53 protein-coding genes (2 of these 53 cut by a window edge) are annotated in these 55,230 nt (G+C 73.0%); 28 read left to right on the plus strand and 25 right to left on the minus strand.

The features are described from left to right. A protein-coding gene (locus Psi01_RS19985) for an AfsR/SARP family transcriptional regulator (protein ID WP_239127856.1) crosses the window boundary here: on the plus strand, positions 1-722 show its final stretch. 2,446 nt of this gene lie to the left of the window's left edge; only the last 722 of its 3,168 coding nucleotides appear in the window; its start codon lies beyond the left edge, outside the window; the stop codon is at positions 720-722. Here Psi01_RS19985 and Psi01_RS19990 read toward each other — a convergent pair. Continuing rightward, positions 706-1,467, minus strand: coding sequence for an ABC transporter permease (locus Psi01_RS19990; protein WP_204065555.1), 762 nt, complete (start codon positions 1,465-1,467; stop codon positions 706-708). The genes Psi01_RS19985 and Psi01_RS19990 overlap by 17 nt on opposite strands. Further along, entirely contained in the window at positions 1,464-2,444 is a 981-nt protein-coding gene (locus tag Psi01_RS19995) for an ATP-binding cassette domain-containing protein (protein ID WP_204065556.1), read from the minus strand. Before Psi01_RS19995 ends, Psi01_RS19990 begins: the two co-directional genes overlap by 4 nt. A 106-nt stretch (positions 2,445-2,550) precedes the next feature. Here Psi01_RS19995 and Psi01_RS20000 point away from each other — a divergent pair, with 106 nt between their 5' ends. Continuing rightward, positions 2,551-3,495, plus strand: coding sequence for an alpha/beta fold hydrolase (locus Psi01_RS20000; RefSeq protein WP_204065557.1), 945 nt, complete (start codon positions 2,551-2,553; stop codon positions 3,493-3,495). Between the two features lie 78 nt (positions 3,496-3,573). Here the strand turns inward: Psi01_RS20000 and Psi01_RS20005 are convergent, their stop codons facing one another. Further along, a complete protein-coding gene (locus Psi01_RS20005) occupies positions 3,574-4,887 on the minus strand; it encodes an acyl-CoA dehydrogenase family protein (RefSeq protein WP_204065558.1) in 1,314 nt (437 codons plus the stop codon). Between the two features lie 266 nt (positions 4,888-5,153). Next, entirely contained in the window at positions 5,154-5,624 is a 471-nt protein-coding gene (locus Psi01_RS20010; RefSeq protein WP_204065559.1) for a DUF2000 domain-containing protein, read from the minus strand. Positions 5,625-5,737: 113 nt separating this feature from the next. On the opposite strand from Psi01_RS20010, the gene Psi01_RS20015 reads away from it, so the two are divergent. The 5 genes from Psi01_RS20015 to Psi01_RS20035 all read left to right on the plus strand — a co-directional run bounded on the left by Psi01_RS20015 (position 5,738) and on the right by Psi01_RS20035 (position 9,939). Next, positions 5,738-6,229 (plus strand): Lrp/AsnC family transcriptional regulator, encoded by a 492-nt coding sequence (locus tag Psi01_RS20015; RefSeq protein ID WP_239127857.1) that lies wholly within the window; start codon positions 5,738-5,740, stop codon positions 6,227-6,229. A gap of 130 nt (positions 6,230-6,359) precedes the next feature. Then, a complete protein-coding gene (locus tag Psi01_RS20020) occupies positions 6,360-7,112 on the plus strand; it encodes an enoyl-CoA hydratase family protein (protein ID WP_204065561.1) in 753 nt (250 codons plus the stop codon). After that, the gene (locus tag Psi01_RS20025) at positions 7,109-8,005 is read left to right on the plus strand and encodes a CoA transferase subunit A (RefSeq protein ID WP_373872505.1); all 897 of its coding nucleotides are present in this window, start codon (positions 7,109-7,111) and stop codon (positions 8,003-8,005) included. Before Psi01_RS20020 ends, Psi01_RS20025 begins: the two co-directional genes overlap by 4 nt. Before the next feature lie 67 nt (positions 8,006-8,072). Continuing rightward, positions 8,073-8,825 carry a CoA-transferase subunit beta gene (locus Psi01_RS20030; protein WP_204065562.1) on the plus strand — a complete coding sequence of 251 codons (753 nt, stop codon included), beginning with the start codon at positions 8,073-8,075 and terminating at the stop codon, positions 8,823-8,825. A gap of 61 nt (positions 8,826-8,886) precedes the next feature. After that, positions 8,887-9,939, plus strand: a complete 1,053-nt coding sequence (locus Psi01_RS20035) for an NAD(P)H-dependent flavin oxidoreductase (protein ID WP_204065639.1) — start codon at positions 8,887-8,889, stop codon at positions 9,937-9,939. Positions 9,940-9,955: 16 nt separating this feature from the next. On the opposite strand, the gene Psi01_RS20040 is transcribed toward Psi01_RS20035, so the two are convergent. The 7 genes from Psi01_RS20040 to Psi01_RS20070 all read right to left on the minus strand — a co-directional run bounded on the left by Psi01_RS20040 (position 9,956) and on the right by Psi01_RS20070 (position 16,413). Further along, positions 9,956-11,332, minus strand: a complete 1,377-nt coding sequence (locus Psi01_RS20040) for a hypothetical protein (RefSeq protein ID WP_204065563.1) — start codon at positions 11,330-11,332, stop codon at positions 9,956-9,958. After that, positions 11,329-11,994: an ABC transporter ATP-binding protein gene (locus tag Psi01_RS20045; RefSeq protein ID WP_204065564.1), complete on the minus strand. Its 666-nt coding sequence runs from the start codon at positions 11,992-11,994 to the stop codon at positions 11,329-11,331. The genes Psi01_RS20040 and Psi01_RS20045 overlap by 4 nt, the downstream gene beginning before the upstream one ends. Continuing rightward, positions 11,987-12,523: a PadR family transcriptional regulator gene (locus Psi01_RS20050; protein WP_204065565.1), complete on the minus strand. Its 537-nt coding sequence runs from the start codon at positions 12,521-12,523 to the stop codon at positions 11,987-11,989. The genes Psi01_RS20045 and Psi01_RS20050 overlap by 8 nt, the downstream gene beginning before the upstream one ends. 72 nt (positions 12,524-12,595) lie before the next feature. Next, on the minus strand, positions 12,596-13,123 hold the full coding sequence (locus Psi01_RS20055) for a DUF4234 domain-containing protein (RefSeq protein ID WP_204065566.1): 528 nt from the start codon (positions 13,121-13,123) through the stop codon (positions 12,596-12,598). Positions 13,124-13,193: 70 nt separating this feature from the next. Further along, entirely contained in the window at positions 13,194-13,940 is a 747-nt protein-coding gene (locus tag Psi01_RS20060) for an NPCBM/NEW2 domain-containing protein (protein WP_204065567.1), read from the minus strand. A gap of 294 nt (positions 13,941-14,234) precedes the next feature. Next, complete coding sequence (locus Psi01_RS20065; protein WP_204065568.1) at positions 14,235-15,251, minus strand: acyl-CoA dehydrogenase family protein; 1,017 nt, start codon at positions 15,249-15,251, stop codon at positions 14,235-14,237. A 34-nt stretch (positions 15,252-15,285) separates the two neighbouring features. Further along, the gene (locus Psi01_RS20070; RefSeq protein WP_204065569.1) at positions 15,286-16,413 is read right to left on the minus strand and encodes an acyl-CoA dehydrogenase family protein; all 1,128 of its coding nucleotides are present in this window, start codon (positions 16,411-16,413) and stop codon (positions 15,286-15,288) included. 117 nt (positions 16,414-16,530) lie between these two features. Between Psi01_RS20070 and Psi01_RS20075 the strand changes: the two genes are divergently transcribed. Genes Psi01_RS20075 through Psi01_RS20085 form a run of 3 tightly spaced genes read left to right on the plus strand, consistent with a single transcriptional unit; the run spans position 16,531 to position 19,113 of the window. Beyond that, positions 16,531-17,307 carry an SDR family oxidoreductase gene (locus Psi01_RS20075; protein ID WP_204065570.1) on the plus strand — a complete coding sequence of 259 codons (777 nt, stop codon included), beginning with the start codon at positions 16,531-16,533 and terminating at the stop codon, positions 17,305-17,307. 14 nt (positions 17,308-17,321) lie between these two features. Next, on the plus strand, positions 17,322-17,939 hold the full coding sequence (locus Psi01_RS20080; protein WP_204065571.1) for a TetR/AcrR family transcriptional regulator: 618 nt from the start codon (positions 17,322-17,324) through the stop codon (positions 17,937-17,939). Positions 17,940-17,949: 10 nt separating this feature from the next. Beyond that, on the plus strand, positions 17,950-19,113 hold the full coding sequence (locus Psi01_RS20085) for an acetyl-CoA C-acetyltransferase (protein WP_204065572.1): 1,164 nt from the start codon (positions 17,950-17,952) through the stop codon (positions 19,111-19,113). On the opposite strand, the gene Psi01_RS20090 is transcribed toward Psi01_RS20085, so the two are convergent. Next, positions 19,097-19,717 carry a TetR/AcrR family transcriptional regulator gene (locus Psi01_RS20090; protein ID WP_204065573.1) on the minus strand — a complete coding sequence of 207 codons (621 nt, stop codon included), beginning with the start codon at positions 19,715-19,717 and terminating at the stop codon, positions 19,097-19,099. The two genes, Psi01_RS20085 and Psi01_RS20090, sit on opposite strands and share 17 nt — an antisense overlap. A gap of 60 nt (positions 19,718-19,777) precedes the next feature. Between Psi01_RS20090 and Psi01_RS20095 the strand changes: the two genes are divergently transcribed. From Psi01_RS20095 to Psi01_RS20110, 4 genes are all read left to right on the plus strand, one after another. Continuing rightward, positions 19,778-20,185 carry a nuclear transport factor 2 family protein gene (locus tag Psi01_RS20095; RefSeq protein ID WP_204065574.1) on the plus strand — a complete coding sequence of 136 codons (408 nt, stop codon included), beginning with the start codon at positions 19,778-19,780 and terminating at the stop codon, positions 20,183-20,185. A gap of 136 nt (positions 20,186-20,321) precedes the next feature. After that, the gene (locus tag Psi01_RS20100) at positions 20,322-20,942 is read left to right on the plus strand and encodes a TIGR03086 family metal-binding protein (protein ID WP_204065575.1); all 621 of its coding nucleotides are present in this window, start codon (positions 20,322-20,324) and stop codon (positions 20,940-20,942) included. Beyond that, the gene (locus Psi01_RS20105) at positions 20,939-22,543 is read left to right on the plus strand and encodes an MFS transporter (RefSeq protein ID WP_239127858.1); all 1,605 of its coding nucleotides are present in this window, start codon (positions 20,939-20,941) and stop codon (positions 22,541-22,543) included. The genes Psi01_RS20100 and Psi01_RS20105 overlap by 4 nt, the downstream gene beginning before the upstream one ends. Continuing rightward, positions 22,540-23,568, plus strand: a complete 1,029-nt coding sequence (locus Psi01_RS20110; RefSeq protein WP_239127859.1) for an RNA polymerase subunit sigma-70 — start codon at positions 22,540-22,542, stop codon at positions 23,566-23,568. Before Psi01_RS20105 ends, Psi01_RS20110 begins: the two co-directional genes overlap by 4 nt. Positions 23,569-23,638: 70 nt before the next feature. Here the strand turns inward: Psi01_RS20110 and Psi01_RS20115 are convergent, their stop codons facing one another. Then, the gene (locus Psi01_RS20115; RefSeq protein WP_204065576.1) at positions 23,639-24,103 is read right to left on the minus strand and encodes an ATP-binding protein; all 465 of its coding nucleotides are present in this window, start codon (positions 24,101-24,103) and stop codon (positions 23,639-23,641) included. 158 nt (positions 24,104-24,261) lie between these two features. On the opposite strand from Psi01_RS20115, the gene Psi01_RS20120 reads away from it, so the two are divergent. Next, positions 24,262-27,492, plus strand: coding sequence for an AfsR/SARP family transcriptional regulator (locus Psi01_RS20120; RefSeq protein ID WP_204065577.1), 3,231 nt, complete (start codon positions 24,262-24,264; stop codon positions 27,490-27,492). A gap of 27 nt (positions 27,493-27,519) precedes the next feature. Here the strand turns inward: Psi01_RS20120 and Psi01_RS20125 are convergent, their stop codons facing one another. Next, the gene (locus Psi01_RS20125) at positions 27,520-28,773 is read right to left on the minus strand and encodes a serine hydrolase domain-containing protein (RefSeq protein WP_239127860.1); all 1,254 of its coding nucleotides are present in this window, start codon (positions 28,771-28,773) and stop codon (positions 27,520-27,522) included. Between the two features lie 268 nt (positions 28,774-29,041). Here Psi01_RS20125 and Psi01_RS20130 point away from each other — a divergent pair, with 268 nt between their 5' ends. From Psi01_RS20130 to Psi01_RS20140, 3 genes are all read left to right on the plus strand, one after another. Further along, complete coding sequence (locus Psi01_RS20130; protein WP_204065579.1) at positions 29,042-29,629, plus strand: hypothetical protein; 588 nt, start codon at positions 29,042-29,044, stop codon at positions 29,627-29,629. A gap of 98 nt (positions 29,630-29,727) precedes the next feature. Beyond that, positions 29,728-30,435 carry a TetR/AcrR family transcriptional regulator gene (locus Psi01_RS20135; protein ID WP_204065580.1) on the plus strand — a complete coding sequence of 236 codons (708 nt, stop codon included), beginning with the start codon at positions 29,728-29,730 and terminating at the stop codon, positions 30,433-30,435. A 1-nt stretch (position 30,436) separates the two neighbouring features. Next, positions 30,437-32,926, plus strand: coding sequence for a PEP/pyruvate-binding domain-containing protein (locus tag Psi01_RS20140; protein WP_204065581.1), 2,490 nt, complete (start codon positions 30,437-30,439; stop codon positions 32,924-32,926). A gap of 300 nt (positions 32,927-33,226) precedes the next feature. On the opposite strand, the gene Psi01_RS20145 is transcribed toward Psi01_RS20140, so the two are convergent. The 4 genes from Psi01_RS20145 to Psi01_RS20160 all read right to left on the minus strand — a co-directional run bounded on the left by Psi01_RS20145 (position 33,227) and on the right by Psi01_RS20160 (position 38,432). Beyond that, positions 33,227-33,880, minus strand: coding sequence for a TIGR03086 family metal-binding protein (locus tag Psi01_RS20145; protein ID WP_239127861.1), 654 nt, complete (start codon positions 33,878-33,880; stop codon positions 33,227-33,229). A gap of 100 nt (positions 33,881-33,980) precedes the next feature. Further along, positions 33,981-34,634, minus strand: coding sequence for a hypothetical protein (locus Psi01_RS20150; protein ID WP_204065582.1), 654 nt, complete (start codon positions 34,632-34,634; stop codon positions 33,981-33,983). 80 nt (positions 34,635-34,714) lie between these two features. Next, the gene (locus tag Psi01_RS20155) at positions 34,715-35,611 is read right to left on the minus strand and encodes a hypothetical protein (protein WP_204065583.1); all 897 of its coding nucleotides are present in this window, start codon (positions 35,609-35,611) and stop codon (positions 34,715-34,717) included. 130 nt (positions 35,612-35,741) lie between these two features. Continuing rightward, positions 35,742-38,432 (minus strand): MXAN_6230/SCO0854 family RING domain-containing protein, encoded by a 2,691-nt coding sequence (locus tag Psi01_RS20160; RefSeq protein ID WP_204065584.1) that lies wholly within the window; start codon positions 38,430-38,432, stop codon positions 35,742-35,744. Between the two features lie 282 nt (positions 38,433-38,714). Between Psi01_RS20160 and Psi01_RS20165 the strand changes: the two genes are divergently transcribed. The 3 genes from Psi01_RS20165 (at position 38,715) to Psi01_RS20175 (ending at position 41,956) form a co-directional block, all read left to right on the plus strand. Beyond that, positions 38,715-40,010: an alpha/beta hydrolase family protein gene (locus Psi01_RS20165; protein ID WP_204065585.1), complete on the plus strand. Its 1,296-nt coding sequence runs from the start codon at positions 38,715-38,717 to the stop codon at positions 40,008-40,010. Positions 40,011-40,097: 87 nt separating this feature from the next. Beyond that, positions 40,098-41,342, plus strand: coding sequence for a sensor histidine kinase (locus Psi01_RS20170; protein ID WP_204065586.1), 1,245 nt, complete (start codon positions 40,098-40,100; stop codon positions 41,340-41,342). Continuing rightward, positions 41,339-41,956, plus strand: coding sequence for a response regulator transcription factor (locus tag Psi01_RS20175; protein WP_204065587.1), 618 nt, complete (start codon positions 41,339-41,341; stop codon positions 41,954-41,956). Before Psi01_RS20170 ends, Psi01_RS20175 begins: the two co-directional genes overlap by 4 nt. Before the next feature lie 16 nt (positions 41,957-41,972). Here Psi01_RS20175 and Psi01_RS20180 read toward each other — a convergent pair whose 3' ends face one another. Beyond that, positions 41,973-42,413 (minus strand): MarR family winged helix-turn-helix transcriptional regulator, encoded by a 441-nt coding sequence (locus tag Psi01_RS20180; RefSeq protein WP_204065588.1) that lies wholly within the window; start codon positions 42,411-42,413, stop codon positions 41,973-41,975. An 88-nt stretch (positions 42,414-42,501) separates the two neighbouring features. Here Psi01_RS20180 and Psi01_RS20185 point away from each other — a divergent pair, with 88 nt between their 5' ends. Further along, positions 42,502-42,915 carry a nuclear transport factor 2 family protein gene (locus Psi01_RS20185; protein ID WP_204065589.1) on the plus strand — a complete coding sequence of 138 codons (414 nt, stop codon included), beginning with the start codon at positions 42,502-42,504 and terminating at the stop codon, positions 42,913-42,915. Positions 42,916-43,063: 148 nt separating this feature from the next. Here Psi01_RS20185 and Psi01_RS20190 read toward each other — a convergent pair whose 3' ends face one another. Beyond that, on the minus strand, positions 43,064-43,630 hold the full coding sequence (locus tag Psi01_RS20190; RefSeq protein WP_204065590.1) for a DUF4291 domain-containing protein: 567 nt from the start codon (positions 43,628-43,630) through the stop codon (positions 43,064-43,066). A 70-nt stretch (positions 43,631-43,700) separates the two neighbouring features. Then, positions 43,701-44,168 carry a hypothetical protein gene (locus tag Psi01_RS20195; protein ID WP_204065591.1) on the minus strand — a complete coding sequence of 156 codons (468 nt, stop codon included), beginning with the start codon at positions 44,166-44,168 and terminating at the stop codon, positions 43,701-43,703. A 152-nt stretch (positions 44,169-44,320) separates the two neighbouring features. Here Psi01_RS20195 and Psi01_RS20200 point away from each other — a divergent pair, with 152 nt between their 5' ends. After that, the gene (locus Psi01_RS20200) at positions 44,321-45,721 is read left to right on the plus strand and encodes a flavin monoamine oxidase family protein (protein ID WP_204065592.1); all 1,401 of its coding nucleotides are present in this window, start codon (positions 44,321-44,323) and stop codon (positions 45,719-45,721) included. 72 nt (positions 45,722-45,793) lie between these two features. Here Psi01_RS20200 and Psi01_RS20205 read toward each other — a convergent pair whose 3' ends face one another. The 4 genes from Psi01_RS20205 to Psi01_RS20220 are packed head-to-tail and all read right to left on the minus strand — an operon-like array spanning position 45,794 to position 50,501. After that, complete coding sequence (locus Psi01_RS20205; protein WP_204065593.1) at positions 45,794-46,687, minus strand: PaaX family transcriptional regulator C-terminal domain-containing protein; 894 nt, start codon at positions 46,685-46,687, stop codon at positions 45,794-45,796. 55 nt (positions 46,688-46,742) lie between these two features. Beyond that, positions 46,743-47,870 carry a serine hydrolase domain-containing protein gene (locus Psi01_RS20210; RefSeq protein ID WP_204065594.1) on the minus strand — a complete coding sequence of 376 codons (1,128 nt, stop codon included), beginning with the start codon at positions 47,868-47,870 and terminating at the stop codon, positions 46,743-46,745. Beyond that, entirely contained in the window at positions 47,870-49,069 is a 1,200-nt protein-coding gene (locus Psi01_RS20215; protein ID WP_204065595.1) for a saccharopine dehydrogenase family protein, read from the minus strand. The genes Psi01_RS20210 and Psi01_RS20215 overlap by 1 nt, the downstream gene beginning before the upstream one ends. Beyond that, positions 49,062-50,501, minus strand: a complete 1,440-nt coding sequence (locus tag Psi01_RS20220; RefSeq protein WP_204065596.1) for a flavin-containing monooxygenase — start codon at positions 50,499-50,501, stop codon at positions 49,062-49,064. The genes Psi01_RS20215 and Psi01_RS20220 overlap by 8 nt, the downstream gene beginning before the upstream one ends. Positions 50,502-50,767: 266 nt before the next feature. Between Psi01_RS20220 and Psi01_RS20225 the strand changes: the two genes are divergently transcribed. The 5 genes from Psi01_RS20225 to Psi01_RS20245 all read left to right on the plus strand — a co-directional run. After that, positions 50,768-51,352 carry a TetR/AcrR family transcriptional regulator gene (locus tag Psi01_RS20225; protein WP_204065597.1) on the plus strand — a complete coding sequence of 195 codons (585 nt, stop codon included), beginning with the start codon at positions 50,768-50,770 and terminating at the stop codon, positions 51,350-51,352. Then, positions 51,349-51,954, plus strand: a complete 606-nt coding sequence (locus tag Psi01_RS20230; protein ID WP_204065598.1) for a hypothetical protein — start codon at positions 51,349-51,351, stop codon at positions 51,952-51,954. The genes Psi01_RS20225 and Psi01_RS20230 overlap by 4 nt, the downstream gene beginning before the upstream one ends. A gap of 88 nt (positions 51,955-52,042) precedes the next feature. Continuing rightward, positions 52,043-52,678 carry a response regulator gene (locus Psi01_RS20235; RefSeq protein WP_204065599.1) on the plus strand — a complete coding sequence of 212 codons (636 nt, stop codon included), beginning with the start codon at positions 52,043-52,045 and terminating at the stop codon, positions 52,676-52,678. 261 nt (positions 52,679-52,939) lie between these two features. After that, on the plus strand, positions 52,940-54,640 hold the full coding sequence (locus Psi01_RS20240) for an alpha-amylase family glycosyl hydrolase (RefSeq protein ID WP_239127862.1): 1,701 nt from the start codon (positions 52,940-52,942) through the stop codon (positions 54,638-54,640). A gap of 197 nt (positions 54,641-54,837) precedes the next feature. After that, positions 54,838-55,230, plus strand: the start of a protein-coding gene (locus tag Psi01_RS20245) for a lanthionine synthetase LanC family protein (protein WP_204065601.1). Its footprint extends 939 nt past the window's final position; the window shows 393 of its 1,332 coding nt (coding positions 1-393); its start codon is at positions 54,838-54,840; its stop codon lies off the right edge, out of view.

Below are 55,230 nucleotides of genomic sequence, written 5' to 3' on the forward strand. Positions count from 1 at the left end.
TCTCGCTGGCGCTGACCTTCCTGGCCGACCGGCTCGCCTCACGCGGCGAGTTCGCGCGCGCGTGCGAGCACTACGAAGAGGCGATCGTGGCGCTGACCGAGGTGGGCGCGACCGAGGACGTGGTCGGCATGCGGGCGCGGCAGGCCCAGCTGTACTGGCTGCTGGGCGATGAGCGGTCCAGCGCCTCCGCCGTGGCGGAGGCGCAGCGGTACGCGGGCGGGATCACCTGGCCGGACGCGCTGGCCGAGCTGGCGCTTTCGCAGGCGAAGCTGGCGCGCTGGCGCGGCGAGCCGGACCAGGCCCACCGGCATCTGGCCACGGTGCGGGCGGTGCTGGGGGAGGCGCAGATGGTCGACTCCATCCGGGCCGCGACCATGGACCTGTACGCCTACCTCACCGAGGATCTCGAGCAGGCCCGCGCGTATCGGGAAGAGGCGTTGCGGGCGGCCACGACCATGGAGTACACGCATCCGCCGACGATCGCCGACATACTGGTCGGGATCGCGGATCTCGCGCTGCGCCGGGGACAGTACGAGCAGGCCGCGCGGTTGCTCGCGGCGAGCGACGGCGTACGCGGCACTCCGGACCGTTCGCAGCCGGACTTCTCCAGGATCGCCGCCGAGACGCGCGGTCGCCTCGGCGAAACCGTGTTCACCGAGGCGACCCGTGACGGACAGGGGCGGGACTGGCGTGAGCTGGCGGAGATCACGCTCGCTTCGTGAACGACGCCCGCGCCCACAGATAGCCGGCCAGCGACAGTCCTGCGCACCAGGCGATCGCCGTGATGGCCGTGCCCGTCGACGGCGTGCCGTTCAGCAGCCCGCGCAGGGTCTCGATGATCGGGGTGAACGGCTGGTACTCGGCGAACTGCCGCGCACCCGGCCCCATCCTGTCGGCCGGCGCGAACGCGCTGCTCAGGAAGGGCAGAAGCATCAGCGGGACGCCGAGGATGCCCGCGCCTTCCGGTGACTTCGCCGAGAGACCGGCCGCCACGGTCAGCCAGCTGATCGCCAGCGCCGTCAGCACCACGATGCCGATCGCGCCGAGCCACTGGGGGAAACTCGCCGACGGGCGGAATCCCATCAGGAACGCGACCCCGACGACGAAAGCGATGGCCACCAGGGTCCGCAGCACGGTCGAGATCACGTGCGCGTTCAGCACCGCGGCCCGTGACACGTCCATGACGCGGAGCCGGTTGATGAACCCGGTCGTCATGTCGGAGTTCACCGCGGTCGCGGTGGGGCCGATCCCGTAGCAGATGGTCATTATGATCAGCCCCGGCGTCGCGTAGTCGGCGTAGTCGACGCCGACGCTGAACGCGTCGCCGAGCACGTAGACCATGAGGAACATCACGAAGATCGGCATGATGATGGCGTTGAGCAGCGTCAGCGGGTTGCGCATCGTGTGCCGGAAGTTGCGCCGCATCATGGTGGAGGAGTCCGCCAGGGGAGCTGAGATGACGCTCATCGCGCGCCGACCTCCTTGTTCTCGTGGTCGTCGGGGTTCTCTTGATCGTTGAGGTTTCCGTGGCCGGTGAGGGCGAGGAAGACGTCGTCCAGGTCCGGTGTGTGCACCGACAGCTCCTCGACCTCCACGGACTGCGCGTCGAGCCGGTCGAGCAGCGCGCGCAGCGACCTCACCCCGCCGTCGCCGGGAACGCGCAGGGTCAGCTCTTCGTCGTCCCTGGTGGACCCGTGCAGAACCCGTGCCGCGACGTCGAGCTCGTGCCGGTCGGCGAACCGCAGCCGGATGTGGCTGCCGGGAACCCCGCGCTTGAGTTCGTCGGCGGTGCCCTCGGCGACCAACCGCCCCCGGTCGAGTACGGCGATGCGGCCGGCGAGCTCGTCGGCCTCCTCCAGATACTGGGTGGTGAGGAAGATGGTCGTGCCGTCGGCGACCAGTTCCCGGATGATCTGCCACATGGTGCGGCGGCTGCGCGGGTCGAGTCCCGTCGTGGGCTCGTCCAGGAAGATGATCTGCGGGTTGCCGACCAGCGTCATGGCGAGGTCCAGCTTGCGGCGCATGCCGCCGGAGTAGGACGCCGCCAGTTTGCCCGCCGCCTCCACCAGGTCGAACCGGTCGAGCAACCGGCCGGCGATCCGTCTGCCCTCCGCCCTGGGCAGGCGCAGGAGATCGGCCATCATCAGCAGGTTCTCCTCGCCGGTCAGCAGGTTGTCCACCGAGGCGAACTGCCCGGTGACCCCGATCGCCGCGCGCACCGCCCTGGCCTCCGTGCTCACGTCGTGCCCGGCGACGACCACCTTCCCGGCGTCGGGGGCCAGCAGCGTGGTCAGCACGTTCACCGTCGTGGTCTTGCCCGCGCCGTTGGGCCCGAGCAGAGCGAAGATCGTGCCGGTCCGGACGTCCAGGTCGATGCCGTCGAGCACGGTCTTGTCTTTGTAGGCCTTCCGCAGCCCCGAGGCCGCGATCGCTGAACCGTTCATGGCGTCCACGATCGCGGGCCGTCCTGACACCGGGCCGTCGCCGTGCTGACGCGGCCGCTGACACGGCCCCGCGCCGGATCCGGTCCCGGCGTGGCAGGCTGAAGGGGTGCGGTACGCGGACTGGGGCGAACGCTCCCCCCGGTGGGCCGGAATCCGTAGCCGGGTGATCGACGTCTCCGGCACCGGAGTCCACTACCTGAGCGCCGGACAGGACCGGGGCGGGCCTGTCCACCTGCTGATCCACCCCATGGCCGGCAGCGCCTCGATGTGGATGGACACCGTCGCCGAGCTGGGCTCCCGCGTTCCGGTGATCGCGCCCGACCTGCCGGGCTCGGTGGTCGGCCACACCGGTTCGCCGCACCCGCGCGCCGCCAGAGCCGAGCTGAACGCGCGTTTCCTGCGGGTGTTCACCGGCCGCCTGGGACTCAAGGCCACCGTCACCCACGGCTGGTCCATGGGCGGCCTGGTCGCGGTGCGCTTCGCGGCCTCCTCACCGGACCGGGTCGGCCGTCTCGTCCTGGCCTGCCCGACGCTGCCCGGCCCGATCCCGCCGGACGAGGCCGCCTTCTGGCGTTTCGCGGGCCGCCCGCTGCTCGTGGTCGGGCCCGTACTGCTGCGGGGCGTGCTGCGGCTGGCGGGCCGGCGCATGATCGAGATGAAACTGCGCGCCTACGCCGGCCCCGGCACTCGGCCGGGCGGCAGCTCCGCCGACGACCTCGGACGGCTCTCGCCCGAGATGCGGGACCTACTGATGGACGAGCTGCGGGCCACCGACCCGCGCCGCCTCGGTGACGCCGTCCCGGCCCTCGCCTCGGTGATCTCCAGCCTCTACGTCGAGCGGGACGCGGTCCACCGGACGATCGGCCGGCTCGGCATGCCCACGCTGCTGCTGGCCGGGGCGCGGGACGAGCTGGTCACCACGGCCACGGTCGAGGACCTGCTCGCCCGCCGTCCCGACTGGGCGCACCGCGTCTTCCCCTCGGCCGGGCACCTCCTGCCCCTGTCGGAGCCGCGCGACTACGTGGCGGCGGTCACCGGCTGGCTCGACTGACCCTGCGGCCCCGCTCCCGCAGGGGAGCGGGGCCGCAGGTTCGTGGTCTCCGGGCCGCCGGGCCCGGGCCTCTTCGGGTCAGGCCGGGACGGTGTCGATGGTCTCCATCGTCTTGTCGAAGGCGACGAACTCGTCGTCGGCCAGGGCGCGCGGGTCGAAGCCGGGGTGGGCCAGGATGCCGTGGACGCGGCGGCGTTGCATGCCGAAGTTGCCCGCGTCGTACAGCGGCAGCACGGCGGCCTCGCGCAGCAGCTTCTCGAACGGCCGTGTCCGGTCGACGCTGTTGACGCCGACGACCTGCATGCACTTGTAGACCGCGTCGAACAGCAGCTCGGTGCACTGGATCTTGCACATGGCGCCGATGAGCTCGCCGTGGTAGTCGTGCCGGTCGAGGTAGTGGGCGCCCTTCCAGCAGAAGTAGCGGCACATCTCGATGCGCGCGGCGACGTCGCCCAGCACGTAGCCGACGTTCTGGTAGTGGATGATCGGCTTGGGCCCGCCCGCGGTGTAGGTGCGGGCGAAGTCCAGGGCCGCCTCGTAGGCGGATCTGGCCACGCCCACCGCGGCGATCCCGGCGACCGGTCCCGACCAGGCGAAGTTGCGGTTGATGAGCAGGTCGCCGTTGCCGCGGGTGCCCTCGACGAGGTTGGCCGCGGGCACGCGGGCGTCGGTGAAGACGATCTCGGCGTTGGGGGCCAGCCGGTGACCGATCTTGCTGATCAGCCGGTACTCCACGCCCGGGGTGCCGCGCTCCAGCATGAACGCCGACAGGCCCTCGGTGCCGCCCTTTCCGGTGTCGGTACGGGCGATCACGATGCTGACGTCGGCGCCTTGGCCGTCCCAGCCGGCGACGTTGCACGGCCAGAACTTGCGGCCGTTGAGGACGTACTCGTCGCCGTCGCGGCGGGCGGTGACGCCGATGCCGACGGGGTGGGCGAGCGGGGCGTCGAAGTTGGCGGTGCCGCCGGGGGAGCCGGCGGGCTCGCTGACGGCGTAGCCGACGAGATACTCGCAGGCCGGGTCGGAGGTGGCGGCGCGCAGGAAGCGGTCCTTCTGCTCGTCGCTGCCCCAGTACCACACCGGCATGAGCCCGAGCCCGTTGACCAGGACGGTGCAGGCGAAGCCGGGATCGACCGCGCACAGCTCCTCGCCGGCGATCAGCACGTCGACGTTGGACAGCCCGCCGCCGCCGTACTCGCCCGGCAGCATGCAGAAGGCGATGCCCTGTTTGTAGGCCTCGACGTAGGCGGGGCGGGTGAGCTGGAAGGCGCGCAGCGGGTCGGGCTCCTCGTCCGCCTGGCGGACGACCGGGGCGAGCACCTGGGTGGCGAACTCGCGGGCGTCGTCGCGCAGGCGGCGCTGGGCGTCGGTGAGGGTGAAATCGATGGCCATGGGAACCCCTCCTCATCGAGGCGGCCATGATCGGTGGTCGGTTCGCGGCGCCGGAGGCGCCGGCCGTGCCCGCGGCGGCCGGGCGTGCTGTCCTGCCCGGCCGTGCCGCTGTGGATCGGGGCCCTGACCCTCGGAGGAAGTCCTCCGCAATCACCCTCATCCCGTCGTGCGGTTCCGGCAAGGCGAGGCATCCCTGTCCCCGGGGCCAGCACGTCGTGTCACGCCGCCCGTACCCTCGGCATCCTGTGCCCCCGCCCCCTGCCTCGCTACCGCAGGAGCGGGAGCTTCCCGGTGAGCCGCTCGACGGCCGCGCGCGGGCCCAGCAGGCTCACGGCCAGGTAGGACAGGTCCTCGCCGGGGGTGCGGGCGAGCTCGTTCAGATAGTCGGCGTAGACGTTGGTCCGCCGGGCGATCGAGGTCATGTCGGTGACGACCAGGCCGGGCTCGCCGGCCGCCTCCGAACCGATCCGGCGGACGACGGCGGCCGGGGCCGTCAGCACCGCGCAGCCGGTCCACGGCAGCCCGGCGTGCCCGCGGCCCGAGGCGTCGGCACCGCTCGCCCCCAGGATCGCCGGTACGGCGTTGCCGACCGAGGCGGCCAGGCACGCCGCGGCGTTGGCCTGCACCCCGCGCGGCAGGTCGCGGTCGATCACGATCACCCACTTCACCGGCAGTTTCCCGGTGGGCACCTCGGGCCGGTATCCGAGGTCGGCGGTCCAGTCGTCGAGCACGGTCATCAGCGGTCCTTCCTCCGAATTTATGCAAGGAGAATCACAGCCGGACCGCTCAGGCCTCAACAGCGAGAGTGACTTTCCGAAGGAAGTTCGGAAAATCGTGCGACCATGTGCGCGTGGACGAAGTTGATGCGGCCATCCTGGCCGAACTGCAGCGCGACGGCCGCCAGACCAACCGGGAGCTCGCCGAGCGCATCGGACTGGCCGCCTCCACCTGCCTGGAGCGGGTGCGCTCCCTGCGGAGCAGGGGAGTGATCGAGGGCTTCCACGCCGAGGTCAACCTCGGCGCCCTCGGCCGGCCGGTCCAGGCGCTCATCCACGTCCGGCTGCACCCGAAGATCCGCGAGGCGGTCGAGGGCTTCCGCGACTACGTCGCCGCCCTGCCCGAGACCCTCGCCGTCTTCGTGGTCTCCGGCGGCGACGACTTCATCATCCAGGTGGCCGTGCGCGACACCGGTCACCTGCGCGACTTCGTGCTGGACCACGTCGCCCGCCACCGCACCATCGCCGACGTGCGCACCTCGATGGTCTACGACCACATCCGCAAGACCTCGGTGGAGGTCCTGCCCCCGGAGCGGCCGAGCCCGCCCAGGACCCGCCGTAAGTGACCGGCCGTAAGTGACCGGCCGCAAGTGACCGGCCGCGAGCCGCGCGACCGGCGGGGAGAGGAGACCGAGACCGGCGGGCGGCCTTTCTGTTACCGTACTTTCTAACAAATGTTTGGTGGAAAGGTGGCCCATGGGAATCTCCACCAGGAACCACGACGACGGCGTGGCCGAGATCGTGATGGACGTGCCGCCGGTCAACGCGCTGCCCGTGCGGGGCTGGTTCGACCTGGCGCGCGCCGTACGGGAGGCCGGGCACGATCCCCGCACCCGCGTCGTGGTGCTGCGCGCGCAGGGACGCGGCTTCAACGCCGGGGTGGACATCAAGGAGATGCAGGCGAGTCCCGGGCACGCAGCCCTGGTCGGGGCCAACCGGGGGTGCTACGAGGCGTTCGCGGCGGTCTACGGGTGCGAGGTGCCGGTGATCGCCGCGGTGCACGGGTTCTGCCTGGGCGGCGGCGTCGGCCTGGCGGGCAACGCCGACATCGTGGTCGCCTCGGACGACGCCTACTTCGGGCTGCCCGAGGTGGACCGCGGCGCCCTGGGCGCGGCCACCCACCTGGCCCGCCTGGTGCCCCAGCACCTGATGCGCGCCATGGTCTACACGTGCCGCACCGTCACGGCCGCCGAGCTGCACGCCTTCGGCTCGGTGCTGGAGGTCGTGCCCGCAGACGGGCTGCGCGAGGCCGCCCTCGCGGTCGCGGGCCGGATCGCGGCCAAGGACCCCTACGTCATCCGCCGGGCCAAGGAGTCGCTGAACGGCATCGACCCGGTCGACGTCAACCGCAGCTACCGCTTCGAGCAGGGCTTCACCTTCGAGCTCAACCTGACGGGCGCCGGAGACCGGCACCGCGAGATGTTCGTCTCCGACGGGACGCAGTCATGAGCGCCGCGGCGGGCACGGCGACGGCCGGCAAGGTGATGTCCGCCGAGGAGATCGTCGCGTCGCTGGAGAGCGGCATGACGCTCGGGATCGGCGGCTGGGGCTCGCGGCGCAAGCCGATGGCCCTGGTCCGGGCGATCTACCGCTCCTCCCTGACGGACCTGACGATCGTGTCGTACGGCGGAGCCGACGTCGGCCTGCTGTGCGCCGCGGGCAAGGTCCGCCGGGTGGTCGCCCCGTTCGTGACGCTCGACTCGGTGCCCCTCGAACCGCACTTCCGGGCCGCCCGGCAGGCCGGGGCGATCGAGCTCACCGAGTACGACGAGGGCATGTTCATGTTCGGCCTGCTGGCCGCGGCGCACCGGCTGCCGTTCCTGCCGACCCGGGCCGGGCTCGGCTCGGACGTCATGCGGGTCAACCCCGGCCTGCGCACGGTCCGCTCGCCGTACGGCGCCGAGGGGGAGGAGGGCGAGGAACTGGTCGCGGTGCCCCCGCTGAGGCTGGACGCGGCGCTGATCCACATGGACCGCGCCGACACCCGGGGCAACGGCCAGTATCTCGGCCCCGACCCGTACATGGACGACCTGTTTGCCAAGGCCGCCGCCCGCTGCTACATGAGCTGCGAGCGCCTGGTGGAGCCTGGCGCCCTGACCGGCCCGCCGCAGACGCTGCTGGTCAGCCGGATGCACGTCACCGGGGTGGTGGAGACCCCCGGCGGCGGCCACTTCACCGACTGCGGCCCGGACCTCGGCCGCGACGAGGCCTTCCAGCGGCACTACGCGAGCGCGGCGGCCGACCCGCAGGCGTGGGCGGAGTTCGCGGACCGGTTCCTGTCCGGCGACGAGGCGGCCTACCGGGAGGCGGTACGGCGCTGGCACGAGGAGGAGGCCCGATGAGCGCGACACGCGGCCGTACGGCGGGCAGCCCGGTTCGCAGGCGCGGCCGTACCGGGAAGGAGACCCGATGAGCGCGACCCGGGCGGAGATCTGCGTGGTGGCCTGCGCCGAGGCCTGGCGCGGGGACGGGGAGATCCTGGCCGCCGCGATGGGCACCTGCTCCATCCTGGGAGCGCGCCTGGCCCGGCTCACCTTCGAGCCCGGCCTGCTGACCACCGACGGCGGCGCGCTGCTCACCGCCGGACCGGTGCCGATCGGGGCGCCCGCGGGGCCGGCCGAGGGGTGGCTGCCGTTCCGCGACCACCTGTGGCTGGTGCAGAACGGGCGGCGGCACGTGATGATGGGCGCCTCGCAGATCGACCGGTACGGCAACACGAACATCTCGGCGATCGGCGAATGGGCCAGGCCGGCCTCCCAGCTGCTCGGCGTGCGCGGCGCCCCCGGCAACACGATCTGCAACCCGACCAGCTACTGGATCCCCCGGCACTCGCCCCGCGTGTTCGTGCCGAAGGCGGACACGGTCAGCGGCGTCGGCCGCGACCGGGCGGCGGGGCTGGGCGCCCACGCCTCCCGCTTCCACGACCTGCGCCGGGTCGTGACCGACCTGGGGGTGCTCGACTTCGGCACGCCCGACGGGTCGATGCGGCTGGTCTCGGTCCACCCGGGAGTGGAGGTCGAGCAGGTCCTGGCCGCCACCGGCTTCGACCTCGTGATCGACGGCGAGGTCCCGCAGACCCGGACGCCGACCGACGAGGAGCTCCGGTTGATCCGCGAGGTCCTCGACCCGAAGGCGCTGCGCGACCGGGAGGTGCGGGCATGACCCGGCGGCGATCCGGCGCGGGGACCGCGCGGGCGGGGGAGGGACGAGCGTGATCGATCAGATGCTGGACACGCCGCTGACCCGGCTGACGGGGGTCCGCCACCCGGTCGTGCAGACCGGGATGGGCTGGGTGGCCGGCCCGCGGCTGGTCTCCGCGGTGGCCGAGGCCGGCGGCCTGGGCATCCTCGCCTCGGCCACCATGACCCTGGAGCAGCTCGCCGCCGCCGTCGAGGAGGTCCGCTCGCGCACCGGGGCGCCCTTCGGGGTGAACCTGCGCGCCGACGCCGCCGACGCGGGCGAGCGCGTCGACCTGATGATCAAGAACGGGGTGAAGGTCGCCTCGTTCGCCCTGGCCCCCCGCCGGGAGCTGATCGACAGGCTCAAGGAGGCCGGCGTCGTGGTGATCCCGTCGGTCGGGGCCCGGCGGCACGCGGAGAAGGTGGCGGCCTGGGGCGCCGACGCCGTGCTGGTCCAGGGCGGCGAGGGCGGCGGCCACACCGGGCCCGTCGCCACCACCCTGCTGCTCCCGCAGATCGTCGACGCGGTCGACATCCCGGTGATCGCCGCGGGCGGCTTCTTCGACGGGCGCGGCCTGGCCGCGGCGCTGGCGTACGGCGCGGCGGGCGTGGCCATGGGCACCAGGTTCCTGCTGACCTCCGACAGCTCGGTCCCCGAGGAGGTCAAGCGCTTCTACCTGGGCATGTCGGAGACCGTGGTCACCCGCCAGGTGGACGGCATGCCGCACCGGGTGCTGCGCACGCCGCTGGTGGACGGCCTGGAACGCTCGGGCCGGCTGTCCGGCCTGGCCCGCGCGGTGCGCAGCGCCGCCGGGTTCCGCCGGATCTCGGGGATGACCTGGCCCGCCGTGATCCGCGACGGGCTGGCCATGAGACACGGCAGGGAACTGACCTGGTCCCAGGTCCTGATGGCCGCCAACACGCCCATGCTGCTCAGGGCGGCGATGGTGGACGGCCGCCCCGACCTGGGGGTGATGGCCTCCGGCCAGGTGGTGGCCGTCATCGAGGACCTCCCCTCCTGCGAGGAACTGATCGACTCCGTCGTCATCCGCGCCGCCGGCATCCTGCGCGGCCTCGGATCCCACCTGACGGCCTGATCCCGTACGGCCGCGCTCACTCGAAGCGGAGCTCCCCGGGCGCTGCGGCCCGGCGCAGCACCGGCCGCGCGGCCCGGGAGACGAGGACCGCCGCCGCGACGCCGAGCGCCGTCACGACGGCGGCCCGCAAGAACGGATAGACGTAGGCCCAGGCCGTGGTGGGCGTCGCGCTGAAGGAGATCCAGGACAGCGCGGCGACCCCGGCCGCTCCGGCGACCAGGCACACGGGAAGGGCCGCGATCAGCGCCTGCCGGGTGAGCACCCGGCCGAGCGAGGCGATCGGCACGCCCGAGGCGGCCAGCGAGGCGAACGAGCGCCGGTGGTCGAGGAGCTCCTCGGCCTGGTGGACCACCAGAGCCGCGGCCGAGGTCACCATGGCGCCCAGCAGGGCCAGGTCCACCAGAACGTAGATGACCATCCGGAAGGTGCTCACGGACCAGACGTCGAACAGCACGAACGTCTGCGCCCACCCCGCCGCGCTGCCCAGGAACACCGTCAGCCCGACCACCGACAGCGCGCGGGCCCAGGCCCGGGGGTCCGCCTCGACCATGCGGGCCGACAGCAGCGTCTCGGCCGATCCCGCCCGGCGGCCCGCGGACCGCGCCGCGGCGCGGATGACCCAGGTGGTCGCGAGCACCAGGCCGAAGACCAGCACGCACGCGCCGGCGCCGATCACGTAGACCCCCGAACGCCATATCGGGTCCATCTCGACGACGTTGAACCCGGCGAAGACCAGCCCGGCCCCGGCCACGACCAGCAGCAGGTCCAAGGCCCGGGGCCGGGTGAGCCTGGCCCGCCTGACCACCTCCAGCGGGGAGGCCACCACGTGCCTGCCCGCCGCCAGCCCCGACAGCACGCCCCCGGCGGTCACCAGGACGATCGCGGCGGCCACCAGGGGAAGCGGGACGGCCGGTACGGAGGAACCGGCACCGGGGACGTACGGCACCGGCAGCGGGCTCACCCGCTCGTTGAAGATCCACTGCGCGGCCAGGTTGACCGGCAGGTAGACCGCCGCCCCGGCCAGCGCGCCCAGGAGTGCGGAACGCCCCGTCTCGTAGGCGCCCAGCAACCGGGTCTCGCCCGGGGTGGCCCCGGCCAGCCGGAGCGCGGCCAGCCGCCGCTGTCTGGTCGCCGCGGCCAGGCGGCTGACCTGGTAGACGAAGGCCAGCGCCGGGGCGGTCAGCAGGACCAGGGCCGTCATGGTCCCCGGCCGCATCATCCCGTCGGTGAAGACGCTGTAGTAGTCGTGATGTTCGTCGATCTCGAACGCCGTGAGGTTGGCCGCGGCGCAGAGCAGGAAGGTCGCGAGCGCCGCCCCCGCGGCCATGAGACGCCCCCGCACCCGCTCCCGCCGCGACCTTCCCCGCTCCAGCATCCGCGCGATCCCGATCACGCGGTCACCGCCGAGGCCACCGTGCCGTCGCGCAGCACGATCTCCCGGTCGGCGTAGGCCGCCACCCTGTTGTCATGGGTGACGATCACCAGGGTGGTACGGCTCTCGCGCGCCGTACCGGTGAGCTCGTCCATGACCCGCTCCCCGGCCAGGGAGTCCAGCGCCCCGGTCGGCTCGTCGGCGAAGACCACCCGGGGCCCGGTCACCAGCGCCCGGGCCACCGCCACCCGCTGGGCCTGCCCGCCCGACAGCTCGCCCGGCCGCAGGCCGGCGCAGTCCTCCACGCCCAGCCGTTCGAGCCAGGAGCGCGCGGTGAGCATCGACTCCTCGCGCCCGTGCCGGTTGAACATGAGCGGCAGCGCGACATTCTCCAGCGCGCTCAGCTCGGGCACGAGCTGGCCGAACTGGAAGACGACGCCGAAGTTCTCCCGGCGCACGGTGGTGCGGGCGGCGTCGCCGAGGGAGTCGATCCGCCGCCCGTCGAAGCGGATCTCCCCGGTCTCCGGGCGCAGGATCCCGGCCAGGCAGTGCAGCAGGGTGGACTTGCCCGAGCCGCTCGGCCCGGTGACGGCGACGATCTCCCCTTCGCCGATCTCCACGGTCAGCCCGCGCAGCGCCCTGGTCGGGCCGAAAGCCTTGTGCACGCCGCGTGCTTCAAGCATCGATCTCCTCCTTGAGGTCGGTCAGCCGCGCCATCGCCGTCTCGATCCAGCGCAGGTCCGCGTCCAGATGCTGGATCGCGTAGTCGGCCGCGAGCGCCTCGGCGGGCGAGCCGGAGGCCCGGCGCGCGGTCAGCTCGCGCATCCGCGTCAGGTGCGCGGCCCGCTGGCGGAGCAGGTAGTCGCCCGGCGTCACCCCGGCGGCCTCGCCCGCGATCACGGCCAGGACCGTCCGCGAGAGCAGCGCGCCGGACAGGTGCGGGGCGGGCGCCTCGACCTCCCCCAGCCACCGGGCCAGCTCGGCCAGGCCCTCGGGGGTGATGGCGTACAGGACCCGCTCGGGCCCGCCGTCCTGCGCCGTCTCGGCGACCTCCGCGAACCCGTCGCGCTGCAGGCGCTGGAGGGTCGCGTAGACCTGCCCGTAGGCCAGGGGCCTGGCCCCGGGCAGGTGCCGGTCGTGCTCCCGCTTGAGTTCGTAGCCGTGCCTGGGGCCCTCGCTCAGCAGCCCCAGGACGACGTGTCCGACTGACATGCGGGCGACTATACACGGTATGTATACATCGAGTGAATAGCGGTCCGGCCTCCCGCGCCGGGCCTGCCGCCGTCAGGCGTACAGCGGCACCTCGTGTCCCGGGGGAGTGGTCTCGTTGGCCCGTACGACCTTGTTCAGCTCGCTCTGGTAGTACAGGACGCCCAGGCCGAAGACGAAGAACAGCAAAAGCCCGAGGCCGCCGCTGCAGGTGGGGGCGAGACCGGCGGCCCGCTGGGCGTTCGCGATCTTCTTGCCCGCGGTGTAGAAGCTGACCATCGTCCAGACGCCCAGGGTGACCCAGCCGAAGACGTACGCCATGAGGGCGGAGGAGGGGCTGATGACGCGGCGGCGGTCGAAGTCGGCCAGCTCGCTGTGGATGAGGTAGTACCAGACGAAGGCGTAGAACCCGAGGGTGATGAGCGGCAGGCCGAGCCAGGCCGCGAACGGGTTGCGGCGCTTCATCTGCAGGCCGGTGGAGACGGGCCGGGCGGCGGGCCGCTCGATCGCCGGGGCGGTCGCCTCGGCGGGTACGGCCGGCGGCGGCGCGGCGTCCGTGGCGGTGGCCCGGGAACCGGCGCGGTGGCGGGACTGGTCGTTCATTCTTCCTCCCTGGTGTGGTTCGGACGCTGGTGTGGTTCGGACGGTCGGGGATGCGGGGGCCGAGGCGTCGTCAGCGGCTCAGCGTCGCGTCGCCGAAGACGGCTCCCCGGAGGTGGTCGTCGGTCTTCCCGCCGACGCGGGTCACGGCCAGGCGCAGTTTCACCAGACCGGTGACGTCCACGTCGGCCTTCACCTGCTGGGTGTATTTCACGGTCTTTCGGTACAGCACCCGCCCGTTTCCGGAAATGACGAACTCGGCGGACGAGTCGGTGGCCAGTTCGTCGTTGAGGCCGAGAGTGGCGCTGAATGTTCGATACGACCCGTCAAGGGTGTACTCGGCCCATGCGGTGTAGTCGGCGGACCATATCTCCATTCCGATGCCGTGCAAATACGAATGGCCGTTGACTTTGTGCGCCCCGGGACCCGAACTGCCCTGCCGCGCGGTGACGGCGTCCTTCAGTTCGGCCAGATGGACGGGCGCGCCCGCCGTCGTCCCGTCCCCCTCCGCGCCGCCGGACGGCTCCGCGGCGCCGGGCTCCGCGACGGTGGGCTCCGTCGCCTCCTCCGGGGTGGCGGTGACCGTGGCGGTGGCCGTGACCGTGTGGAACACCGACCGTACGGCCGTCGAGGTGACCGCCGCGTTGGGTGCGACCCGGCCGGCGAGGTCGCTGGGGGAGAAGTAGATTCCCGCGAGGGTGCCGGCCAGGGTGAGGGCGGCGGTGACGAGCGCCGTGGCCGAGGTGATCCAGACGTTCCCCCGGCTGTGCGCCCGGTTCTTCTCGTTCTCGGTGCTGTCGATGATGTTCTCTGTCGTCACGGCGTGCCTCGTTCCTCACCGACCCGTGCCGGGACGCGAAGGCGGCCGTCATCTCCGTTTCCCCATGAGCGGTATCCGTCCGGCCCTCACGTTTATTCGGCGCGAGAATGCGCTCTTTCGTGATATGGGACGCGTGCGATGTTGCATGGGAATACCGGTGAGATGTCTCGCTTTTATAACGCCTGTATTGTGCGTGAGGCAGCGCTATATCGGAAATTTTCCTGCAAAATTATTTAAACTACGAAATGCAGGCGATTTGGCGAATAAAGGTATATATGGTGAATTCTGGGGAGGTCAGCCGGTCGTCAGGGAGGCGATCACCCGGGCGCGGTGGTCGGCGGGGGAGCCCCAGGCCGAGTGCAGGGCCCTGGCCTTGCGGATCCACAGGCTCGGGTCGTACTCGTCGGTGTAGCCGATCGCGCCGTGCACCTGCAGGGCGATCCTGGCCGCCGCGTAGGCGGCCTCCGAGGCCGCGGCCTTGCCGGCCGACGCGTCGCGCGGGAAGTCCGGCGAGCCGTACGACAGGGCCGCGCCGTGGACCAGCGGCCGGGCGTACTCCAGGCCCACGAGCACGTCGGCGAGGTGGTGCTTGACCGCCTGGAACTCCCCGACCGGCCGGCCGAACTGCCGCCGCGCGGCGGCGTACTCCACCGTGACCTCCAGTAGCCGCCGCCCCACCCCGACCAGCTGGGCGGCGCAGGCCAGCACGCCCATGCCGTAGGCCGCCGCGGCCGCCCGCCGCACTTCCGGGCCGGTGGCCAGCACGGCGCCCGGGGCGGGCCGGCACAGCCGCCGGGCCGGGTCCAGGGAGGTCATCGGCGTCCCGGGCGCGGCCTCGCGCAGCTCGTCGCCGTCCACGACCAGGACGAGGTCGGCGACACCGGCGTCCAGCGCGTACGGCACGGCAGGGGGCAGCGCGAGCGAGACGACGGCCGCGCCCCCGGCGATGCGAGGCAGCCACCCGGCGGCGAACTCCGTGAACCCGCGATCACGATCCTCGCCGGGTCCGCCGAGCCGGTCGAGGAGGACGGCCGCGGCGACGGTCTCGGCCAGCGGTCCGGGCGCGGCGTGCCGGCCGAGTTCGTGGAAGGCGGTCACCAGTTCCACCGGCAGCGGCCCGGCCCCGCCCGCGCTCTCGGGTACGGCCAGCGCGAAGACCCCGGCCCCGGCGAGCGAGCGCCACAGGGCCAGACCGGGCTCCGGCTCCCCGGCGGACCAGGCCCGGACCGCGCCCGGCGTGCCCGCCCCGGCCAGCAGCTTGTCCAGGGTCTCGCCGAACAGCCGCTGCTCGGCGTCGAGGACGAACTTCACCGCTGCCTCCCGTTCCGCACGCCCCGCCCCGGGATCACGACCGGTCCCTGGGCAGCCCGAGCACCCGCTCGGCCACGACGTTGCGCTGGATCTCGTTGGTCCCGGCGTAGATCGGACCGGCCAGGGAGAACACGTATCCCTCCAGCCAGTCGCCGTCGAGCTCGCCGTCCGGGCCCAGCAGGTCGAGCGCGGTCTCGTGCAGCGCCACGTCCAGCTCGGACCAGAAGATCTTGTTGATGCTGGCCTCGGCGCCGACGTCCTCGGTGCGCGAGATCGTCTCGAAGCCCTTGAGCCGGTAGGCCCGCGCCTTGATCCAGGCGTCGGCCACCCGGTCGCGCAGCGCGGTGTCGGCGGGGTCGGCGCGCTCGCGCCAGAGCGCGAGAAGCCGGTCGGCGGCGGCCAGGAAGCGGCCGGGACTGCGCAGCGTGAGGCCGCGCTCGTTGCCCGCCGTGCTCATCGCCACCTTCCAGCCCTCGCCGGGGGCGCCGATGACGTCGCGGTCGGGGACGAACACGTCGTCGAGGAACAGCTCGGCGAAGGCCGGCTTGCCGTCGATGCGGCCGATCGGCCGCCGGGTGACCCCCTCGGCCTCCAGCGGGAACATCGCGTACGTCAGGCCGCGGTGCCGTCCGGCCTCGGGATCGGAGCGGAACAGGCCGAAGCCGCGGTCGGCGAAGGCCGCGCGCGAGCTCCAGGTCTTCTGCCCGTTGAGCAGCCAGCCGCCGTCCACCCGGGTCGCCGTGGCCCGCAGGGCGGCCAGGTCGCTGCCCGCGCCCGGCTCGGACCACGCCTGGGCCCAGATCTCCTCGCCGGAGGCCATCGGCGGCAGGACCCGGTCGAGCTGCTCGGGGGTGCCGTGCCGGAACAGCGTGGGCGCCAGCAGGTTGATGCCGTTCTGGCTGACCCGGCCCGGTGCCCCGGCCGCGTAGTACTCCTCCTCGAAGACCAGCCACTCCAGCGGGGTCGCGTCGCGCCCGCCGTATCGCGCGGGCCAGGAGACGACCGAGAGCCGGGCCCCGGCCAGCTCGCGCTCCCAGGCGCGGTGGGCGGTGAAGCCCTCCTCGGTCTCCAGCGAGGGCGGCGGCGGGTCGGGCACGTGGGCGCGCAGCCAGTCCCGCACCTCGGCGCGGAACGGCTCCACGGACGACAGGTCGAGGTCCATCGGCGACCGCCTTCCCACTCGTCGGTCCGTCCGGGCGGAGGAGTACGGCGCCCGTCCTGATTCTTTCTAACAACTGTTTGGTAGAGTAAACCATGCGACGCTCAGGGAGGAGAGGGTGTGAAGCCGTCCTACGTCCCGGGCCACGGCCTGCTGCGTGACCGGGTGGCGGTGGTGACCGCCGCCGCGGGCACCGGCATCGGCGGGGCCTGCGCCCGCCGCCTGCTGGAGGAGGGCGCCCGCGTGATGGTCAGCGACGCCCACCACCGGCGGCTGGCGGAGAGCCTGGCCGCCCTGGAGAAGGAGTTCGGCCCGGACGCGGTGGCCGCGCAGCCGTGCGACGTCACCTCCGAGGAGCAGGTCCGCGCCCTGTTCGCCGCCGCCGAGGAGCGCCTGGGACCGGTGGACGTGGTCGTCAACAACGCCGGGCTCGGCGGCACCGCCAAGCTCGTCGAGATGACCGACGAGCAGTGGCACCGGGTCCTCGACGTCACGCTTACCGGCACGATGCGCTGCACCCGGGCCGCGCTGGCGCTCATGCAGCCGCGGGGGCGCGGCGTGGTCGTCAACAACGCCTCGGTGATCGGCTGGCGGGCGCAGGAGGGGCAGGCCCACTACGCGGCGGCCAAGGCCGGGGTCATGGCGCTGACGAGGTGCGCGGCCATCGAGGCGGCGCCGTACGGCGTGCGGGTCAACGCGGTGGCCCCCTCGCTGGCCATGCACCCGAACCTCGCCAAGGTGACCACCGAGGAGCTGCTGGCCGAACTCACCGCGAAGGAGGCGCTCGGGCGGGCCGCGGAGCCGTGGGAGGTGGCCAACGTTATCGTCTTCCTCGCCAGCGACTACTCCTCGTACATGACGGGCGAGGTCGTCTCCGTCTCCAGCCAGCACCCCTGAGAGGTCCACGTCCCATGAGCCCACGACGCCGAGACTCCGAGAGCACCGCGGCCGCGCGCGCCGAGCGGCGGGCCGGGCTGCTGGCCACGGCGGCGGAGGTGTTCGCGTCGCGGGGGTACGCCGCCACCACGGTCCGCGAGGTGGCCGACGCCGCGGGCATCCTCGGCGGCAGCCTCTACTATCACTTCGACTCCAAGGAGTCGATGGTCGACGAGATCCTCTCGACGTTCCTCACCGACATGTGGGCCGCCTACGACCGGGTGCTCGGCTCGGGGCTCGGCGCGCGCGAGACGTTCCAGGAGCTCGTCACCGAGTCCTTCCGGATGATCGACCGCCACCGCCCGGCGGTCGTGATCTACCAGAACGAGTCCAAGCACCTGGCGGCCAACCCGCGCTTCGGCTACCTGCAGGAGTCCCAGCGGCGCTTCAGGGAGACCTGGCTGGCCGTGCTCGACCGGGGCGTCCTGGACGGCGAGTTCCGCGCCGACCTCGACACCGGGCTGATCTACCGGTTCATCCGCGACACGGTCTGGCTGGCGGCGGGCTGGTACCGCGGCGACGGCCCGCTGTCGGCGGAGGAGATCGCAAGGCAGTACATCGCGATGGTCCTGGAAGGGATCCTGTCGACCTGAGGAGTCACCGATGGCCCGTTCCGCATCCGAGGCCTACATCGTCGAGGCGGTGCGCACCCCCGTGGGCAGGCGCGGCGGCGGCCTGTCCGGCGTGCACCCCGCCGACCTGGGCGCGCACGCGCTGACCGCCCTGATGACGCGATCCGGCATCGACCCGGCCGCGGTGGAGGACGTGATCTTCGGGTGCGTGGACACCGTCGGCCCGCAGGCCGGTGACATCGCCCGCACCTGCTGGCTGGCCGCCGGGCTGCCGGAGGAGGTGCCGGGCGTCACCGTCGACCGGCAGTGCGGCTCCTCCCAGCAGGCGGTGCACTTCGCGGCGCAGGCGGTGCTGTCCGGGACCGCCGACGTGGTGGTAGCCGGGGGAGTGCAGAGCATGTCGCAGATCCCCATCGGCTACGCCATGACCGCCGGGCAGGCGCTCGGCTTCGACAGCCCGTTCACCGGGTCCAGGGGCTGGCGGGAGCGGTACGGCGAGCAGGAGGTCTCCCAGTTCCGCGGCGCCGAGATGATCGCCGAGCACTGGGGTCTGTCCCGCCCGGACATGGAGGCCTTCGCCTACGAGTCGCACCGGCGGGCGATCCGGGCGATCGACGAGGGGCGCTTCACGCGTGAGATCGCGCCCCTGGAGGGGGTCGAGCACGACGAGGGGCCGCGCCGGGACACCACCCCGGAGAAGATGGCCGGGCTGAGGACCCTGGTGGAGGGCGGGCGGCTCACCGCGGCGATGGCCTCGCAGATCTCCGACGGCGCGGCGGCCCTGCTGATCGCCTCGGAGCGGGCCGTACGCGACCACGGCCTGCGGCCCCGCGCCCGCGTCCACCACCTGTCGGCGCGCGGCGAGGACCCCATCCGGATGTTGTCGGCGCCGATCCCCGCCACGGCCCACGCGCTGAAGAAGGCCGGCATGGCGATCGGCGACATCGACGCCGTGGAGATCAACGAGGCGTTCGCCCCGGTCGTGCTGGCCTGGCTGAAGGAGACGGGAGCCGACCCGGCGAAGGTCAACCCCAACGGCGGCGCGATCGCCCTCGGCCACCCCCTCGGCGCCACCGGCGCCCGGCTGATGACCTCCCTCCTGCACGAACTGGAGCGCACCGGCGGCCGGTACGGCCTGCAGACCATGTGCGAGGGCGGCGGCCAGGCCAACGTAACCGTCATCGAGCGCCTGTGACCTCCCGGGACGGGTGACCGTCCCCGGCCGGTGGGCGGCGGGTGAGGGCGGCGGTGACGGCATCGGTCAGGTGGTGTCCGGCATCGAGGGCGTCCCTGCCGCAGTCGACCGTGAGCTGCTCCCAGACGGGGACGGAGGTCATCGCCCAGGCGAGGTCGGCGGCGGTCTCGGGGGTCAGGCCGGGGCGGAGCAGGCCGGTGGCGCCGAGCCTGCGGGTGGCGGCCAGGAAGCCCGCGCGGAGCTCGCCCGTGCGGTCGTTCCAGGCCGCGGCGGTGTCGGGGTCGTCATGGCGGGAGGCCAGCAGCGCCGAGGCGATCGGGCGGATCCTGTCCGCGTAGGAGAGCCAGGCCGCGAGGAAGGCGCGCAGCGCCTCGAGGGGGTCCTGCTCGGCGAGGGCCCGCTCGCAGCGCGGGCGGATGCCGTCGGCGTCGTCCATGTGCCGTACGAGGGCCAGGAACAAGCTCGCCCGGGAGGCGAAGTGGAGGTAGACCGCCTGGCGGGAGACGCCGGTCTCGCGAGCCACGTCGGCCATCGTGAACCCGGTGCCGCGATGGGCGATGAGCCGTCGGGTGGCCTCGAGGATGCGCGGTCGCGTGCTTGACACGTGTCAAGCATAGCTCTAGCTTGACACGTGTCAAGCACGTGACCCGGTGAAGGGAAACCGATGAGCGGCGCTCACCCGGCAGCCGTCGCCGCGCTGGCCGCGATGGAGGCGGTCGGCGCCGGTGATCGGGATGCCTGGCTGGCCTGGTACGCCCCGGATGCCGTGCTCCACGATCCGGTCGGCGGCTCACCGCTGGATCCGTCAGGCACCGGCCTGGTGGGGCGGGCGGCCCTCGAGCGGTTCTGGGAGCTCACCGTCGCCCCCAACGACGTCCGGTTCGACGTCGCCGCCGTGCATCCCGCAGGCGACGAGGCCGCGGTCGTGGCCTCGGTGACGATCCGTTCCCCCCACGGCGCACAGGCCTCCTACGACGGCGTCTTCGTCTACCGGGTCGGCGACGACGGGCGGATCGTCGCGGTGCGCGCCTACTGGGATCTGCAGCGGGTGCTGTCCGGGCTCGGTTTCTGAGTCCCGCCGCCGGACGGGTCACCGCTCCGGCCGCGCCAAGCGCGCGGTGCTCAGTTTTCACGGCGCCGACCGTCATATCGGTATGAGGCCCGGCGGTCGGCGCCGGCGAGCGATATCGACGACAGGGAGCGGTCGCATGATGTCAGGCAGATCAGATGGCACGGGGGACGCGGTACCCGAAGCGCACGCGCCGGAGGGCGGCCGGCCGTACGACGTCACCGCCGATCGGTACCGCAGGCTGGCCGCGGCCTTCACCGCGAAGCTGGAAGGCGTGGGCGCGGACAAGTGGGGCGATCCGACGCCGTGTACCGACTGGTCGGTGGGTGAACTCGTGGGGCACGTGGTGGCGATGCACGAGGTCCACCTGTTCCAGGTGAACCGCCGGCCGCTCGCCCGCCCGGACGTCGAGCGGGATCCGCTCGGCGCCTTCGCGGTGATCCGGGATCAGGTACAGGCCGACCTCGACGACAGGGGGCGGGCGGAGGAGACGTACACCGGCCGGTTCGGCCGGTGGACCTTCGCCGAGGGCATCGATCGATCGATATGCACCGAGCTCGTCGTCCACGGATGGGACCTGGCCCGCGCCACCGGTCAGGACGATCGGATCGACCCGGTGGAGATCCGGCGGGTCCGGGCCTCGCTCATGATCGTCGGGGATGACGTCGTGCGGGGCATGATGGCGGGCCCCGAGGCGGAGGTCGGCCCGGATGCCGACGAGCAGGCACGTCTGCTGGCCTACCTCGGGCGGCGGCGGTGACCGGGTCCGACGCGCCGGCCGTCGCGCCGCCGGCACCGGATCGCCCGCGCAGGGCCACCGCGCGGGAGTGGATCGGCCTGGCCGTGCTGTGCCTGCCGACCATGCTCGCGGCGGTCGACGTCAACATAACGTTCCTGGCGTTGCCGCACCTGAGCGCGGACCTCGGCGCGAGCGGCACCCAGCAGCTCTGGATATCGGACGTCTACGGCTTCCTCATCGCCGGCCTGCTGATCACGGCGGGCAACCTCGGCGACCGGATCGGGCGGCGGACGGTGTTGCTCGGCGGTGCGGCGCTGTTCCTCGTCGCGTCGATCGCGGCGGCGTACGCTGTCTCGCCGGGCATGCTGATAGGCGCACGGGCGGTGCTCGGCATCGCGGGTGCCACCCTGGTCCCGTCGGTCCTGGCGCTGCTGCGCGAGATGTTCGAGGACCCGAGGCAGATGGGCGCGGCCATGGGCGTGTGGGGCACCTCGCTGATGGCCGGCATGGTGCTCGGCCCGGTGCTCGGCGGCCTGCTGCTCAGGTGGTTCTGGTGGGGATCGATCTTCCTCATGGCGGTGCCGGTCATGGCCCTGTTGCTGCTGACAGCGCCGTTTCTGGTACCGGATTCCCGCGACCCGGCCGCGCGGAGGCTGGACCTCCTCAGCGTGGCGCTCTCGGTGGCGGCGGTGCTGCCGTTCATATACGGGCTCAAGACCCTGGCGCGCAGCGGCTGGGAGATGACGCCGGTGGCGGCGTCGGTCGCCGGTCTTCTGTTCGGAGTGATGTTCGTCCTGCGGCAGCGTCGCGTCGCCAACCCGCTGCTGGACCTCGGCCTGTTCGGCGACCGGGCGCTGTCGGCCACGCTGGTGCTCGCGCTGCTCATCGCGTTCGTGATGGGCGGGGTCGGCCTGATGGGAACGCTGTACCTGCAACTGGTCGCCGGCCTCTCGCCGTTCGAGACCGGACTGTGGCTGCTGCTGCCGTCGGTGGTCATGATCATCGTTGGGAACGCGGCGCCCGCGCTCGCGCGCAAGGTGCGCCCCGCGTACATCCTCACGGCCGGGTCGATCATCGCCGCGGCCGGCATGGTCGTGCTCACCCGGGTGCCCGACGCTTCCGGTCTCGCGGTACTGCTCACCGGGATCACGGTCGTGTACGTCGGCGGCGCGGCGGTCGGCCCGATGGCGCCGTTCCTGGTGATGTCGTCGGCGCCGCCGCGGAAGGCGGGTGCCGCCGGCTCGCTGGCGTCGACCGCCGGCGAACTGGGTGTCGCGCTCGGCGTGGCGATCCTCGGCGTCATCGGTGCCGCCGCCTACCGGAGCCGGGTCGACGTCCCCGACGGTGTGCCGCCGGAGGCCGCGGCCGCGGCCCAGGACAGCATCGCCGGTGCGGTCGCGGCCGTGCCGGCGCTGCCCGCCGATGCCGGTACCGCGTTGCTGACCTCGGCGCGGGTGGCGTTCACCGACGGACTGCATATCATCGCGGTCGTGTCGGTCGTCATCTTCCTGGCGCTCGCGGCGGTCGCGCGGATCGGCCTCGGGCACCTGCCCTCCCTCGGCGACATGCCGATGCCGGGCATGCCGGCGGAGTCCGACCAGACGGTGGGGGAACGCCGGTGAGCCCGGTGCAGGTGCTCGACGAGCCCACGTTCAGCGCTCTGGTGCAGGCGCACCGGCACGAGCTGCGGGTGCACTGCTACCGGATGGTCGGGTCGTTCTCCGACTCCGAGGACCTGGTGCAGGAGGCCCTGCTGCGGGCCTGGCGCAAGCGGGACACCTTCCAGGGAAGGTCGACCGCGCGGGCCTGGCTCTACCGCATCACGACCAACGTGTGCCTCGACTTCCTCGACGGCGTCCAGCGCCGGCCGCGTGCCGAGGGCGTGGCCGGTGTGCCGGCGACCGGATCGGCGGGGCGGTCACCGGATCTGACCCCCTGGCTCGAGCCGTACCCGGACCTGCTGCTCGACCGGGCCGCGCCGCACACCGCCGAGCCCGACGCCGCGGTCATCGAGAAGGAGACGATCGAGCTGGCGTTCCTGATCGCCATCCAGCATCTGCCGCCGAAGCAACGGGCCGTGCTCATCGTGCGCGACATCCTGGGCTGGCCGGCCGCGGACGCCGCGAACATGCTCGGCCTCAGCGTCGCGTCGGTCAACAGCGCGCTGCCCCGGGCCCGCGCCGCCCTGCGCTCCCACCTCCCGCCACGGCGGCTGGAGTGGGCGCCCGCCGCGGATCCGACGGAGGCCGAACGCACGCTCATGCAGCGCTACCTGGTGCTGCTGGAGCGGGCCGACACCGGCGCCATGGCGGAACTGCTCCACGAGGACATCCGCGTGACCATGCCGATGCCGCAGCCGTGCGAGTCCGGCACGCGGGAGACGCTGTGGGTCGGGCGTGAGGCGTTCGCCGCGGCGCTCGCCGAGATCCTGGACCCGGCCGCGCCGGGCTACATGGGACATTGGCGCCGGCTGCCGACCCGGGCCAACCGGCAGCCGGCGGTCGCGCACTATCTCCGCCGGCCGGGTGACACGCTGTACCGGGCACAGGTGCTGGAGGTGCTGTGGGTGGCCGAGGGCCGGATCGTGGAGATCACCTCGTTCGCTCCCGACCTGCTCCCCGCATTCGGCCTCCCCACCACCTGCTGAACCCCGCCCCCACCCGGGGTGGCGGCGAGGTGGGCCCGCGCCGGGCCGCCCGCACGGGACCCGTGCCGGGTCACTCCCCGCCGGGCCGTACCTCGAACGCGCCCCCGCCCGCGGTGCGGACGACGAAGATCGCATCGAAGCCGTCGGTCAGGTGGGGGCGGCGCAGGCGTTTGAGGGTGGCGAAGACGCCGACCTCGGGCACCCGGGCCCGGCCCTGCCTGGCGGCGTTGCGCTCCAGGCAGACGGGCACGTCGGGCGGGAACCAGTAGCCGGTCACCCGCGCCCCGTACTCCCCGGCCAGCTCGACGAGCGGCCGCCACTCCTCGGCAGAGGGGTTGGTGTTGTCCACCGCGACGTCGCGCCCCTCCTCCAGCGCCGCACGGATCAGCCCGAGCTGCCGGAGCTGGGGCCGCCGCGCGTCGGGGAAGTCGTCCTTGCTCACGTGGACGTGGGTTCCGGCGAGCACCCTGCGGTAGAAGGTCGTCTTGCCCGACCCCTGCAACCCCACCAGGATCGCCACCTCCGGCTCGCTCATCCTCCCATTCCAGCAGGTCGCCCGACGGCGGTGTCCGAGCCACCGCCGGTGGCGACCGGAGTGCGGCCCCGACACCTGATCGCGGCGCGCGGTCGGCCGCGGCGGCCGCCGCCGTCCACTCGGCAGGCGATACGCCGCTGTCTGACAGACTTCTGGCCGTGGCGAATGGGATCGAGCCGGGCGGTGACGGCCGGCGGGTGCACGTCGGGATCCTCGGCCCCCTGGCGCTGGACACCGCTACCGGCCCGGCGCGCGTCGGGGGCGCGCGGCTGCGGGCGTTGCTGGCCCGGCTGGCGCTGGACCCCGGGCGTGCCGTACGGCCGGAGACCTTGGCCGAGGCGCTGTGGGAGGAGGCGGCACCGGCCGGTCACCTGCACGCGCTGCAATCGCTGGTGTCCCGGTTGCGGCGCGTCCTGGGCGACCCCGGGCTGCTCACCTCGGGCCCGGCCGGATACCGGCTGGCCGTCGAGCCGGACGCGGTCGACGCCCTCCGGTTCGAGCGGCTGGTCCGCGCGGGCCGGCGCTCGCACGCGCAGTCCCGGCCCGCCGAGGCCGCCGCCACCCTGCGCGAGGCCCTGAGCCTGTGGCGCGGCCCCGCCCTGGCCGACGTGCGCGAGGCGCCGTTCGCCGCCGCCGAGGCCGAACGGCTCGAACGGGTCCGGCTGGCCGCCCTGGAGGACCGGATCGAAGCCGAACTCGTGCTGGGCGGAGACCTCGATCTGGTCGCCGAGCTGGAGTCGCTGACCGCCGCGCATCCGCTGCGCGAACGGCTGCACGCCCAGCTGATCCGGGCCCTGGCGCGCGACGGCCGCGGCGCCGAGGCGCTGGCCGCCTACCAGCGGATCCGCGGCCTGCTGGCCGACAGCTTCGGCAGTGATCCCGGACCGCAGCTGCAGGAGGCCCACCTGGCGGTGTTGCGCGGTGAGCTCCCCGAGCCGCGCCGGTCCCGCCGGTCCCACGGCAATCTGGACATCCCGCTGACCAGCTTCGTGGGCCGCGACGACGACGTCCGCCGGGTGGCCGAGCTGCTCGATCGAACCCGGCTGGTCACCCTGGTCGGTCCCGGAGGGTCGGGCAAAACCCGGCTGGCCGGCACCGTCGGCCGGCGGCTCACGCCGTCCGGCGGGGTGTGGTTCGTCCCCTTGGCCCCGGCCGGCGCGGAGGACGTGCCCCGCGTGGTGCTCGACCTGTTGCGGACGCGAGGGAAGGACGCCCCGTCGCGGCCTGTCACCCCGGACGCGATCCTGGACCACCTGGCCGAGACCCTCGCGGACGACGACCTGGTGCTGGTGCTGGACAACTGCGAGCACGTGATCGAGGCCGCCGCGGCACTCGCCGGGACCCTGCTCGGCCGGTGCCCGGGGCTGCGGGTGCTGGCCACCAGCCGGGAAGCCCTGCGGATCGACGGTGAGACCCTGCATCCGGTGCTCCCGCTGGAGCTGCCCGAACCGGGGTCGACGGCCGAGCGGGCCCGCGCCTGCGCGGCGGTCCGGCTGTTCTGCGACCGGGCCGCCGCGGTGCGGCCGGGCTTCACCGCGCAGGACGGCGCGCTGGCGGCGGCGGTGGAGATCTGCCGCCGCCTGGACGGCCTGCCGCTGGCGATCGAGCTGGCCGCGGCACGGGTGCGCGCCCTGCCGGTCGAGGCGGTCGCGGCGCGGCTGGACGACCGGTTCCGGCTGCTCACCGAGGGCAGCCGCACCGCATTGCCTCGGCACCGGACCTTGCGCGCCGCGGTGGCCTGGAGCTGGGACCTGCTCGACACCGACGAGCGAGTGCTGCTGGAACGGCTGTCGGTCGTGCCCGGCGCCTTCACCGAGGACGCGGCGGAGGCGATCGGTCTGTCGGGCGAGGTCCGGGAGCTGCTGGCGGCGCTGGCCGACAAGTCCCTGCTGCACCCGGTGGAGCCCGCCGACCCGCTCGAGCCGCGCTATCGCATGCTGGAGACCATCCGGGAGTACGGCCTCGGGCAACTGGCCCCAAGCGGGGAGGCCGAAGCCGCACGCGGACGGCACGCTGAGTTCTTCCTGCGGCTGGCCGAGACCGCCGACCCCTACCTGCGCACCTCCGATCAGCTGCGCTGGCTGGCCCGCCTGTCCGCGGAACGCGACAACCTGTCGGCCGCGATCCGCTGGGCGGTCGAGTCCGGCGACGCCGACCTGGCGGTCCGCTTCGGCGTCGCGTTGTGCTGGTTCTGGTTCCTGCGCGACCACCCGCCGGAGTCGCTGGACCTGCTCGGCAGGATCCTCCAGGTCCGCGGCCCGGCCGAGCCGCAGGCACGCGCGCTGGTGGTCGCCGCCCACGCCCTCGCCACCACCGAGGCCATCAGCCGGCCCGAGGAGGCGAGAGCGGCTTTCGACCGGATCGGGAAGGCGCTGGAGTCCCTGCCCCCCGACGCCCACCCCATTGCGCAGATGGCCCGTCTGGCGCTCACCATAGGTTCGGGAGGTGATCGAAGCGCGCCGGAGGCGCTCGGCCCTCCGGATGAGCCGGCGGATCCGTGGAGCCGGTCGCTGGCTCTGCTGGTGCGCGGCGTGCTGGCCATGAACACCGGGCACGCCGTCGAGGCGACGGGCCTGCTGTCGCGCGCGCTGACCGGTTTCGAGGAGCTCGGCGAGCGGTGGGGTCTGGCGATCACCCTGAGCAGCCTGCATTCGGCGGTACAGCGGGCCGGCGAACCGGCCGGTGCGCCCGCGCTGGCCGAGCGGGCCACCGGCTACTTCCGGGAACTCGGCATGCCCGAGCACACGATGGAGAACGAGGTGGCGGCCGCGCTGCACCGGGCGCACGCCGGTGACGTGGACGGCGGGCGGCGGCAGCTCGCGGACCTGCTCGACCAGGCCGGGCGGACCGGGTCGGCGGAGTCGCAGGCCCAAGTGCGTCTGGGCCTGGCGAGACTGGAGTGGCGGGCCGAACGGCCGGGGGCGGCCCGCGAGCACGCCCGCGCCGGATTGGCCCAGGCTCCACCGGACCGGTCGACTCCGCACCTGACCGCGCTGCTGCTGGGCGTGCTCGCCCAGGCGGACCTCGCGGAAGGTCTCCCGGACCGGGCGATGAGGCGGCTCGACCACCCGGCGGTGCACCTGACGCTGAGCTGGCATACCCCGGTCGCGGCCTCGATCGCGGTCGTTGTCGCCGGCATCGAGTCGGGCCGCGACCGGCCGGAGCGGGCCGGACGGCTGCTCGGGGCCGCCACCGTGCTGCGGGGCAGCGACGACCCCGGCGACGCCGAGGTGCGGACGACCGCGCAGCGGGTCACCGTCGCCCTGGGCGCCGCCGGGTTCGCGGCCGCACATGCCGCGGGTACGGCGATGTCACGGGCCGAGGCCGAAGACCTGGTGTCTTCGATCATCGCCGCGCCCGGGGCCGGCCGTACCGCTCAGCCGGCCTGAGCCGCGCCCCGGGCCCGGCCGTGCCGGTCAGCCGGCGTGAGCCGCGGGTTTGCCGAACATGGTGCAGATCACGGCGCTCTGCAGCGCCGCGGCGGCCTTGGCGATCTTCGGGTCGCTTCCGAACTCCGACCACAGCTCCGTCGAGATGAGGACGGTCGCCGTACGGCCGCCGGTGCGGTCGGTGACGTTGGTGGAGAGGTAGCCGGGGATGCCGCCGTCGTGACCCCAGAACGTGCCGCACGGGGTGGTCCCGGTCTGGATGCCCAGCCCGGAGCCGGGCCCGTCCGGCCGCCCCGGGTCCACCGGCACGGTGGTGCGCATCTGCGCCAGCTGAGCGGCGGGCAGCAGCCTGCCGGACATCAGCGCGGTGTGGAAGCGGGACCAGTCCCGCGCGGTGGACACCACCGCCCCGGCCGCCCCGCCCCACCCGGGGTCGTTGCCGGAGACGTCCACGTGACCGTGACGCCGCGTCCCGGCCACGTGCCTGAACCCGGCCGGCACACCCGGTGGCATGTGGGCGGCGTCCGGTTCGTAGCCGCGGGCGTGCGGACCGCGCCAGGTGGGGCCGGTGGCGTAGTAGGTGTGCCTGAGGCCGAGCGGCCGGGCGATCCGGTCCCGGACCAGATCGTCCAGGCCCGCCCCGGTGACCCGCTCCAGGACGGCGCCGATCGCGGCGTAGTTGGTGTTGCTGTAGGACCATTTCGTGCCCGGCGCGAACAGCGGATCGTGCTTCGCCCCCACGGCGAGCAGCTTCGCCGAGGTCCACCGCCGCCGATCCCTGCCGAGGATCGACGGCCGGAGCGCGGCGTCCTCGGTGTAGTCGAACAGGCCGCTGGTGTGGTTCAGCAGCATGCGCAACGTGATCGCCTTGCCGCCCGGCACCTTGCCCGGCAGCCACTTCTCCACCGGGTCGGTCAGGGCGAGCCTGCCCTCGGCGACCAGTTGCAGCACGATCGTGGCCATCATGGTCTTGGTGTTGGACCCCATCCGGAACTCGTCCCCCGCCCTGAGCAGGTGATCCCGTCTGCTCCAGGGGGCCTGTTCGGCGATCTCGACCGGCCGGCCGCGGCCGTCGTCCACCCGCACGATCACGCCGGGCGCCCCGGCGGCCACCAGCTTCCGCGCCAGCTGCCGCAGTTGGGCGCGCTGCGCCTCGGCGCCGCTCCAGGCCGCGGACGGCGTGGCCGCGGCGGCAGCCGGGAACGCCGCGGCCACGGACAGGCTCACGGCCAGGCTCACGGCCGCCGGAGCCGTGACCGCACGCAGCCGGCGCGGCCGCATCGTACGATCCGACGGAAAAAGACGTTGGGACATCGACCCGTTCCTCCAGGTATAGGTGACGCGGACGAACCCACCCTCCGATCCGTCGCTCACAAAGCGCTCCCAGCACGCTGTCAGCCTCTTCACCGCGACGCCGCCACGAGGTGCGTGCCGCTTGGGGGTGCCGCGGCCTCGGCAAGCCCGAGGGGGCCCATCAGTCATTCACATCCGATGGGGCCCACCAGTCATTCGCAAACGTCTTCCAAGCGCTCCGCTCCAGGATGCGATCATGAGTCGCTCGCGCCGCCCCCGCACAGCCCGCCCGAAGCGGCCCGCCGCCGGCCGGGCCCGTCGCGACGGCACCTCCGTCGAGTCACTCCTGAAGACGGTCCTCTACGTGATCTTCGTGCTCACCCCGAGCGTGGGATGGACCACGGCGGCCACCGTTCAGGTGGCGCCCGACATCCGGCTGGCGATCGACGAGAGCGCCGCGACCGGAACCGTGACGGTCCTGGAGTGCGGGTATCGGAAGTACGCCGGCAGCTCCAGGGAGTGGCGCTACTGCGAGGGGGACTTCGTCTACGACGCCACCGGTGAGGAGGTGCGGGTCATGGCCTACGGAAGGGCCGATCCCGACGACGTCTATGCCGCGCGGATCAACGCGGAACGGGACGAGGCCGCGCTGCGGGGGGTGAAGGGTGTGCTGGCCCCGCTGACGCGCGCGTTCGTCGGTGTGATCCTTCTGGGCGTGACGCTGATGGGCCTGGTGTTCTTCTCCTCGCTGGAAAGGTGGTGGCCGTTCATGCCCGTCGCCGGCGCGGTGGCCGTGACAGGAGTGGTGGGCACGATCGCCAGCATGATCGCGTCCAACACCTGACGGCCGGTGTTCGGGAAGCCGCCGAGCTGAGCGGGTGAGCTTGTCATGAATTAAATGACCAAATAGCCTCATACGGTCAAACAAATGAGGTGAGACTCATGGTCAAGGCGGGGCGGCCCTCGCGGGACCCGGCGCGCCAGCTCGAACGCGCGCACCGGATCCTCGACGCGGTGGCCGAGCTGATCCTGCGCTGGGGTTACGACAAGACCACGATCGACGACGTGGCCAGGCGCGCCGGTGTCGCCAAGGGCACCATCTACCTGCACTGGAAGACCCGCGACGACATCTTCGCCGCGCTGCTGCGCCGTGAGCGGGTCCGCATGCTGGCCCAGGTGCGAGAGCGGGCGCCTGCGACGCTGAGCGGGCTGTTCGGCGAGTTCGCCCGCGGGGTGCTGGGGCGGCCGCTGCTCAAGGCGGCGCTGACGGGTGACTCCGAGGTGCTCGGCAAGCTCGTCCGGGAGAAGCGCGACGATCCCGCCCGGCTGCAGATCGGCGGCGCCTATGAGGACTACCTGGCCGAGCTGGTCAAGCACGGCGCGCTGCGCCCGGACGCGGGCGAGCACATGCTGATCGTCAACTCGATCGTGTACGGGTTCCTGTGCCTGCCCGACACGCTGCCCGAGGGGGCCAGGCCGTCCGGCGACCGGATCGCCGACCTGGTCGCCGACACCATCGAGCGCGCCCTGGGCACGGGCCGCGACCTGCCCGCCGCCGACGCCGAGGCCGTCGCGCGGGCCACCGCTGGCTTCCTCGAGGCCGCGGCCGAACTCGCCGGGCGCAAGCTCGCTCTGTCCATGGAGGTATGAGATGACAACCGTCCTCCCTCTCGGCGACGCCGCGGCCGACCTGGCCACCGCCGGCGGAAAGGGCGCCTCCCTGGCCGAGCTGACCGCGGCGGGGCTGCCGGTCCCCGGTGGATTCCTCGTCACGACCGAGGCCTACCGGGTCTTCGTAGCCGGGTTCCAGGAGGAGATCCTGCGCGCGGTCTCCGGCGATCCCGGGCGCATCCCGTCGCTGTTCGCCGCGCACGAGGTGCCCGGTGAGATCGCCGGGGAGATCACGCGGGCCTACGAGGCGCTCGGTGACGACGTGCCCGTGGCGGTGCGCTCGTCGGCCACCGCCGAGGATCTGCCCGGCATGTCGTTCGCCGGCCAGCAGGACACCTATCTCGACATCAGGGGCCCCGCCCTGCTGGATGCGGTCAAGCGCTGCTGGGCCTCGCTGTGGAACCCGCGCGCCATCGCCTACCGCGAGCAGAACGGCGTGCCCCACGCCGGCGTCGCGCTGGCCGTGGTCGTCCAGGAGCTGGTGGACGCCGACGCGGCCGGGATCATGTTCACCGCCGACCCGGTCACCGGCGCCCGAGACGAGATCGTCATCAACGCCTCATGGGGTCTGGGCGAGGCGGTCGTCGGCGGCCAGGTCACCCCTGACACGGTCGTCGTGTCCGGCGGCGAGGTCACCGCCGCCCGGATCGGCGACAAACGGGTCATGACGGTGCGCACCGGGGACGGCACCAGGGAGCGGCCCGTCCCCGGCGACCTGCGCGAGGCGCCCGTGCTGGACCGGGGGCAGGCGCTGGAGCTGGCCGAGCTCGGCGCCCGCATCCAGGACCTGTACGGCGTGCCCGTGGACGTGGAGTGGGCCAGGCGCGACGGCGCGTTCGCCATCGTGCAGGCCCGCCCGATCACCGGCATCAAGCCCCCGTTCGAGGAGTGGAACGACAGTCTCAAGGGCGAGTACCTGTGGACCGCGGGCAACCTCGGCGAGGCCATCCCCGATGTGATGACGCCGATCACGTGGTCGTTCGTCCGGACGTTCATCGAGGAGGCCATGTCCGCCTCGGCGCTGCCCGGCTTCGACCTGGTCGGCAACATCGGCGGGCGCTTCTACATGAACCTGAGCGTCGTCCACTCCGTCGCCGGCGCCCTGGGCATGAAGAACAGGCTGAGCGCGGTCGAGCAGGTCTTCGGCAAGCTCCCTCCCGGCCTGGAGGTGCCCCTGGTACGGGCGTCGCGCTGGGAGATCATCAAGCGTGTGCTGCCCATGGCCGTGCGCCTCCGGCGGCGCGTGCGCGAGAACATGAAGACCATGCGGGCCTTCCTCGCCGACTCCCCGCGGCGCTGCGAGGAACTGCGCGGACGCATCGCCGAGACCGCCACCGGCGCCGAGCTGGCCGGCCTGTGGGAACGGGAGATCCGGGCGCAGCTCGTCATCTCCTCCCGCATGCTGGAGGCCGCCGGTCGCCAGGGCGGCGCCACGCTCGTCTGGACCCGCGACCGGTTGCGCCGGATGGTGGGCGAGGCCGACGCCGAGGCCATGCTGACCGGCGTCAACGCCGACGGCGAGCTGGCCAGCATGGGCCCGGTGCTGGGCCTGGCCCGGCTGGCCCGGGGCGAGATCAGCAGGGACGAGTTCGCCCGCAGGTACGGACATCGCGGCCCCCACGAGTTCGAGGTCTCGATCCCCCGGCCGGGCGAGGACCCGGCCTGGATCGACTCCCAGCTCGCGGGCCTGAGCGACCTGCGCGAGGACACCGAGGCGCTGCTCGAACGCCGGCGTGAGGCCAGGGAGGCGGCGTGGGCCCGTTTCGCGCGACGTTACCCCCGCAAGGTGCGCCGGACGCGGGCCAGGGTCGCCCGGTGGAACGCGGTCGTGCGCGACCGGGAGAGCGCGCGTTCGGAGAACACGCGGGCGTTCTGGGTGCTGCGGGCGTTCGCCGTCCGGGCCGGGGAGCTGACCGGGGCCGGTGACGACGTCTTCCACCTCTACCTTCCCGAACTGCTCGCGCTGCTGCGCGGAGACCGGGACGTGCTGGACAGGGTGCCGTCGCGCCGGGCCACCTACGAGCGGTACGCGGCCCTGCCGCCCTACCCCGCCCTGATCGTGGGCCACTTCGACCCCGTGCGCTGGGCCGCCGACCCGGACCGCCGGGCCGACGTCTACGACGCGCGTGGCGCCGCCGTCCCGGTGAGCGAGACCGTGACCGGTTTCCCCGGCGCGCCCGGCGTCGTCGAGGGCGTCGCCAGGGTGATCTCGGGGCCCGAGGAGGGCGGGCGCCTCAAGTCCGGCGAGATCCTGGTGACGACGCTGACGAACGTGGGCTGGACGCCGATGTTCCCGCGCGCCGCCGCCGTGGTGACCGACATGGGCGCGCCGCTGTCGCACGCCTCGATCGTGGCGCGCGAGCTGGGCATCCCCGCCGTGGTCGGCACCGGGAACGCCACCATGCGGCTGCGCGACGGCGATCGCGTCAGGGTGGACGGAGAGCGGGGCACGGTCGAGTTGCTTGGGTGATCCGCCGGGTGGGCGGATCCCCTCTCAGCCGCCGCAGCCGCCTCCGGCGTGGTCGCTCGATCCGCTGGCGCAGCCGCCGTCATAGGCGCTGACGGCACTGGTGGAGCCGACTCCCCGGGTTGCCGCAGTTCCTCCTCCAGCGCCGGGCCGCCCACCGGGCCGAGGCCGTGCAGCTGCGGCGAGGCCGCCCGGCAAGCCGTACAGCACGGCTGCCACCTCCAGGCCACCGGACAGGCCCGGCGCCCTCGTGGTGATCGAGAAGGCCGGCCTGCTCGCGAGGCCGGGGCTCCTCGGTGTGCCTCAGGCGGTCCAGTGCGGGTCGCGGCCGAGATAGCGCAGCAGGGCCGCCACGTCGTCGTCGCCCTCCGCCTCCGGCAGAGCCGTGGCGTAGGCGCCCCAGGCCCGCACGGGGTCGACGATCACCCGGGCGGTGGGCATCAGCGCCCGGGCCAGTTCCGGTGAGAGCGGCGAGGTCTGACCGGTGGCCACGGCGATGTCCCACGCGTGGACGGCGGCGTCCAGGGCGCAGGCGCCCACGGCGAGATCGGCCGGGAGGGAATGCGGGGGAACCGGGGTCGGTACGGCGTCCGCGTTCCGGGCGACGGTGGCGAACGCGGCGGCGGAGGCGCGCATCGCCCGGTCGGCGATCTCGGCGGGATCCGTGGTCAGCGTTCCGGAGGGGGCGAAGGGGTCCTCGTCGGGGCCGGGGCCGCCGGTGATCGCGGCGGCGAAGCCGATCTGGTCGCCGGCCGCGTGCTGCAGCACCTGGGCGGTCGTCCAGTGCTCGCACGGGGTGGCCCGGTCCCAGTCCGGCCCGGCGACGCCCGCCACGGCTGTGCGCAGTGCCGCGTGGGCGGCGTCGAGGATCTCCCAGCGGGTGGCGGTGCTCTGGCCCATCGTGTGTTCCTTCCAGTCGTGGCGGCCCGAGGCGTCCGGCTCCGTCCGCCGCGGCATGCCTCCACTATATCAGAACGGAATCATCTATTCCAGTAATGGGTCGTGTCGGCACCGGAAGGTAGGCCGGCGGCGTGCGGTGCCACTCCCTCCGGCCCGCTCATCCTCCCGTTCCGGCAGGCGGACGCGGGGATCCGCCCGGGGCCCGTCGCAGACGCCCGCCCAGCCGCCACGGCGCCAGGATGTTCTCGTAGTGCGGCTTCCTCTCGTACGGCTCCTCCGTGTTCTCCGCCAGGTCCCACTCCATCCCCTTGATGAGGAGCCATGACAGGACCATGAGCAGCACGAACAGCCCGGCGGACCACCAGGCCGACGCGGCCGACCCGCGCAGGGCGATGTGCAGCCAGCCGGCCATGCTCGCGGGATAGATCACGGCGGCCGCGAAGGGCTCGCTCAGGAAGCCCGCCATGTCGTGCGGACGCCGCCGGAACTGGCCGTAGACGTCCATCCGTTCCTCGAGCCTCACTCCGGCGTGGATGATGTGGCCGCATTTCTTGATGCCGTGGAGCTCGTAGGCGAACAGTCCGGCCGTGGCGGCCAGGCCGAACCACCCGATGCCGCCCAGATCTCCGGGCATCCGTTCTCCCCGGAGGAAGAGGATCCCGGCGCCGGTCGCGAGAGGGAGCAGCCCGAGCAGTTTCATCCGTACGGTGTCGATTTCGCGGTAGCTCTGGCAGAGCTGCGTGTAGACAAGCCGGACGTTCTCCGTGGACTGGTCGGCGTCCGCCGTCACGTCGTCTTCGGGCGGGAGCATCCCATCCTCCTCGGCCTGGAGATTCCAGCTCATCATCGGTCTGGAGGGCTTCACCGTGAAGCAGCAGCCGCGCCCGTGGGTCAGTCGACGCAGACGAGGAAGACGTCCATGTCCCAGGCGGCCGGGGTGCCGCTCTCGTCCTCGGTGGCGAAGCCGGTGGCGCCGCTCTGGGTCGGGGAGGGAACGATCCCGGTCAGGACGACCTGGTTCTGCTGCCCGCCGTTGCCCAGGCCGACGCCGTACACCCGCTGGTCAGCGTCCGAGCACGTCACGTTGGCCGTCTTGCCGCTGGCGGAGTTGCCCTGCGGCTGTCCTGCGACCTCGACGACGTAACCGGGCGGCTGGTCGGCGCACACCCCGTAGGCGGTCACCTTCCACCGGCCCTGGAAGCCGTTCTCGTCCTCGTAGGCGTTGGCGAAGGTGAAGGTGTCCTGGATGCCGGCCTCGGTCAGGGCGACATGACCCCTGCCGCCGTCGATCCGCCCACCGCCCCCGACGGCCACCTTGCCGTTCGGGCAGGCCACCATCTCGGTCTGCGACGGCGGCGATCCGGCCGGAGCGGCGGAGCTCACGTAGGTCAGGCCGGGCAGCCGGTCGGCGCAGACGGCGTACGCCGACAGCCGCCACGAGCCGTGGAAGCCGTTGCCGTCCTCGTGCGCGGCCGCCTCGAAGAAGGACTCCAGGCGCCCGTGCTGCCGCCGGGCCACCGGCTGCAGGCGGGTCAGGACCACCTGCGCCCTGGCATCGGGCGACTGGCCCGAGGTGCCGCCCTCGATCAGGGCGCCGCCGCCGATCGCGTACTCGCCCCGGGGGCAGCGCGCCCGGACGGTCTTCTCACTGGAGGAGCTCACGCCGGTCCTGGCCGAGACCCGGTCCACGTCCGGCGCCGAGGCCGCCTCGGCCGCCGCCACCGAGAGCTGCGCCGTGAACAGTCCCGTGGCGGCCAGGAGTACGGCGAGCCGCATGTGTCGCATCATGATGGTCCCCTTCTCGTGTGAGAACGTCACGACGCTACGGCGGGACCCGTCCGGGCGACCCGGGGTCCGCGCCGGGGATGTCCCCGGGTTCGCCGCGACCTCTCCCGGGGCTACGCGACCTCTCCCGGGGCTATCCGTGCCCGGGCGCGTCGGCGGCCAGGACGGGCACGTCCGCGGGGGACAGCAGGGCGAGCAGGTCGGCGGCGTCGAGCAGGCGGACCCCGCCCGGGTCGAGGCGGCCCGGGTGCAGGGCGTAGACCTGCGCCCCTTCGGCCACGTCGAGGTCGTCCTCGATGACCGCGGCGAACTCCGTCCCGCCGCCGGCCGCGGGATCCGCCGTGCCCGGAGCCTGCAGGACGTCCTGCGGACCGGCCAGGGCGGTCAGCCGGGCGGCGAAGCCGGCGGGCTCCTCGTCCGCGCCGCGCAGGTAGCGGCCGAGCGTGCCGTCGCCGTGCCGTACGACCACCTCGCGGGCGCGGGCCGCGGCGTGCCAGCAGGCCACCTCCCACAGGGTGACGCGGTCGCCGAGGCCGAAGGCGTCCTCCAGGGCCGAGCCCAGCCGGGCGAGCTGCTCCCGGTACTCCTCCACGTCGTGGAAGGACCCGGAGGCCGACAGGTTGAGGTCGGCCCAGCGCATCGTGCGCGACCACAGGTCGGCCACGAGCGGCACCAGGACCTTGGCGGGCCCGGCCAGCTCGAAGCGCTGCCGTACGGCCAGCGGCTCGAACAGCCCGTCGGAGGGCGTCTCCATGAACCCGGCGAACCCCCGCACCAGCTGGTCGAACGGCACGTCGTTGTAGCTGAAGACGACCGGGATCGCGTAACGCCCGCCGATCGCGCGCAGCGCCTCGACGTCCAGATCCACGAACTCCGAGGCGCCCAGCGGCTCGGGCGCGGAGGTGAGGTCACCGGAGTGCACGGCGGCGTTCCTGCGCAGCACCAGGTTGGTGTAGTCGCACAGCCCGGTGAACTCCCAGCGCTCGTCGAACAGCGCCACCGACAGGTCCAGGTCGACCCGGGCGTCCTTCGGCTCGGCCCAGTGCAGGAACAGCCGGATCCGCTCCCCGGCGGGGATCGGCCGGACGCTGCCCCGCGGCAGCCGTACCAGGGCCGAGGAGGCCGAGCGCTCGGCGGCCGGGGCCAGCAGGTCGGACAGCCCCTCGTCCAGCACCGCCCGCTCCACCTCGGGCAGGAGGGCGGCGCGGCGCAGCATCTCGCCGATGATCGCCGAGGAGACCGCGGCGACGGCCTGGGCGGGGACCGGCGGGCGCTCGTCGGGCCGGGTCCAGATCCGGGCCGCGCCGCCGCGCGGCAGGAAGACCCGGGAGCCGCCGGGCGGCGTGCGGAGCTGGCCGAGCGCGGAGATCAGCACACCGGGGGAGACCTTCGGCGCGGCCTCGGTCACCGCCGCGGCGAGCTGCCCGGCGGGGACGTGCCGGGTCAGGTGCACGATCCGGCGGACCAGCTCGCCGGGCCGCGTGGCGAGCAGGCCGAGCGCCCCGGCGTGGTCGCCGTCGCGCAGCGCCGCCTCGACGCGGCCGGCGAAGGTGAGCGCGCGCAGCCGTACCCCGTCGAACCTGACGACCTCGGGGTGGGCGGCGGCGCGGGCGAGCAGCGCCCGGGCCGGCGGGGCGCCGGTGTCCAGCCGGGTGCCGCGCAGCGCGGCGAAGGCCAGCGCCGCGTGCGGGTGCCGCCGGTGGTGCTCGAACGGGTGCAGCACCTCGGCCATGTGCTTCCAGGCCTCGGGGTGGCGGTGCAGGTCCTCGACCAGGTGCGGTACGGCCATCCGGTCCATCCGGTCCAGCAGCGCCCGCCGCAGGGGCCGGGGCACGGAGGTACGGCGGGGCGGGCGGACGCGCAGGCCGGGATCGCCGCCCATCAGGGCGTACAGCAGGCGCAGCACGTCGGTCGCGCTGTCGGCGTAGCGGTCCAGCAGCTCGCCGACGCCGGGGACGTCACCGGCGTCGGCGGCGTCGGCGGTGCTGTGCGACAGGGCGGCGGCCAGGACCAGCGCCCGGGTCTCGCGGACCGCGATCTTCTCCGGCAGCCAGCCCGCCGAGCGCGGCCAGAAGCCGCCGACCAGGTCCGAGATCGCCGCGCGGTCCTCCGGGCGGGGCGGGGTCTGCCGGTCCAGCAGCTCCCCGAGCAGCTCGCGGGCGGCCTCGGCCGGGTCCTCGCACAGCCACAGCACGACCACGCGCTCCGGCAGGCGCTCGTTCCCGGCCACGGCCTCGGCCACCGGGTCGTCGGCGGGCCGCAGGAACGGGTCGTCCGGGTCGATGCGGCGGTGGCAGATCGGGCAGGCGGCGAAGTCGGCGCCGTCCCAGCAGGACCGGCAGACCAGATGCGCGCAGGGCGAGACGGGGTGGACGGCGTCCACCTCCCCGCACAGCACGCACGGCCGCTCCGGCTCCTGCAGCAGAAGCGCGAAGACACGGCGCACGTAGAACTCGAAGGTGTCGGCGGGCACGCTCGCCGGGAAGCCGCGGAACAGCGGGACGTGCTCCACGTGACCGCCGAGCTCGGCGGTGACGGCCCGCAGCAGGGCGTGACCGGCGTCGGCCAGCTCATGGCGGTCCAGCTCGCCCAGGCGGCGGCGCAGCGGGGCCGACAGCAGATAGCCCAGCCGCAGCAGGTCGGCCTCCAGAGCCAGCAGGCCGTCGGCGACGGCGGGCCCGGCGGCCTGTCGGCGCGAGCCCTTGGCGCCCTTCGCCTTCCACCAGCGCGATCCCCGGTCCGGCTCGTGCGGCCGGGGATCCGTCAGCAGGCCGGGAGCCACGAGACGGCGCCGCCGCAGCAGCGTCTCGGCCAGCCAGTCCATCGTGGTCCCCCCTCCCGCCCGGCAAAAGAAAAAGGGGCGGAGAGCAGACGCGCTACTTTCTTTTCAAGAGAGGAGGAGAAGGAAGCACGTCCAGGAGCCGCCCCTGGATTCAGACTGTACCGGGCATTCGGGTGATGTGCCGTAACGTCGACCAGATCGCCAAGCGCGCCGGCCAGTACGGGGGCGGATATGACGTTTGTCATCAGTTGATCATGTGAAGTGCACGAAAACCCGTGATCGCCCGCACTGATGCGCGGCCGCCGTCGCCGGGACGCTGGGGACATGACGAGATTCGATCAGTACCGCGCCGGATCCCGGCCGCGGTTCCCAGTACTGCTGTCCGGCGCCGCGCTGGTCTCGGCGCTCGGGCTGGTGCTCGCCGCCGGTACCGCGACCGCCGGGACGGGACCCGCCGCGCAGGGCTCTTCCGCAGAGGCGTCTCCCGCTGTGCAGCAGGGAACCGGCCAGGTCAAGCCGGTCCGCCTCACGCTGCCGGAGCCGACCGGCCCGCACCGGATCGGCACGCTCGCCCTCCACCTGGTCGACCACTCCCGCCGCGATCCGTGGAAGCCCGCCAAGGCGGCCCGGGAGCTCATGGTCCAGCTGTGGTACCCGGCCAGGAGCGTCACCGGGCACCCCCGGGCTCCGTGGCTGTCTCCGGGCGTGGCCGCGCTCCAGTTGCGCGGCCTGCCCACCGGGACCGTACGCCTGCCCGACAGCCACGGCCACCTCGGCGCGCCGGTGGACCGCTTGCGCGGCGGGCGGGCGGTGGTGCTCTTCTCGCACGGCTTCGGGGCCGACCGGGCCTCGGGCACCGCCCTGGTGGAGGACCTGGTCAGTCACGGCTATGTCGTGGCCGCCATCGACCACACCTACGACGCGGGAGCGGTGGAGTTCCCCGGCGGGCGGGTGGAGACCCACGCGGCCAGTTCCCCGCCGCCGGACTTCGACGACCCCGAGAACCCCGTCGCCACCAAGGCGGTGGCCGCCCGCCAGGCCGACGTCCGCTTCGTCCTGGACCGGCTCGGCGCGCTCAACCGCGGGCAGCATGTCCCGCCCGGCCGGCGCACCCTGCCCGAGGGGTTCAAGGGCGCGCTCGACCTGTCGCGCGTCGGGGTGTTCGGCCACTCGCTGGGCGGCGCCACGAGCGCGGCCGCGATGCACGCCGACGCGCGGATCAGAGCGGGGGTCAACCTGGACGGCGCGATGTTCGGGCCGGTCCTGCGCACCGGGCTCGACCGGCCGTTCCTGCTGGTCGGCTCTTCGGGACACGGGCGCGACAACGACCGCAGCTGGGCGGCCCTGTGGCCGCGGCTGCGCGGCTGGCGGCTGCAGCTGCAGCTGCAGGGATCGGCGCACTCCTCCTTCACCGACCTTCAGGTGCTGCTCAGGCAGCATTCGCTGGGACTGCCGCCGGAGCAGATCGACGAGATGATCGGCACCATCGACGGTCCGCGTTCGGTTCTCATCCAGCGCATCTACCTGCGCGCCTTCTTCGACCGGCACCTGCTGGGCTCGCCGAGCCGGTTGCTGGCCGGGCCGTCGCCCCGCTGGCCGGAGATGCGGTTCGTGCCGTGACGACCGCCCCCGGCCGGTGACCACAATGTCCGATGGACAGGCCGGGCCGGGGGCCGGGCACGCAGATCGAGGAGAGGGATGCGGCAGATGATCCGACCGGTCCGGTGGCGTGGGCGCGGCCAGGCGGAGCGTTTCGATCTGTGGGCCCGCGCCTCCTCGTGCGGGATGTTCGCCCTCGAGCCGGTGTTCCTGGCCGTCATGGTCGGCTCCGAGGTGGGCACGGCGGCGCTGTGGACGATGACGGCCGGCGCCGCCGTGCACGCCGTCGTGTGCGTGCTGCTGGCATCCGCCGGCCTGAACCGCTATCTGACGCCAGACCGGCGCGGATCGCGACCGGCCGGGCTGATCGCGATCGCCGCCGGGCTCACCGTGGCGCAGGTCGCGATCGGCGCCCTGGCCTATCCCGGCGCGACGCCCGGCCACCCCGACGGCCCGGCCTCGGCGCTGCTGGTGATCACGGTCATCGCGTTCGTCACCGCCCTGTCGTCGGCGGTGCCGTACCCGCTCACACTGGCGGCGATCGTGGCGGGCGGCCTGGCCAGGTGGGCCGTGTCCCGGGCGGAGGGCGCGCCGGTGGAGACCGCCGTCCCCGCCGCGATCGCACTGTCCGCTCTCCTGCTCGTTGTGGTGATCGCCTTTCGCAGCTCGATGTGGACGCTGCGGGTGGTCTGGGAACTGGACCGGGCGCGCAAGGCCCAGGCCCGCCTCGCGGTCGCCGAGGAGCGCCTGCGCTTCGCCAGGGACCTGCACGACGTGATGGGCCGGAACCTGTCCGTCGTGGCGCTCAAGAGCGAACTCGCCGCCCAGCTGGTCAGGCGGGGAAGGCCGGGGGCGGCCGAGGAGATGCTCCAGGTGCGCCGGCTGGCGCAGGACTCCCTGGCCGAGGCGCGCGCGGTCGTAGGCGGGTACCGCACCGCCGACCTGGACGCCGAGCTCGCCGGCGCCCGCTCGGTGCTGGCCTCGGCCGGGATCGGCTGCACGGTGGTCGGTGACGGGTACGGCCTGCCCGCCGAGGTGCAGGACGCCCTCGGCTGGGTGGTGCGGGAGGGTGTGACGAACGTGCTGCGGCACAGCCAGGCGCGGGTGTGCACGGTGTCCCTGCGCCACGTCCCGGACGCCGGCGGCGGACGAGTGAAGTTGACCATGGAGAATGACGGAGTCACCGGTCCGGGCGCAAGGCGGCCGGAGTGGGCCGGCAGCGGCATCCCCGGGCTCACCGAGCGGCTGGCCGCGCGCGGGGGCCGTCTCGCGGCCGCCTACGGGCAGCCCGACCGGTTCCGGCTCACCGCCGAACTGCCACTGCCCGCCCTCGCGCAGGAGGACCTTCGATGACCGCCGAGACGATCCGCATCCTGCTCGCCGAGGATGAGCATCTCATCCGCGGCGCTCTGGCGGCGCTGCTCGGGCTGGAGGAGGATCTGAGCGTCGTGGCCCAGTCGGCCACCGGCGCCGAGACGCTCGCGATGGCCCGCGCCGTCCGCCCGGACGTCGTCGTGCTCGATCTGCAGCTGCCGGACACCGACGGCGTGGTCGTGGCGCGCGCCCTCCATGAGGAGCTGCCCGGATGCCGGACGATGATCGTCACCAGCCACGGCCGGCCGGGGCACCTGAAGCGGGCGCTGTCGGCCGGCGTGCGCGGGTTCCTGCCCAAGACCGTCTCCGCCGAGGTGCTGGCCGACGCCGTACGGACCGTCCACCGGGGCGGCCGCTACGTCGATCCGCAGCTCGCCGCCGAAGCCATCAGCGCGGGCGACAGCCCGTTGACGCCCCGCGAGGCAGACGTGCTCGAACTGGCGGCCGAGGACATGCCGATGGAGGAGGTCGCCCGCCGGGCGTCCCTGTCACCCGGCACCGTGCGCAACTATCTGTCCTCGGCGACCGCCAAGCTCGGGGCGGCCAACCGGCACGAGGCCGCGCGGATCGCCCGCCGTTACGGCTGGATCTGACCTCGAGCCGACCTTCTCACCCCCGTTGGTGATGTGTGAGCAGCTGAGTGAGCAGGCGGGTCAGCGTTTGCCTGTCCTCGGCCGGAAGCGGTCCGAGCAGGTCGTCCTGCACCTTGTCGAGCGCTCGGTCCATGCGTCGCAGCTGCCGCTCACCCGATGTGGTGAGGGTCACTATGTTGCGCCTTCGATCATCCGGGTCCGGCGTCCGTTCGACGAAACCTTGTCCGGCCAGTTCGTTGATCGCCGCCACGACGTCGCTGCGGTCCATGTTGCATCGGCGGCCGAGCTCGGCCTGGCTGGCCATCCCGAACTCGTCCAGCGCGGCCAGGATGCGGTAGTGGTATCCGCGCGAGCCCACCTCGCCGAAGCCGTCGGACGCCAACCGGTGGGCGTGGACCGCCAGCTGGGTGAGCAGCCAACTCGGCCTTGCAGTCAGGCGTGCGGGTGTCTCTGCCACGACGGCCACCATACATCGTTGGCGTGCCCAATGAATCTGCATATAGTGGGCGGCACCAATGTTGGAACGGCCAACGGAAGAGGATGTCATGTCCACGGAGACTCTGATCGCCGACCGCATCGAAATCGCCGATCTGTTCACCCGCCTCGCGTCCCTGCTGGACGAGGCGCGGTGGGAGGACGCAGGCACCGTCTTCGCCGACGACGTGGCGGTGCACTCGCCGCGCGGGGGAGAACTGCACGGCATCGACAAGGTCGTCGCCTTCATGCGGCAGAGCGAGGTCGAGGGGGAGTGCACCCAGCACACGACCACCGACCTGCTGGTGGACGTTGACGGCGACCGGGCGGCCGCCTCGGCGAACTCGCTCGTGTACTACTACCGCGACGGCCAGGCCCCCCACTTCACAGGCGGCCTGCGGCAGTACTGCACCGCGGTACGGACGCCGGCGGGCTGGCGATTCCGCGAGGTGCGGATCACGCCCGTCTGGACACGCGAGAGCTGATCCCTCTCCGGGCGGCTGTGGACACCACGAAAGTGTGGACACTGCCGGCGAAATCCGGTGAGCGCTTCACGGGACGGGACTTCCGGCACCTCCGCAGTACGGGCAGCGGACACCTCCCTGCGGCGAGTGTGCATTCCGTACCCGCGCTTCATGATTCGATGAGCAGCCGGCGCGCGATCTCCCGGGGGACCGGGTGGATGCGTTCCGGCGGCAGTAGCCGTCGGGCCTTCGCTGTCTGGCCGGCCTGGACCAGCGCCGCGATCTTCCGCACCTGCGGAGTGATGTCGGTCAGACCGACGATCCACTCCTCCGCGAACGTGCGGATCAGTCCGCGGCCGATGCCGACCTGGATGCTGTAGTGGTTGAGCGCGGCCCCGCGCAGCGAGCGCTCGGGGTCCCACTGGAGGTGGACCGCCGCCCGGTTGAGCGCTTCGGGGGCCGCTGTCGTCAGCACCGCCCGACCGAGCGCCTCGTGCCAGCCTTCCCGGGTGATCCGTACCGCCAGGACGCGTTCCTGGCCGGGCTTGTGCGCCCAGTTGCTGCGGTGCATGAGCCACAGGAACGACGGCTTGATCCACGTCATGCGGGTGAAGGAGAAGGGCGGCACGAACCGTCCGGCCTGGAGGGCGGGGTCGGCCACCGCGGAGGAGTACGCCTGATAGACCACGATCGTCTCGGCGTCGTAGTCGGCACGTACCTGGCGTTGGGGTGGCATGTCGAGCACCCTGCCACCTGCCAGAACCTGGCTCAAACCGTTTTCTCCCGCGATGGGGCTTCTTTGGGGATCACCACTTTTTGCAAGCCGGCCCGGTCTTGAGCCGGTGGCGTTCCTGGCCGCTGAGCATGGCCGCCAGCCGGACGAGTGACACCGCGCCGCCGGCCAGGGTGGTCAGCGTGAGCGTGAACCAAAACGCCGTCCAGGTGGAGGGGATCGACAGGAGCAGCACCATGGCGGGCGGACCGCCCAGCACCAGCAGCCGGATTCGCCGGTCGTCGCGAAGGTGCCGGCGGGTCTCCGGAGCCGGGCGCGGTCCGTCGGCTGTGATCAGGCGCCAGGCGGACAGCGCGGTGCCGTACAGCACCAGCAGCGTCATCAGGCCCAGCAGCTGCACCCACTCGGGCACGGCGGGGTGAGCGGGACTGGAGGCGGGCAGGGTCAGCGCGCTGATCGGCAGGGCGCCCAGCGCCTCGACGGCGAGGAGCCGGCTGATCGGTCGCTCGCGGAAGAGCACCATCAGTGATACTATCGTCATAGATACGATCGTAATTCATGCGATAGATTTATTTGCGATCGAATGGGATGGGTGATGAGAATCCTCGTTCTCCGCGGCGACGGCGTCCTCATCGCCCGGAGCGCCGCGCCGCCCCGCTGACCCGCGCCCGATCCACCGGACAGGAGAACCCCATGCGAGAACACGCCGCGGGCGCGAACCATCTGCCGACCGTCCGATCCGGCGAGGTCGACGTGGTGGTCGTGGGAGCCGGGCTGGCCGGGCTCCTGGCCGCGCGCCGGCTGCACCAGGCAGGCATGAACGTCGTGGTCTGCGAGGCCAAGGACCGCCTCGGCGGACGGATGCTGACCACGACCTCCACCGCGGGCCTCCCGGTCGACGCCGGGGCCGCCTGGGTGGGGCCTGGCCAGAAAGCGGTCCTCGCTCTATTGGAAGAACTGGGCATCGCACTGGTGCCGCAGTACGACGACGGAGCGAACCTGCTGCACATGGACGGCAGGACCCACCGCTACCAGGGGAGCGTTCCCCCGGTCGGGCTGATGGGCCTGTTCGACCTCGGGCGCGCCCAATACGCCCTGGACCGGATGGCCCACCGCCTGGGCCCTCCGCCCTGGCACGGAGCCTACGCCCGCCGCCTGGACGCTCAGACCTTCGGCGGCTGGATGCGCCGCCACGTCCACACCCATGCGGGCCGGATGGTCTTGGAGGCGGCGGCCGCCGGCGGTTTCGGCTGCCGGCCCGAGGCGCTGTCGCTCCTGGCGTTCGCCGCCCACGTCGGAGGAGCAGGCGGGCTCAGCTCACTGCTCGAGGTCAGCGGAGCGCTGAAATACCGGATCGCCGGCGGTGCGGGCTCGCTGACCGGCAGGCTGGCGGCGGACCTGGACGGCCGGATCCTCACCGGCCACCCGATCACCCACATCAGCCGCACCGATCACACGGCCTGCGTGAGCGGCCCGGGCAGCGCACCCGTCACCGCCCGCCACGTCCTCATCACCACAGACCCCGCAACCGCCCAGGCCATCGCGCACGATCCGCCGCTGCCCACGGCCCGAGCCGACCTGCAACGCCGCTGGCAGATGGGGCACGCCAGCAAGAGCCACCTCATCTACTCGCGGCCGTGGTGGCGAGATCAGGGCCTCACCGGCGCCGCCGTCACCGACCGCGGCCTCGCCCGCATGACCTTCGACGTCAGCCCGCCCGATCCGGACGCCCCGGGCGTCCTGCTGGCGTTCGTGGACCTCGGCGACGTCGACGATCCCGACCTCCTGCGGCCCGGCGCGACCCCTGAGCGTGAACGCCGGGTGCTCGACGACCTGGAGGCACTCTTCGGTGAGCACGTCCGCGCCCCCCTGGACTACCTCGAACACGACTGGGCCGCCGAACCCTGGCAGAGCGGCTGCGTCCCCGCCCCGCCACCCGGCCTGCTCGCCTCCCACCACCCGTGGCTGACCCAGCCCATCGGGCCCCTGCACTGGGCGGGCGCCGAGACCTCCTATCTGTGGGAGGGCCACATGGAGGGCGCCGTCCGCTCCGCCGACAGAGCCGTCACCGAAATCCTCACCGCCCGCCAGTGAGCGACAACTCACCATGCGCGGGGAAGCGTCCAGCGGATGTCGCTGAGCAGGGCCATCGAGGCTCGGCGCCGGTCACCTGCCAGGCGCTGCTGGGCTTTCCACGTCGCCGTAGAGGCGGAACAGGCGGATGTGCTCGCTGTCGGGGCCGACGTTCTCCTCCAGCAGGGACCAGCACTGCGCCAGCAGTGCGCGTGCCTGGCTGCCGGGCCAGGGCTGCGGGAGCAGTTGCGGCGGCAGAAGGGGGTCGGGCTCCATGGCGCGGGTGAATTCGGCGGCCAGTTCCACCGCGATGGTCAGGCGCTGCGCCGCGGACAGGTCGGCGTGGTCGCGCAGGCGCTCCAGGCGCGGGCGGGCGACGGCGGCCAGCCGGTGATAGCGCTCGGCGATCTCATCCAGAGGCCACAGGGCGCGGGCGAGGGCGACGGGATCGCTTTGGTCGCCCCGGCGCAGGTCGTGGGTTGTCGCGACGGTGAGGTGGTCGAGCACGTCCAAGCGGCGGGCGTGATCTTCGACGTAGGGTTCCCACGGGTTGGGGCTGAGGTAGAGGCCACCCTGGAGGGGGGCTCCGCCCAGGCGGGTGAGGGCGGCGCGCAGGGCGTCGCGTGCGGTGCGGGCGCTCTCGGGGACGGCGAAGGCGACCAGGTGCCAGGTGCCGTCCCAGGGAGCGAGCCCGGCGTCCTGGCGGAAGGCGTGGGCGACGAACTCCACGTCGAAACCCAGGATCTGCCCGGTGGCGCCGGTGGCCCGCAACAGTCCTTTGCGTCCCCGGCCTTCGTGGTGGAAGCGCCCCTCGGCGATCAGCCGCTTGATGCACAGGCGCACCTGCTGGTCGGTCATGCCCAGCAGATTGCCGGTGGCGTAGAGCTCACCGGTGTCGACCGTCAGGTCGGCGCGTACGAGCGCCTCGACGAGCATCCGGGTGGGGACCTGCACGTCCGGTCCTGGCAGGGGAGGTGCGGCGTTCATGCTGCGGCCTTCCAGGGCGGTGCGGGCGGACGGTGCGCAAGGAGTTTACCGGTGTTCACGGCCCGATGACCTTCGCCACCGCCGCCAGCAGGACGCGGTGGCGAGGGTCATCCAGCGCGTCGGCGGGCATGGAGCGGGGGAGGAAGGCCAGCGCCAGGCCGCGTCGGGGATCGGCGAGCCCGAGCGCGCCCCCGATCCCCGGATGGCCGAAGGCCGACGGAGAGCCCAGCCGCCAGGCGCGGCTCGGCAGGGCGAAGCCGCAGCCGAAGGCCGAGCTGACACCGAGGACCCGGTCCCTGCCGGTCACGCGCGGCCCTACGGCGGCGCGCAGGGTGCGCCCGCCGACCAGGCAGGGGCCCGCCCCCGGCAGGAGCATGGCGTAAAGCCGGGCCAAGGATCGCGTGGTGGCGACGGCGTTGGCGGCGGGCAGCTGGGCGGTGAGGGTCTGCCGGCGGCGCACCCACACCTCGGGCGCCTCGTCGATGGCGCCGCCCACCGTCATCGCCTGCCACAGCGGTGTCCCGGGGCGTGCGAAGACCGTGGTGGTCAGCCGGACCAGGAGGGGAACCCGGGTGGCGGCCTGTAGCGGGACAGGCGGCGGGCCGTCCGGTGTCCCGATGCTGATCGCCAGGCCGTGGGGGCGGCAGATCAGCTCGGTGAGCACCTCGCCCAGGCGCCCGCCGGTGATGCGGCGCACCAGCTCGTCGGCGAGGGCTCCCCAGGTGAGCGCGTGGTAGGCGGGCCGGCCCGGCGGCCAGCGCAGGTGCTCATCGGCCAGGGCGTCGGCGAGCGGGCGCCCGTCGAGCACCTCGGCGAGGGTGATCGGATGGGTGGGTGCGATGAGCCCGGCCTGATGGCTCAGCAGCTGCGCGACGGTGATGTGCGACTTGCCGTGGCGGCCGAACTGCGGCCAGTACCTGGCCACCGGGGCCTCGAAGTCGATGTCGCCGCGCTCGGCCAGCACCGCCAGGCACGCGGCGGCGACGCCCTTGGAGGCCGAGAAGATCACCTGGCGGGTGTCCGGGCCGTGGCTTCCGCCGTAGAGGTCGACGGCGGTCGCGCCGCGGTGCACGATGTGCAATCCCGCGCCGAGCTCGCCCGGTCTGCGCATGATCGCGGCGAAGGCCTCGCGGACCGGTCGCCATCCGGGGGCCACCTCGCCGTGGATCGTCGCGCCGGCCATCAGGCGCGGTCCATTTTGACCACCTGGCCGCGCCCGCTTCGCGGAGGGTCGCTGTGGGCGGCCAGCTCGTCGAAGTACCGATCGGGGTCGAGCACCGCGTCGGGAGCGTGGACACCGGGCGCGCGGACCGACCCGTCGAGGATCTGCCCGGCCGCCAGCGCCAGGGGGATCCCGGTCGCCTTGGCCATTCCCCGGGGAGAGGCGATCAGCCGGGCCCCGATCGCGGCCGGGCGGCCGTCGCGGATCCCGGCGGCCAGCGCGAAGAAGGCCGGCAGCGCACCGGGGCCGCGCAGCGAGAGCCGGTGGACGGCGGAGCGGGTCAGGCGGCGCACGGCCGGGTCGTCGAGTTCGGCGGCGGCCTGCTCAAGGGTCAGCCTCCCACTGTCGACGTCATCGCGCAGGGTCATCAGATAGGCGGCGGTCAACGGCCGCACCACCATGACGCAGGTCGAGTCGCGGGCGATCGAGAGGGTCTTCGGCAGGGTCACCGGCTCGGGATGGCCGACGGTGTAGGCGGTGCCCCTGCCCCGTCCCGGATAGTGCAGGGTGATCGCTTCCAGGGGCGGCCGTTCGGCGGGCCCCCCGGCGCTCCACGTCCTGATCGTCCCGGACAACTGCTGCATCCAGTGCACGGTGGCCGCCGACAGGCCGACTGCGGAGTCATCGGCCGGATCGTCACCGGCGAAGGGCACATCCACCGGCCAGGCCGTGTGCAGGTCGTCGACGGTGTCCAGTTCGCGGGCTGCCAGCGCGGCCAGCATGTTGCTGGTGCCCGGGCTGGCCCCGGCCCCGATCACGGCGATCACGCCGGCGTCGCGTGCCCGGGCGTCCAGCGCGAACATGTCCAGCGTCGGCTCCCAGTCATCGCAGATGTCGACGTAGTCGGTGCCGGTGTCGATGGCCGCCTGCAAGACGGGCACGCCGAGCCGGAAGAAGGGCCCGGTGGTGTTGACGACGAGGTCCGCCTCCCGGAACAGGGCGCGCAGCCGTACCGGATCCGTCGCATCGGCCGCGCACGGGACCAGCGGCGTGGCGCCGCCCGCCAGCCGGTCGGTCAGCCGGGTGGCGGCCTGCAGATCGCGGTCGGCGATCACCAGCTTTGCGATGTCACCGCGGGCGGCCAGCGCCTCGACTGCGGGCGCGCCCATCGCTCCGGCCCCGCCCAGGGCGATGACGGTGCGCTTGCTCAGTTCACTCATCGAAGACCATGCCTTTGCGAATGTCGAGGAAGGCGAATTTCGCCCGATCCAGCAGGTAGTTCTGGGTGACGGCCCAGGGGTCGCGTTCGCCCTGCCGGGGGAACAGGTGCGCGGCGCGCTGAATGTAGGTGGAGGTCAGGCCGAGCAGGGGCCGGCCCGCTCGGCGGGGCGGCGGGGCGGGCATCGCGGTGCTCAGGCCGCGCCGCCGCATGTGATCGAGCAGCCGCACGACGTAGCGCGAGGACAGGTCGGCCCGCAGCGTCCAGGAGGCGTTGGTGTAGCCGACGCAGAAGGCCAGGTTGGGCACGCCGCTGAGCATCAGCCCGCGGTAGGCGGTGGTCTGCGCCGGGTCGACCGCCCGCCCGTCCACCGACACGGCGATCCCGCCGAGGGGGACCAGCGACAACCCCGTCGCCGAGACGACCACCTCGGCCTCCAGGAACTTCCCCGACTCCAGTTCGATGCCGTGCTCGGTGAAGCGGGTGATCTCGTCGGTGACCACGGATGCCCGCCCGGCGGCCACCTGCCGCAGGAGGTCCCCGTCGGGCACCACGCACAATCGCTGGTCCCACGGTTGATAGCGGGGGGTGAAGTGCTGGTCCAGGTAGGCCGGATCCGGCAGCAGACGCAGCAGGTCCTTGCGCAGGTATCGCTTGGTCTGTTCGGGGAAACGCCGGCTCAGCCAGTAGGTCAGCTGGCTGCTCAGCACGTTCTTGCCGCGGATGAGCGCGTGCGCGAGCCGGGCGGGAAGAAGGCGGCGCAGCGCATCGGCTGTTCGATCGACCGCGGGCTGGGAGGCCAGGTAGGTGGGTGATCGCTGCAGCATCGTGACGTGCGCCGCCGTCTCGGCCAGTGCCGGGACGAGCGTGACCGCGGTGGCCCCGCTGCCGATCACCACCACCCGCTTGCCGGCCAAGTCGAGGTCCTGCGGCCAGAACTGCGGATGCACGAACCGGCCGCCGAAGTGGTCCAGGCCCGCGAAGTCCGGTTGATGGCCTTGCGCGTAGTCGTAGTAACCGGCGCAGACGTACAGGAACGAGCACGTCCATGTCTGGGAGCGGCCGCCCTGCTGGGTCCGGACCACCCACCGGGGTCCCTCCCACGACCACGCGGCGGCGACCACCTTGACTCCGTAGCGGATGTGCCGGTCGATCCCGTGCGCGTGGGCGGTGTCTTCGATGTAGCGGCGGATGCTGTCGCCGTCGGCCAGCGACTTCGCGCCCCGCCACGGGTGGAACGGATAGCTGAGGGTGAACATGTCCGAGTCCGAACGGACGCCCGGGTAGCGGAACAGGTCCCAGGTGCCGCCGAGGCGGTCCCTGGCCTCCAGCACCGCGTAGGTCCAGCCGTGCCGTCGCAGGTGCCAGGCGGCGCCGACGCCGGACAGGCCCGCCCCGACGATGAGCACGTCCACATGCCGCGGATCGTTCATTTCTGAAACGCTCGTCATGGAAACGATAGTAATGGAAATCATGGGTAAGCGGCGAGCGGCCGAAAGCGGTGGGCCGGCGTGGCGGGCGTGGGGTTGACAGGCGCCTCCGCCCTCCTAATGATAGTGAATATTCACTTTTAAAGGGGTACAGCGTTCGTTCTCTACGGAGCCGCCGGCACCACCGGCACTCTGACCGCCGAGGCCGCGGTGCGCCGCCTCGATGCCGACCCCGGACCATCTGCACCACGGACTTGAAAGGAGACGACATGCCACGAGCCAGCCAGAAGGACACCATCCTGCGCGCGGCGCTTTCGTGCTTTGCCGAGTACGGCTACGACGCCACCCGCACCCGGCACATCGCCGAGCGCGCGGGCGTCGCCGAATCGGCGCTGTATCGCCACTACCCGTCGAAGGAGGCCATCGCCCAGGAGCTGTACGCCGGGTACTTCACGCGCTACACCGAGCGCCTGCGGGTCATCGCCGACGGACCGCAGGATCCGGCCGGCAAGCTCACCGCGGTGATCCGCGCGGTGCTGGCCGCCTACCGGGAGGACCCTGACGCGTTCGTGTTCACCCTGGTGCGCACCCCGGCGTTCCTGCCGCGGCTGCCGGAGGGCACGGTGTACCCGGTGGAGGTCGTCGAGGGCATCATCACCGCCGGGCAACGCGCCGGAGTGATCCGCGAGGGCCAGGCCAACCTACTGGCCGGCATCTTCTTCGGCTGCGTGTTGCGCCCGATCATCCTGGCGACGCTGGCCGCGCCCGGCGCCCTGGACCTGCTCGGCGAGACCGGGCACGACACCGTCATCGAACAGGCGGCGCTGGCCGCCCTCAGGAGGCCGTCATCGTGATCACCTTCCTCGACCGCCACGCGACCGGGCGCGCGGTCGCCGCCGCGGCGGCGGCGTTGGCCGCCCTGCTGGGGGCGATGTACGCGGCCACCACCGCGTTCTACGACGCCACCGGCGTCGGCATCCTCAATCTGCTCGGCGCCCGCAACTTCGCCGAGCCGCGCAGCGGCGGCTACAGCGCGGAGGTCGCCTACGCCTGGCTGACCGCCTACGGCCCCGACGGGCGGCGCGACCACCTGCTCATCTTGCTGCTGGACATCCCGCTCGTGCTGGCCTTCACCGCCTTCACCGCCCTCGGCCTGCGCTATGCCGCCGTCCGGCTGCCGGTGCCCGGCCGGCTGCGCGCGCTGATCCCGGTGCTGCCGGTGACGGGGGCGGTGCTGAACTACGCCGAGGACATCGGCATCACCGTGCTGATCGCCGGGTATCCGGATCGCCTCGACGGGCTCGCGGCCGTCCTGAGCGCCGTCAACGCGGCCAAATCGATGACGTACATGACGGCTCTGCTCACCACGCTGATCGCACTGGCCGCGCTGGCCGTGGCCGCGGTGTGGCGCCGGGTGCGGGCCGCACGCTGCCCGGCGGATCAGGCGGGCCTGTAGCGCGGATTGTCACCGTAGGCGGCAGACTGCAGCTCGACGGCCGGGCGGGTACCCGGCTCACCTTGCTCCTTCCGCAGGGAGGCGGGCGATGACGAAGGTCCTGGTGGTGGATGATCACCCGGTGTTCCGGGAGGGGGTGGCGAGCCTGCTGTCCCGGGCGGAGGGCGTCGAGCTGGTGGGGGAGGCCGGTTCGGGAGAGGAGGCCGTACGGCTGTCGCGCGAGTGTGATCCCGACATCGTGCTGATGGATCTGCACATGCCCGGCCTGGGCGGAGTCGAGGCGATCCGCCGGATCACCGGCGACAATCCGGACACCGGGGTGATCGTGCTGACCATGCTGGAGGACGACGAGTCGGTGGTCGCCGCGATCCGCGCGGGCGCCCGCGGTTATGTGGTCAAGGGGGCCGAGCGGGAAGCGCTCCTGCGCGCGATCCACGCGGTCGCGCGGGGCGAGGCCCTGCTCGGCGCCGCGGTGGCCGGCAAGGTGCTCCGCCGGGCGGCGCGCGGCGCGGGGTCGCCCGCAGCTATCGACGCTCTCACCCCTCGGGAGCGGGAGGTGCTGGGGCTGATCGGCCAAGGCCTGCTCAACCACGAGATCGCCCGGCGACTGGTGATCAGCGAGCGTACCGTCGGCAACCACATCACGAGCATCTTCCGCAAGCTCCGGGTCGCCGACCGCGCGCAGGCCGCGCTGCGCGCCCGCGACGCGGGCCTGGACCGCTAGGGCGTGGACACCTTGAGACCTGGACCATGGGAGGGTTCAGTGAAAGGAGTCCTGGTCGGGGACGTTCAAGTATCCGGCCAAGCATCCGGCGGAGTTCCGGCAGGCGGGCGTTGATCAAGCCGGTCCCGTGCCGCGGCCGCGCCACCGGCAAGAGGTCTCTGCCGTGCCGTCTTCGATGGTCGCTGTCTATCAGGGGAATCACCGCAGATTATGACATACATGGATGAAACGCCCAGTGATGTGCCGTTTCTTTTCCCGCCGGTGACACCGCAGGTCCCCGCCGGGGGAACGTGGTGGCGTGACTCCGTCGTCTACCAGATCTATCCCCGGTCGTTCGCCGATCTCGACGGCGACGGGGTCGGGGACCTCGCCGGGATCACCCGCAGGCTCGGCCACGTCGCGGAGCTGGGCGCGCAGGCGATCTGGCTGACGCCGTTCCAGCGCTCGCCGCAGGCCGACCACGGCTACGACGTCAGCGACTACTGCGACGTCGACCCGCTCTTCGGCGACCTGGCCGCCTTCGACGGGCTCGTCGCCCAGGCGCGCCGCCTGGGACTCAGAGTCGTCGTCGACCTGGTGCCGAACCACTGCTCCGCGGCCCACCCGCTGTTCCGGGCGGCGCTGGCGGCGGGCCCCGGCAGCCCCGAGCGCGCCCGCTTCCACTTCGCCCCGGGCCGGGGGCCCGGCGGCGACGAGCCGCCCAACAACTGGCCCAGCGTCTTCGGCGGTTCCGCCTGGACGCGGGTGACCGAGCCCGACGGGTCGCCGGGGGAGTGGTACCTCCACATGTACGCCCCCGAGCAGCCCGACTGGAACTGGCGCGACCCGCGCACCGCCCCCTTCTTCGACGACGTCGTGCGGTTCTGGTTCGACCGGGGCGCGGACGGCCTGCGCATCGACGTCGCGCACGGGCTGTTCAAGGCCGAGGGGCTGCCCGACCTCGAACACCCCGGGGCGCTGGAGCCGATGCGGCTGCGGGCCAACCCGCTGGCCTGCGACCGCGAGGAGGTCCACGACGTCTACCGCCGCTGGCGGGCCATCGCCGACTCCTGCGACCCGCCGCGGGCGCTGATCGGCGAGGTCAACCTCGAACCCGACCGGGCCGGGCGCTACACCCGGCCCGACGAGCTGCACCAGGCCTTCGCCTTCGCGTTCCTGGTGGCGCCCTGGGACGCGCGGGCCTGGCAGGCCGCCGGGACCGCCCTGCTCGCCGGGAGCGCGCCGAAGGCACCGGTGACCTGGGTGGTCGACAACCACGACGTGGAACGCAGCGCGAGCCGTTACGGCCGCGTCCGCGAGCCGGCGGGGGATGTGGACCGCCGTGTCCAGGGGCAGGCGGGCGGCACGGGGCGCCATGTCCGCGAGCCGGTGGGCGGCACGGACCGTCACGGCCGTTCCCGCGGGCCCGCGCGGGCGCGGGCGGCCCTGCTGGCGGTGCTCGGGCTGCCCGGCGCGGCCTACCTGTACCAGGGGCAGGAGCTGGGCCTGCCGCAGGTGGACGTGGCGCCGCAGGACCGCCGGGACCCCGCCTGGCCGCGCCTGGGGGTCTCCCGCGACGGCTGCCGGGTGCCCCTGCCGTGGCGGCGCGACCCGGCCGGCGCCCACGGCTTCTCCCCGCCCGGCGCGCGGCCGCCCTGGCTGCCGGTCCCGCCGGGTTGGGGTGAGCTGTCGGTGCAGGCGCAGGAGGCCGATCCGTCGTCGTCGCTGCGCCTGTGCCGCTCCGCGCTCCGGATCCGGCGCGAGCTGCACGCCGAGGGCGTCCTGACGGCCGGCGACGCGGTGGAGTGGAGCGTGGACGACGAGGGCGGACTGGTGGTCGACCGGGCCGGGCGCTTCACCCTCGTCCTGGCGATGGGCGAGGGCCCGGTACGGCTGCCGCCGGGACGGCTTCTGCTGGCCAGCGGTACCCTGACCGGTGACGGCCTGCTTCCGCCCGACACCTCCGCCTGGTTGCTGCGTTGAGGCCCGACCCTTCACTTCGGTGCGGCAGGCTGGTGTCATGGAGGGTGTGGCGGGGCTCGGGGGGATCGGGGCGGGCACCGCGATCCCGGACGTGGGAGCGTCGATGACCAGCGGACACGACAGGGGTGGAGTCATCCGTCACCTGGGCGGAGCCGTGTTACCGCTTTTCCCTATCGGATGCATGGGATAATCCGCTCATGAGCCGGGATCAGAGCCCCTCACCCGACACTCCCGCCGCGTCGCCGCTGGACGCCGCCGTCATGGCGGCGCGCTGGATCCGGTCGGCGGCCGTCGACGAGGAGCGCGGGCGGCACTGGCGGGCCAACCCCGATCCGGACGGAAGGTCGGCGATGAGCCACGAGCCCGCCTCGCTCTACGCCGGGGCGGCGGGCATCGTGCTGTTCTTCCTGGAACTGGCCGCCACGACCGGCCAGGAGCAGTACCTGCGGGACGCCCGGGCCGGGGCGCGTTACCTGGCGGCCACCTGGCGCGACCAGGCGGACCTGTCGCTGTACCACGGCTTGACCGGCACGGTCTTCGCGCTGGCCGAGGCGGGCTGGGCGACCGGGGACGAGGAGTTCACGGAGCAG

The sequence above is a fragment of the Paraplanobispora siamensis genome, assembly GCF_016863175.1.
Lineage (GTDB): Bacteria > Actinomycetota > Actinomycetes > Streptosporangiales > Streptosporangiaceae > Planobispora > Planobispora siamensis.

Excerpts from the sequence above, each read along its gene's own strand:
- Psi01_RS20205 (WP_204065593.1), bottom strand. The coding sequence starts at position 46,687 with ATGAACGCCGCACCTCCCCTGCCAGGACCGGACGTGCAGGTCCCCACC.
- Psi01_RS20235 (WP_204065599.1), top strand. The coding sequence starts at position 52,043 with ATGACGAAGGTCCTGGTGGTGGATGATCACCCGGTGTTCCGGGAGGGG.
- Psi01_RS20085 (WP_204065572.1), top strand. The coding sequence starts at position 17,950 with ATGGCCCGTTCCGCATCCGAGGCCTACATCGTCGAGGCGGTGCGCACC.
- Psi01_RS20010 (WP_204065559.1), bottom strand. The coding sequence starts at position 5,624 with ATGACCGTGCTCGACGACTGGACCGCCGACCTCGGATACCGGCCCGAG.
- Psi01_RS20115 (WP_204065576.1), bottom strand. The coding sequence starts at position 24,103 with ATGAGCGAGCCGGAGGTGGCGATCCTGGTGGGGTTGCAGGGGTCGGGC.
- Psi01_RS20175 (WP_204065587.1), top strand. The coding sequence starts at position 41,339 with ATGACCGCCGAGACGATCCGCATCCTGCTCGCCGAGGATGAGCATCTC.
- Psi01_RS20050 (WP_204065565.1), bottom strand. The coding sequence starts at position 12,523 with ATGTCAGTCGGACACGTCGTCCTGGGGCTGCTGAGCGAGGGCCCCAGG.
- Psi01_RS20160 (WP_204065584.1), bottom strand. The coding sequence starts at position 38,432 with ATGGACTGGCTGGCCGAGACGCTGCTGCGGCGGCGCCGTCTCGTGGCT.
- Psi01_RS20100 (WP_204065575.1), top strand. The coding sequence starts at position 20,322 with ATGATGTCAGGCAGATCAGATGGCACGGGGGACGCGGTACCCGAAGCG.
- Psi01_RS20055 (WP_204065566.1), bottom strand. The coding sequence starts at position 13,123 with ATGAACGACCAGTCCCGCCACCGCGCCGGTTCCCGGGCCACCGCCACG.
- Psi01_RS20215 (WP_204065595.1), bottom strand. The coding sequence starts at position 49,069 with ATGAGTGAACTGAGCAAGCGCACCGTCATCGCCCTGGGCGGGGCCGGA.
- Psi01_RS20095 (WP_204065574.1), top strand. The coding sequence starts at position 19,778 with ATGAGCGGCGCTCACCCGGCAGCCGTCGCCGCGCTGGCCGCGATGGAG.
- Psi01_RS19995 (WP_204065556.1), bottom strand. The coding sequence starts at position 2,444 with ATGAACGGTTCAGCGATCGCGGCCTCGGGGCTGCGGAAGGCCTACAAA.
- Psi01_RS20145 (WP_239127861.1), bottom strand. The coding sequence starts at position 33,880 with ATGCCGCGGCGGACGGAGCCGGACGCCTCGGGCCGCCACGACTGGAAG.
- Psi01_RS20070 (WP_204065569.1), bottom strand. The coding sequence starts at position 16,413 with ATGGACCTCGACCTGTCGTCCGTGGAGCCGTTCCGCGCCGAGGTGCGG.
- Psi01_RS20135 (WP_204065580.1), top strand. The coding sequence starts at position 29,728 with ATGGTCAAGGCGGGGCGGCCCTCGCGGGACCCGGCGCGCCAGCTCGAA.
- Psi01_RS20130 (WP_204065579.1), top strand. The coding sequence starts at position 29,042 with ATGAGTCGCTCGCGCCGCCCCCGCACAGCCCGCCCGAAGCGGCCCGCC.
- Psi01_RS20170 (WP_204065586.1), top strand. The coding sequence starts at position 40,098 with ATGATCCGACCGGTCCGGTGGCGTGGGCGCGGCCAGGCGGAGCGTTTC.
- Psi01_RS20030 (WP_204065562.1), top strand. The coding sequence starts at position 8,073 with ATGAGCGCGACCCGGGCGGAGATCTGCGTGGTGGCCTGCGCCGAGGCC.
- Psi01_RS20035 (WP_204065639.1), top strand. The coding sequence starts at position 8,887 with ATGCTGGACACGCCGCTGACCCGGCTGACGGGGGTCCGCCACCCGGTC.
- Psi01_RS20140 (WP_204065581.1), top strand. The coding sequence starts at position 30,437 with ATGACAACCGTCCTCCCTCTCGGCGACGCCGCGGCCGACCTGGCCACC.
- Psi01_RS19990 (WP_204065555.1), bottom strand. The coding sequence starts at position 1,467 with ATGAGCGTCATCTCAGCTCCCCTGGCGGACTCCTCCACCATGATGCGG.
- Psi01_RS20125 (WP_239127860.1), bottom strand. The coding sequence starts at position 28,773 with ATGCGGCCGCGCCGGCTGCGTGCGGTCACGGCTCCGGCGGCCGTGAGC.
- Psi01_RS20005 (WP_204065558.1), bottom strand. The coding sequence starts at position 4,887 with ATGGCCATCGATTTCACCCTCACCGACGCCCAGCGCCGCCTGCGCGAC.
- Psi01_RS20080 (WP_204065571.1), top strand. The coding sequence starts at position 17,322 with ATGAGCCCACGACGCCGAGACTCCGAGAGCACCGCGGCCGCGCGCGCC.
- Psi01_RS20165 (WP_204065585.1), top strand. The coding sequence starts at position 38,715 with ATGACGAGATTCGATCAGTACCGCGCCGGATCCCGGCCGCGGTTCCCA.
- Psi01_RS20210 (WP_204065594.1), bottom strand. The coding sequence starts at position 47,870 with ATGGCCGGCGCGACGATCCACGGCGAGGTGGCCCCCGGATGGCGACCG.
- Psi01_RS20195 (WP_204065591.1), bottom strand. The coding sequence starts at position 44,168 with ATGACGATAGTATCACTGATGGTGCTCTTCCGCGAGCGACCGATCAGC.
- Psi01_RS20220 (WP_204065596.1), bottom strand. The coding sequence starts at position 50,501 with ATGAACGATCCGCGGCATGTGGACGTGCTCATCGTCGGGGCGGGCCTG.
- Psi01_RS20190 (WP_204065590.1), bottom strand. The coding sequence starts at position 43,630 with ATGCCACCCCAACGCCAGGTACGTGCCGACTACGACGCCGAGACGATC.
- Psi01_RS20025 (WP_373872505.1), top strand. The coding sequence starts at position 7,109 with ATGAGCGCCGCGGCGGGCACGGCGACGGCCGGCAAGGTGATGTCCGCC.
- Psi01_RS20150 (WP_204065582.1), bottom strand. The coding sequence starts at position 34,634 with ATGCTCCCGCCCGAAGACGACGTGACGGCGGACGCCGACCAGTCCACG.
- Psi01_RS20155 (WP_204065583.1), bottom strand. The coding sequence starts at position 35,611 with ATGATGCGACACATGCGGCTCGCCGTACTCCTGGCCGCCACGGGACTG.
- Psi01_RS20185 (WP_204065589.1), top strand. The coding sequence starts at position 42,502 with ATGTCCACGGAGACTCTGATCGCCGACCGCATCGAAATCGCCGATCTG.
- Psi01_RS20020 (WP_204065561.1), top strand. The coding sequence starts at position 6,360 with ATGGGAATCTCCACCAGGAACCACGACGACGGCGTGGCCGAGATCGTG.
- Psi01_RS20200 (WP_204065592.1), top strand. The coding sequence starts at position 44,321 with ATGCGAGAACACGCCGCGGGCGCGAACCATCTGCCGACCGTCCGATCC.
- Psi01_RS20225 (WP_204065597.1), top strand. The coding sequence starts at position 50,768 with ATGCCACGAGCCAGCCAGAAGGACACCATCCTGCGCGCGGCGCTTTCG.
- Psi01_RS20045 (WP_204065564.1), bottom strand. The coding sequence starts at position 11,994 with ATGCTTGAAGCACGCGGCGTGCACAAGGCTTTCGGCCCGACCAGGGCG.